Source organism: Ferrovibrio sp. (assembly GCF_019636075.1).
Taxonomy (GTDB): domain Bacteria; phylum Pseudomonadota; class Alphaproteobacteria; order Ferrovibrionales; family Ferrovibrionaceae; genus Ferrovibrio.
This window is the reverse complement of sequence record NZ_JAHBYG010000038.1, coordinates 1-40,830: the sequence shown is the minus strand read 5'-3', so window position 1 is coordinate 40,830 and position 40,830 is coordinate 1. Positions and strand designations below refer to the sequence as shown.

The 40,830-nt window shown below is 62.6% G+C and carries 49 protein-coding genes; 25 read left to right on the top strand and 24 right to left on the bottom strand.

Annotated features, from left to right (window positions below; all coding sequences use genetic code 11):
• From KF827_RS15085 to KF827_RS15070, 4 genes are all read left to right on the top strand, one after another.
• A partial coding sequence (locus KF827_RS15085; protein WP_291007144.1) for a D-alanyl-D-alanine carboxypeptidase family protein occupies nt 1-1,156 on the top strand: 1,156 nt, incomplete at its 5' end.
• Nucleotides 1,153-1,821, top strand: a complete 669-nt coding sequence (tmk, locus tag KF827_RS15080; protein WP_291007142.1) for a dTMP kinase — start codon at nt 1,153-1,155, stop codon at nt 1,819-1,821. The genes KF827_RS15085 and tmk, both read left to right, overlap by 4 nt.
• Nucleotides 1,818-2,951, top strand: a complete 1,134-nt coding sequence (locus KF827_RS15075) for a DNA polymerase III subunit delta' (protein ID WP_291007140.1) — start codon at nt 1,818-1,820, stop codon at nt 2,949-2,951. Before tmk ends, KF827_RS15075 begins: the two co-directional genes overlap by 4 nt.
• An 18-nt stretch (nt 2,952-2,969) precedes the next feature.
• Complete coding sequence (locus tag KF827_RS15070; RefSeq protein WP_291007138.1) at nt 2,970-3,713, top strand: Crp/Fnr family transcriptional regulator; 744 nt, start codon at nt 2,970-2,972, stop codon at nt 3,711-3,713.
• A 20-nt stretch (nt 3,714-3,733) separates the two neighbouring features.
• On the opposite strand, the gene KF827_RS15065 is transcribed toward KF827_RS15070, so the two are convergent.
• Genes KF827_RS15065 through KF827_RS15040 form a run of 6 tightly spaced genes read right to left on the bottom strand, consistent with a single transcriptional unit; the run spans nt 3,734 to nt 8,241 of the window.
• A complete protein-coding gene (locus tag KF827_RS15065; RefSeq protein ID WP_291007136.1) occupies nt 3,734-4,561 on the bottom strand; it encodes an alpha/beta hydrolase in 828 nt (275 codons plus the stop codon).
• A 2-nt stretch (nt 4,562-4,563) separates the two neighbouring features.
• Nucleotides 4,564-4,926 carry a hypothetical protein gene (locus tag KF827_RS15060; RefSeq protein ID WP_291007134.1) on the bottom strand — a complete coding sequence of 121 codons (363 nt, stop codon included), beginning with the start codon at nt 4,924-4,926 and terminating at the stop codon, nt 4,564-4,566.
• Nucleotides 4,927-4,931: 5 nt separating this feature from the next.
• Nucleotides 4,932-5,291, bottom strand: coding sequence for a MaoC/PaaZ C-terminal domain-containing protein (locus tag KF827_RS15055; protein ID WP_291007132.1), 360 nt, complete (start codon nt 5,289-5,291; stop codon nt 4,932-4,934).
• Nucleotides 5,292-5,300: 9 nt separating this feature from the next.
• Nucleotides 5,301-6,809: an AMP-binding protein gene (locus tag KF827_RS15050; RefSeq protein ID WP_291007130.1), complete on the bottom strand. Its 1,509-nt coding sequence runs from the start codon at nt 6,807-6,809 to the stop codon at nt 5,301-5,303.
• Between the two features lie 21 nt (nt 6,810-6,830).
• Nucleotides 6,831-7,595, bottom strand: coding sequence for an enoyl-CoA hydratase/isomerase family protein (locus KF827_RS15045; RefSeq protein WP_291007128.1), 765 nt, complete (start codon nt 7,593-7,595; stop codon nt 6,831-6,833).
• A 10-nt stretch (nt 7,596-7,605) separates the two neighbouring features.
• Entirely contained in the window at nt 7,606-8,241 is a 636-nt protein-coding gene (locus tag KF827_RS15040; protein WP_291007126.1) for a TetR/AcrR family transcriptional regulator, read from the bottom strand.
• 262 nt (nt 8,242-8,503) lie between these two features.
• Between KF827_RS15040 and KF827_RS15035 the strand changes: the two genes are divergently transcribed.
• The 10 genes from KF827_RS15035 to KF827_RS14990 all read left to right on the top strand — a co-directional run bounded on the left by KF827_RS15035 (nt 8,504) and on the right by KF827_RS14990 (nt 15,734).
• A complete protein-coding gene (locus KF827_RS15035) occupies nt 8,504-9,700 on the top strand; it encodes a substrate-binding domain-containing protein (protein ID WP_291007124.1) in 1,197 nt (398 codons plus the stop codon).
• Nucleotides 9,701-9,765: 65 nt separating this feature from the next.
• A complete protein-coding gene (locus KF827_RS15030) occupies nt 9,766-10,551 on the top strand; it encodes an ABC transporter ATP-binding protein (protein WP_291007122.1) in 786 nt (261 codons plus the stop codon).
• Complete coding sequence (locus KF827_RS15025) at nt 10,548-11,273, top strand: ABC transporter ATP-binding protein (RefSeq protein ID WP_291007120.1); 726 nt, start codon at nt 10,548-10,550, stop codon at nt 11,271-11,273. The genes KF827_RS15030 and KF827_RS15025 overlap by 4 nt, the downstream gene beginning before the upstream one ends.
• Nucleotides 11,270-12,286, top strand: coding sequence for a branched-chain amino acid ABC transporter permease (locus KF827_RS15020; RefSeq protein ID WP_291007118.1), 1,017 nt, complete (start codon nt 11,270-11,272; stop codon nt 12,284-12,286). Before KF827_RS15025 ends, KF827_RS15020 begins: the two co-directional genes overlap by 4 nt.
• A gap of 15 nt (nt 12,287-12,301) precedes the next feature.
• Nucleotides 12,302-13,369 (top strand): branched-chain amino acid ABC transporter permease, encoded by a 1,068-nt coding sequence (locus KF827_RS15015; protein WP_291007116.1) that lies wholly within the window; start codon nt 12,302-12,304, stop codon nt 13,367-13,369.
• Complete coding sequence (locus tag KF827_RS15010; protein WP_291007114.1) at nt 13,366-14,208, top strand: alpha/beta hydrolase; 843 nt, start codon at nt 13,366-13,368, stop codon at nt 14,206-14,208. Before KF827_RS15015 ends, KF827_RS15010 begins: the two co-directional genes overlap by 4 nt.
• Before the next feature lie 52 nt (nt 14,209-14,260).
• Nucleotides 14,261-14,743 (top strand): Fur family transcriptional regulator, encoded by a 483-nt coding sequence (locus tag KF827_RS15005; RefSeq protein WP_291007112.1) that lies wholly within the window; start codon nt 14,261-14,263, stop codon nt 14,741-14,743.
• Between the two features lie 42 nt (nt 14,744-14,785).
• Entirely contained in the window at nt 14,786-15,031 is a 246-nt protein-coding gene (locus KF827_RS15000) for a ribbon-helix-helix domain-containing protein (protein WP_291007111.1), read from the top strand.
• A 6-nt stretch (nt 15,032-15,037) separates the two neighbouring features.
• Nucleotides 15,038-15,319 (top strand): type II toxin-antitoxin system RelE/ParE family toxin, encoded by a 282-nt coding sequence (locus KF827_RS14995; RefSeq protein WP_291007109.1) that lies wholly within the window; start codon nt 15,038-15,040, stop codon nt 15,317-15,319.
• A gap of 214 nt (nt 15,320-15,533) precedes the next feature.
• The gene (locus KF827_RS14990) at nt 15,534-15,734 is read left to right on the top strand and encodes a hypothetical protein (RefSeq protein ID WP_291007107.1); all 201 of its coding nucleotides are present in this window, start codon (nt 15,534-15,536) and stop codon (nt 15,732-15,734) included.
• Here KF827_RS14990 and KF827_RS14985 read toward each other — a convergent pair.
• Nucleotides 15,731-16,486, bottom strand: a complete 756-nt coding sequence (locus KF827_RS14985; RefSeq protein ID WP_291007105.1) for an enoyl-CoA hydratase — start codon at nt 16,484-16,486, stop codon at nt 15,731-15,733. The two genes, KF827_RS14990 and KF827_RS14985, sit on opposite strands and share 4 nt — an antisense overlap.
• A 10-nt stretch (nt 16,487-16,496) precedes the next feature.
• On the bottom strand, nt 16,497-17,675 hold the full coding sequence (gene metC / locus KF827_RS14980; RefSeq protein WP_291007103.1) for a cystathionine beta-lyase: 1,179 nt from the start codon (nt 17,673-17,675) through the stop codon (nt 16,497-16,499).
• Nucleotides 17,676-17,761: 86 nt separating this feature from the next.
• Here metC and KF827_RS14975 point away from each other — a divergent pair, with 86 nt between their 5' ends.
• Entirely contained in the window at nt 17,762-19,150 is a 1,389-nt protein-coding gene (locus tag KF827_RS14975) for a M20 family metallopeptidase (protein WP_291007101.1), read from the top strand.
• The gene (locus tag KF827_RS14970) at nt 19,150-19,596 is read left to right on the top strand and encodes a YqaA family protein (protein ID WP_291007099.1); all 447 of its coding nucleotides are present in this window, start codon (nt 19,150-19,152) and stop codon (nt 19,594-19,596) included. Before KF827_RS14975 ends, KF827_RS14970 begins: the two co-directional genes overlap by 1 nt.
• Here KF827_RS14970 and KF827_RS14965 read toward each other — a convergent pair.
• The 6 genes from KF827_RS14965 to KF827_RS14940 form a co-directional block, all read right to left on the bottom strand.
• Nucleotides 19,548-21,107 carry a PepSY-associated TM helix domain-containing protein gene (locus KF827_RS14965; protein WP_291007098.1) on the bottom strand — a complete coding sequence of 520 codons (1,560 nt, stop codon included), beginning with the start codon at nt 21,105-21,107 and terminating at the stop codon, nt 19,548-19,550. The two genes, KF827_RS14970 and KF827_RS14965, sit on opposite strands and share 49 nt — an antisense overlap.
• Before the next feature lies 1 nt (nt 21,108).
• A complete protein-coding gene (locus KF827_RS14960; protein ID WP_291007097.1) occupies nt 21,109-21,381 on the bottom strand; it encodes a hypothetical protein in 273 nt (90 codons plus the stop codon).
• Nucleotides 21,360-21,701 carry a hypothetical protein gene (locus tag KF827_RS14955; RefSeq protein WP_291007096.1) on the bottom strand — a complete coding sequence of 114 codons (342 nt, stop codon included), beginning with the start codon at nt 21,699-21,701 and terminating at the stop codon, nt 21,360-21,362. Before KF827_RS14955 ends, KF827_RS14960 begins: the two co-directional genes overlap by 22 nt.
• A gap of 7 nt (nt 21,702-21,708) precedes the next feature.
• The gene (locus tag KF827_RS14950; RefSeq protein ID WP_291007094.1) at nt 21,709-24,123 is read right to left on the bottom strand and encodes a TonB-dependent receptor; all 2,415 of its coding nucleotides are present in this window, start codon (nt 24,121-24,123) and stop codon (nt 21,709-21,711) included.
• Nucleotides 24,124-24,265: 142 nt separating this feature from the next.
• Nucleotides 24,266-25,261, bottom strand: coding sequence for a FecR domain-containing protein (locus KF827_RS14945; protein ID WP_291007092.1), 996 nt, complete (start codon nt 25,259-25,261; stop codon nt 24,266-24,268).
• 135 nt (nt 25,262-25,396) lie between these two features.
• On the bottom strand, nt 25,397-25,945 hold the full coding sequence (locus KF827_RS14940; RefSeq protein WP_291007090.1) for a sigma-70 family RNA polymerase sigma factor: 549 nt from the start codon (nt 25,943-25,945) through the stop codon (nt 25,397-25,399).
• 196 nt (nt 25,946-26,141) lie between these two features.
• Between KF827_RS14940 and KF827_RS14935 the strand changes: the two genes are divergently transcribed.
• The 6 genes from KF827_RS14935 to KF827_RS14910 all read left to right on the top strand — a co-directional run bounded on the left by KF827_RS14935 (nt 26,142) and on the right by KF827_RS14910 (nt 32,234).
• Nucleotides 26,142-27,182 carry an amino acid ABC transporter substrate-binding protein gene (locus KF827_RS14935; protein ID WP_291007088.1) on the top strand — a complete coding sequence of 347 codons (1,041 nt, stop codon included), beginning with the start codon at nt 26,142-26,144 and terminating at the stop codon, nt 27,180-27,182.
• Between the two features lie 297 nt (nt 27,183-27,479).
• The gene (locus KF827_RS14930; RefSeq protein WP_291007086.1) at nt 27,480-28,499 is read left to right on the top strand and encodes an amino acid ABC transporter substrate-binding protein; all 1,020 of its coding nucleotides are present in this window, start codon (nt 27,480-27,482) and stop codon (nt 28,497-28,499) included.
• A gap of 172 nt (nt 28,500-28,671) precedes the next feature.
• Nucleotides 28,672-29,862 carry an amino acid ABC transporter permease gene (locus KF827_RS14925; RefSeq protein WP_291007084.1) on the top strand — a complete coding sequence of 397 codons (1,191 nt, stop codon included), beginning with the start codon at nt 28,672-28,674 and terminating at the stop codon, nt 29,860-29,862.
• A gap of 13 nt (nt 29,863-29,875) precedes the next feature.
• Nucleotides 29,876-30,982: an amino acid ABC transporter permease gene (locus KF827_RS14920; protein ID WP_291007082.1), complete on the top strand. Its 1,107-nt coding sequence runs from the start codon at nt 29,876-29,878 to the stop codon at nt 30,980-30,982.
• Between the two features lie 14 nt (nt 30,983-30,996).
• Nucleotides 30,997-31,740 (top strand): amino acid ABC transporter ATP-binding protein, encoded by a 744-nt coding sequence (locus KF827_RS14915; RefSeq protein WP_291007079.1) that lies wholly within the window; start codon nt 30,997-30,999, stop codon nt 31,738-31,740.
• Nucleotides 31,737-32,234, top strand: coding sequence for a hypothetical protein (locus KF827_RS14910; RefSeq protein ID WP_291007077.1), 498 nt, complete (start codon nt 31,737-31,739; stop codon nt 32,232-32,234). The genes KF827_RS14915 and KF827_RS14910 overlap by 4 nt, the downstream gene beginning before the upstream one ends.
• Nucleotides 32,235-32,347: 113 nt before the next feature.
• Here the strand turns inward: KF827_RS14910 and KF827_RS14905 are convergent, their stop codons facing one another.
• Both KF827_RS14905 and KF827_RS14900 read right to left on the bottom strand, forming a co-directional pair.
• The gene (locus KF827_RS14905; protein ID WP_291007075.1) at nt 32,348-32,677 is read right to left on the bottom strand and encodes an AzlD family protein; all 330 of its coding nucleotides are present in this window, start codon (nt 32,675-32,677) and stop codon (nt 32,348-32,350) included.
• Nucleotides 32,674-33,432 (bottom strand): AzlC family ABC transporter permease, encoded by a 759-nt coding sequence (locus KF827_RS14900; RefSeq protein ID WP_291007074.1) that lies wholly within the window; start codon nt 33,430-33,432, stop codon nt 32,674-32,676. The genes KF827_RS14905 and KF827_RS14900 overlap by 4 nt, the downstream gene beginning before the upstream one ends.
• A gap of 52 nt (nt 33,433-33,484) precedes the next feature.
• Between KF827_RS14900 and KF827_RS14895 the strand changes: the two genes are divergently transcribed.
• Complete coding sequence (locus KF827_RS14895; RefSeq protein ID WP_291007072.1) at nt 33,485-34,126, top strand: CGNR zinc finger domain-containing protein; 642 nt, start codon at nt 33,485-33,487, stop codon at nt 34,124-34,126.
• Between the two features lie 14 nt (nt 34,127-34,140).
• On the opposite strand, the gene KF827_RS14890 is transcribed toward KF827_RS14895, so the two are convergent.
• The 6 genes from KF827_RS14890 to KF827_RS14865 form a co-directional block, all read right to left on the bottom strand.
• Nucleotides 34,141-34,737 (bottom strand): GNAT family N-acetyltransferase, encoded by a 597-nt coding sequence (locus KF827_RS14890; protein ID WP_291007070.1) that lies wholly within the window; start codon nt 34,735-34,737, stop codon nt 34,141-34,143.
• A gap of 14 nt (nt 34,738-34,751) precedes the next feature.
• Complete coding sequence (sseA, locus tag KF827_RS14885) at nt 34,752-35,606, bottom strand: 3-mercaptopyruvate sulfurtransferase (RefSeq protein WP_291007068.1); 855 nt, start codon at nt 35,604-35,606, stop codon at nt 34,752-34,754.
• 23 nt (nt 35,607-35,629) lie between these two features.
• Nucleotides 35,630-36,352 (bottom strand): alanyl-tRNA editing protein, encoded by a 723-nt coding sequence (locus KF827_RS14880; protein WP_291007066.1) that lies wholly within the window; start codon nt 36,350-36,352, stop codon nt 35,630-35,632.
• Entirely contained in the window at nt 36,349-37,353 is a 1,005-nt protein-coding gene (locus KF827_RS14875) for a cysteine synthase A (protein WP_291007064.1), read from the bottom strand. Before KF827_RS14875 ends, KF827_RS14880 begins: the two co-directional genes overlap by 4 nt.
• Nucleotides 37,354-37,458: 105 nt before the next feature.
• Nucleotides 37,459-38,097, bottom strand: coding sequence for an NUDIX domain-containing protein (locus KF827_RS14870; protein ID WP_291007063.1), 639 nt, complete (start codon nt 38,095-38,097; stop codon nt 37,459-37,461).
• A 13-nt stretch (nt 38,098-38,110) separates the two neighbouring features.
• The gene (locus KF827_RS14865; RefSeq protein ID WP_291007062.1) at nt 38,111-38,521 is read right to left on the bottom strand and encodes a gamma-glutamylcyclotransferase family protein; all 411 of its coding nucleotides are present in this window, start codon (nt 38,519-38,521) and stop codon (nt 38,111-38,113) included.
• A 104-nt stretch (nt 38,522-38,625) separates the two neighbouring features.
• Between KF827_RS14865 and KF827_RS14860 the strand changes: the two genes are divergently transcribed.
• On the top strand, nt 38,626-39,333 hold the full coding sequence (locus KF827_RS14860) for a ChrR family anti-sigma-E factor (protein WP_291007061.1): 708 nt from the start codon (nt 38,626-38,628) through the stop codon (nt 39,331-39,333).
• Nucleotides 39,334-39,349: 16 nt separating this feature from the next.
• On the opposite strand, the gene KF827_RS14855 is transcribed toward KF827_RS14860, so the two are convergent.
• Nucleotides 39,350-39,760 (bottom strand): DUF2442 domain-containing protein, encoded by a 411-nt coding sequence (locus KF827_RS14855; RefSeq protein ID WP_291007060.1) that lies wholly within the window; start codon nt 39,758-39,760, stop codon nt 39,350-39,352.
• Nucleotides 39,747-40,088 carry a DUF4160 domain-containing protein gene (locus tag KF827_RS14850; protein WP_291007059.1) on the bottom strand — a complete coding sequence of 114 codons (342 nt, stop codon included), beginning with the start codon at nt 40,086-40,088 and terminating at the stop codon, nt 39,747-39,749. Before KF827_RS14850 ends, KF827_RS14855 begins: the two co-directional genes overlap by 14 nt.
• A gap of 216 nt (nt 40,089-40,304) precedes the next feature.
• On the opposite strand from KF827_RS14850, the gene KF827_RS14845 reads away from it, so the two are divergent.
• A partial coding sequence (locus tag KF827_RS14845; RefSeq protein ID WP_291007058.1) for a hypothetical protein occupies nt 40,305-40,830 on the top strand: 526 nt, incomplete at its 3' end.

Here is a 40,830-nt window from a genome sequence, read left to right as displayed (position 1 = left end):
CGCCCTGCTGGCGGCTCTGCTTGTTAGCAATGCGGCCTGGAACCAGGCCTGGGCCCAGCTTGGCCGTATCGACACGCTGGCGCGGCAGATGGTTTTGCTGGATGCCAATAGCGGCGCGGTGATTTTCGAGAAGAATGCCGACGACCTGATGCCGCCATCCTCGATGTCGAAGCTGATGACCGCCTATATGGTGTTCGACCAGTTGGCATCGGGCAAGCTGCGCATGGACGATGTATTCCCGGTCAGCGAAAAAGCCTGGCGCATGCAGGGCTCGAAGATGTTCGTGCATGTGGCCGATCGCGTGAAGATCGAAGACCTGCTGCGCGGCGTGATCATCCAGTCGGGCAACGATGCCTGCATCGTGCTGGCGGAAGGCATCGCCGGCAGCGAGGAACGCTTCGCCGAAATGATGAACGAGCGCGCCAAGCAGATCGGTCTGCATAACAGCACGTTCCGCAATGCATCGGGCTGGCCCGATCCCGAGCATCTCACCACAGCGCGCGATCTCGCCATTCTGGCCCAGCGCATCATCAATGATTTCCCGCAATATTATCACTTCTATTCGGAGAAGGATTTTACCTACGGCATCGACAGCGTAAGCAAGAAGCCGATCACCCAGGGCAACCGCAATCCGCTGCTTTACAAGGATATCGGCGCCGATGGCCTGAAGACCGGCCATACCGAGGCTGCCGGTTATGGCCTTACCGCTTCCGCCAAGCGCGGTGATCGCCGGCTGATCCTGGTGGTGAACGGCTTGAAGAGCATGAACGAGCGTTCGCGCGAGGCGGAGCGGCTGATGGAAATCGGCTTCCGCGAATACGAGACCTACAAGATTTTCTCCGCCGGCAGCGTGGTGGAGGAAGCCGATGTGTGGCTGGGCGACAAGGCCAAGGTGCCGCTGGTGCTGGAGCGCGATATCGCCGTCACCATGGCGCGCCGCAATCGCGCCGGCATGAAAGTGGTGCTGACCTACGACAACAACATTCCGGCGCCGATAGCCAAGGGCACGCCGCTGGCCAAGCTGAGCATCACCGCGCCCGAGATGCAGCCTATCGACGTGGCCCTGGTGGCCGGCGACAGCGTGGGCCAGCTCGGTGTTGCCGGCCGCCTCAGTGCGGCCTTGGGGCATCTGCTCTGGGGCGCGGGCCGCCAGTGAGCTCTGCCGCCAGCCAGCGCGGCGTGTTCATCACCCTTGAGGGCGGCGAGGGCGCCGGCAAATCCACCCAGATCAAGCGTCTGGTTGCCCGCCTTGCCGCACGCGGCATCGAGGCCGTGGCCACCCGCGAACCCGGCGGCACACCAGGCGCGGAAGCGATCCGTGGCTTGCTGGTGACCGGCGACGTGGCGCGCTGGGATGCCGTTACCGAAACCCTGCTGCATTATGCCGCCCGCCGCGAGCATGTGGAAAAGACCGTGAAGCCGGCCTTACAGCGCGGCGCTTGGGTGATCTCGGATCGTTTCGCCGACAGCACCATGGCCTATCAGGGCCATGCCGGCGCCGTGGGGGCGGCACGGGTGGGGGCTTTGCATAAATTGGTGCTGGGGGATTTCACGCCGGATTTGACGCTGATTCTCGATCTGCCGGTGCAGGTGGGGCTGGCGCGGGCGAAAAGCCGTGCCAATACCGCCGGTGCCAATGCCGCCGAAGATCGTTACGAGCGCATGGGCCTGGCCTTCCATGAAGCCTTGCGCAAAGCCTTTCTCGATATTGCCGCTGCCGAGCCGCAGCGCTGCCGCGTGGTGGCTGCCGATACCGATGCCGACAGCGTGGAGGCGGCGCTCTGGGCGCAGGTCGCGCAGCAGTTTAAACTGCCGCTATGAAGCAGGAAGACCTTACCTCCTGGCAGCCGCGCCACACGGCCGCGCTGTTTGGCCATGCCGATGCCGAAAAGACCTTGCTGGATGCCTGGGGGGCTGGCCGCCTGCCGCATGGCTGGCTGATCACCGGGCCGCGCGGCGTGGGCAAGGCTACGCTGGCTTTCCGTTTTGCACGCTTTCTGCTGAAAAACGGCATGAAGCAGGCCGATGAAGGCCCTAGCTTGTTTGGCGATCCCGCGCCCCTGCCGCAAAGCCTGGATGTGGCCGAAGCCGACCCGGTGTTTCAACGCGTGGCCAATTACGGCCATGGCGACCTGATCACCGTGGAGCGCAGTTGGGACGACAAGCAGGATCGCTGGCGCAGCGAGATCGTGGTGGCCGATGTGCGCGGCCTGATCGAGCGTTTCGGCATGACGGCGGCGGAAGGCGGCTATCGCGTTTGCGTGGTGGACGCCGCCGACGAGATGAACACCAATGCGGCCAATGCGCTGCTGAAGATTCTGGAAGAACCACCGCCGAATGCGGTGTTGCTGCTGGTCAGCCATGCGCCCGGCACGCTGCTGCCCACCATCCGCTCGCGCTGCCGTCGCCTGGCCTTGAAGCCCTTGGCGGCGGAACCGATGCGCCATGCATTGGCCGGCCTGCTGCCCGATATCACCGAGGCCGAGCGCCAGGCGCTGGGGGTGATTGCCGAAGGCTCGCCCGGTCGCGCTGCCTTGCTGGCCGGGCAGGGCGGCCTGGATCTGCTGCGCGAATGGCTTGATCTGATTGCCGGCCTGCCGCGCCCGGATGTGGCCAAGCTGCATAGCCTGGGCGACAAGCTGGGGCGTGCTACCGGGGCTGCGGCCTTTGCCGTGCTGGCCGAATTGTTCCAATGGTGGTTGGCGCGATTGATCCGGGCATCGGCGGCGGGCCGGGCCGGCGGCGCCGGCTGGGTGGAAATCTATCCCGGAGAGGCCTCGTTGGCCGCGAAACTCGCCACCTGGCAGGCGCCAGACCGTTGGGCGGAGGATTGGGATAGCATCGGCCGCTTGCTGGAACGCGGGGAATCGGTCAATCTCGACCGCAAGCAGGTGCTGCTGAACATATTTGCCACGCTGGGCCGGGCCGCCGAGGGGGCGCGTCGGGCTTAAGCGTAGGGGCAGGGGGCTATGGTCGCCAAGACCGAAGCGAAAAACCGCAATACAGCGCCGCAGCGCGATACGCTGGAAGGCATCGCCTTGCTGCGCCATCTGTCGCCCGCCGCCCGCGAGGAACTGGAACGCTGCTGCCAATGGCGCCGGCTGGCTGCCAGCGAACAGATTCTCGACCGCAATTCCGATAGCCGCGATGTCTATTTCGTGGTGGAAGGCACCGTCGAGGTGATCAACTATTCCGGCAATGGCCGCGAAATTTCCTATGCCACGGTGCCGGCTGGTGGCTATTTCGGCGAATTGTCGGCCATTGATGGCGAACGCCGTTCGGCCAGCGTGGTGGCGCTCACCGCCTGCCGGCTGGCTGCCATGCCGCCCAAGGTGTTTGAAAGCTTTCTGGCACGGTCGCCGCAGGCCGCGCTGGATGTGATGCGCCGCCTGGCCCGCATCATCCGCGCCAATAACGAAAAGATCATGGATTTGGCGACGCTTGGCGCCATCCAGCGCGTGCACCGCGAGTTGCTGAATCTTGCCAGGCCCGATCCGGTGAATGGCGGCGGCTGGCTGATCTATCCGATGCCCAAGCAGCATGAAATCGCCCGCCGCGCCGCCACCACGCGCGAAACCGTGGCGCGCGTGCTGGGCCAGTTGCTCGATTCCAAGCTGATGAGCAAGCGCGACAAGACCTACTACCTCACCGAACGCAGCGTGCTCGAACAATCCGTGGCGCGCATGGATACCCGCGTCGAAACGGTGGCCTGAAAAGGCCCATAGGGGCGGCGTTACGCCGTCGCCTTCAGCCGGCGGGTGGCGAAATCCGCCAGCAGCGCGTTGAAATCTTCCGGCTGTTCCAGATGCGGCGCATGGCCCGAGCGGGCCAGGCAATGGCGTTCGGCACCGGCGATCGTGGCCTGCATCCAGGCGCTGACGCCGGGATCGTAAAGCTGGCTTTCGCCGCCATAGAGCAACAGCGTGGGCAGTTTCAGCGCCGCCAATGCCGCGCGGTAATCCTGCTGCGCCATGCTGGCCCAGAGCGCGGCCATGGCGGCGGGATCGTTATGTGCGATCTCATTGCCGATCCAGGTTTTCAGCGCCGGATCCGGCATATGGTCATGGGCGAACATGCGCGGCAGGAAGGCGGCTGAAAAACCCGCCCAGTCCGCCCGCATCGCGGCAAGCACCAGGGCATTCTGCTGGGCATCGAAGCCACCGCGCAGGCCATGCGGCCAGTCTGGCTCATGCATCAGCCGTGCGGTCATGTCTTCCACCACCAACGCGCTGACACGGCCATCGTTATGGCGGCCCAGATAATCGAAGGCCACCATGGCACCCATCGACCAGCCCACCAGCACCGCATCGCGGATATCATGCACAGCCAGCATGGCGGCCAGGGCATCGGCCAGCGATGCAATGGAAAGCGTTTCGGCATCGGCATGGCTTTGGCCATGGCCGGGCAGGTCGGGCATCAGCAGCCGGAAACGATTGCCAAGCGCGGCTTGTTGCGGCGCATAGAATCCGCCATGGACCGACCAACCATGCAGAAACACCAGCGGCCGGCCCGTTGCCAGGCCGGCTTGGCGCAGATGCATGGCGGGTGCGCTGGGCTGCAAGGCTATTTCCCCACATCCTTGGCCAGCACCAGGGCGCGGCCTTCGCAATAAAGCGTGCCATCCGGGCCGGTGCAGGCGGTGCGCAGATCCACCAGATGCTTGTCGGGCCGCAGGCGCGTGATCTCCACGCTGGCGCTGAGCGGCTGGCCGGCGGGGGCGGGGCGCAGGAATTGCATTTCCTGCTTGAGGTAATTGGTGCCGAAGCCCGGCAATTCCACGCCGAGCAGATAAGAGAACAGCGCACCGATCAGCGGTTCGGGCACGCTGTCGGTCGTGCTTTCCTGCAAACCGGCCTGCTTGTGAAAGGCGGCCAGATCGGTTGCCGAAAAACTGCGGGTGATGCTGCGTTTGTCGCCTACTTGCATGACGTTCAGCCTTCCAGCAATTGCGTGTCGCCGGCGCAGACCACGGCATTGTCGGCCACGCGGCGCACCTCGATGGCGTAGGCAAGCGGTCCGCTGGGCGTGGCTGTGAAGCGCAATGCTTCGTCGGCATAGGCGGGGTTGGGAAACATCAGGTTTTGCGAGGCCTGGCGTGCCTTGGGATGCGCCCGGCGCAGCAGGCCCCAGAACACCGTGTAAAGCAGCATGCCATGGCTGACGGTGCGGCCGAATGTGGTGCGGGCCGAAAAGGCGGCATCCACATGGATCGGATTGTTGTCGCCGCTTACGCGGGCGAACAGATCGAAATCGGCCTGGCTGAGGCTGCGTTCCAGAACCAGCGGGGTCATGTGCGCTCCTTATGGTTTTCCGGATGCGTTGTTTGAATCGCGCAGCACATGCTTGCGGATTTTGCCCGCCGCGGTGCGCGGAAAATCCTGCACGATCTCTATCCGTTTGGGCACCTTGTAGGCGGCCAGGTTGGCACGGCAATGCTGGCGCAGCTTTTCCGCATCCAGGCTGGCATCGGGCAGCGGCATCACATAGGCGCAGCCCACTTCGCCCCATTTTTCATCGGCGATGCCCAGTACGGCGCATTCCTGCACGCCGGGAAAGCGATAGATCACCGCCTCCACCTCGGCCGGATACACATTCTCGCCGCCGGATATGTACATGTCCTTGATGCGGTCGACGATGTAGTAATAGCCATCCGCATCGCGCCGGCCCACATCGCCGGATTTCAGCCAGCCATCCTTGGTGAAAGCTGCGCGCGTGGCGCTTTCATTGCCGTAATAGCCCGGCGTGATATTGGGGCCGCGCATCAAAATCTCACCGGCACGATCATCGTTGATGTCGTGGCCATCGTCATCGACCAGCTTCACCTCGGTCAGCATCTGCGGCTTGCCCACCGAACCGATGCGGCGCGGCGCCTCCTGGCGGTCCATCAGGAATACCGTGGGGCCGGTCTCGGTCATGCCGAAGCCGTTGCAGACCGTAACGCCCTTGCCGCCGAACAGGCGGATCAGGGTTTCCGGCAATGGCGCGCCGCCGCAGCCCAGCGAGCGCAGGCGCGAAAAATCCGTGGCGGCGAAATCCTTATGCAGGCTGATGGCCTGATAGATGGCCGGCACACCGAAGAAGATGCTGAGCTTGCCCGATGCGATCAGCCGCATGATCACATCCACATCGAATTTCGCCAGCAGATGATTGCGGCCGCCGCAGATCAGCATCGGCAGGGTGTAGAGATTGATGCCGGCGGTGTGAAACAGCGGCAGGAAATTCGCAGTGCTGTCCAGTCCGGTCATGTCGGTGGGGCCGGCGATGTTCACGTAATTGGCATAGGCCATGCCCGGGGTTTGGATGACGGCCTTGGGCATGCCGGTGGTGCCGGAGGTGTAGAGCAGATACCATACCCGATCGGTGGGCCAGCGCATTTCCGTGCGGGCAGGCGGATAGCCCGAGACCCAGCCAGGATAATCGGCCAGCGCGATGCTGGTGATGCCGCGTGCCGCCACGAGTTCGCGCGCCTGGGCGGCATGCTCGGCATCATGGAACAATAGCTTGGCGCCGCTATCTTCCAGGATCGGCAGCAATTCCGGCACCGGCTGGCGCCAGTTCAGCGGCACCAGCACGGCGCCCAGCTTGCCGCAGGCCATCAGGATTTCAAAAAACGCCACGCAATTCAGGCACAGAATGGCCACGCGGTCGCCGGCCTCGATGCCGGCTGCGGCAAGTGCCGAGGCGCAGCGCGCGGCATTGTCGTTCAACTGGCCGTAGCTGGTCTCTATGCCCGTGGCTTCATCCACGAAGGCGATGCGCTGCGGCGTCAGTTCGGCGCGCTTGGCGGCGATATCGGGCACATACTGCATGCTGCCTCCCTGTCCGTTGCTTCAGCGCTTGAGGAAACGCGCCATGCCGGCTTCGGTTTCAGGCCGGTCGATCATATCCAGGAAGGCAGCCTTTTCCGCCTCCAGCGCCGCCGCGATAGACGCACGGCGCTGCGGCGGCATAAGGCCGCGCTTGGTGGCCATAACGCCCAGCCGCTGCTTGTAGCGCAGATCGCGCAGCCAGGTATGCAGCGTGCCATCCAGGGCCACTTCATCTACCAGCGCCTGGGCCAGGCCGAGGCTGAGCATTTGATCGGCCAACACACGCTGGTTCAGCAACTGGATTTCGCGTGCCTTGGCCTCGCCTATGCGCGCGGGCAGCAGTGCGCACCAGCCGCCATCGGGGCTGAACCCGACATCCACGTAATAGCTTTGCAGGAAGGTGCGTTCGCTCACCGCCACCAGATCGCAAGCCAGCAGCAGGCCGAGCGAGCCGCCGGTGATCGGCCCATGCGCGCGGCCGAGCAGGGGCATCGGCAGATCGAGCAGAGCCAGAATGGCGCGGTTCAACCCACCCACCACGCGGTCGGCATAATCGCGGCGTTCAATGCGGGGCTGCTCGACGCAGCCGGCCACATCGCCGCCGGTGGAAAAGCTGGGGCCTTCGGCTTGCAGCAAAACGGCCACAAGATCACTGCGACCGGCCAGGCTTTCGGCATGCGCGGCCAGGGTTTCCACCAAGTCTGGGATCAGGCTGTTATGGCGCTGCGGGCGGTTGAGCGTGAGGGTGGCGTAATCCTGTGCGAATTCCAGCCGGACCAAGCTCATGGCGCGCGCCTCATTTCGGCGCCAGACCGTTGGCCAGCATATCCATCGCCGCATCCACCACGGCATCCAGCGGTGCCTTGGGATCCCACAGGCAATAGCGCTGGCCGAGAAACACCGAGATGCCCATCAGCATCCAGGCGCGCACTTCCACATGCCCAGGCGTTTTACCGGGGCGGATATCGCCGCGCTTCTCGGCCGCCGCCAGCGCCATGCCATAGCCCTTGGCGAATTCGGTGTAATAGTCGCGATAGATCGCGGCATCCACGAATTGCGATTCTTCCACCAGCCGATAAAGGTCGGGATCGCGCCGGATGAATTGCAAAAACGCGCGCAGGCCAAGCTTTTCCGCGTCCAGACGGTTTTTCGCAGCGGCGGTGGCCTCGGTCAGATGATGGCGCAATTGCCGGCCCATATGCTGCACCAGTTCGCGCATCACATCTTCCTTGCTGCGGAAGTAGATGTAGAAGGTGCCCTGGCCTACGCCGGCTTCGGCCGTGATGGTGCTCACCGAGGCTTCGCCGAAGCCGCGCTGGCCGATCTCCCGCTTTGCAGCATCGAGGATTTTGCGACGCGTGATTTCTCCGCGGCCGGTTTTCGGCAGCGGTAAGGTACGCTTCCCTTTGGTTTTTATCGATTTCCCGGCCATCTGAAACATGAATCGTTTGTCAGGTTACAAGTCGCGCTTTGGCGTTTTTTTGTCAAGCGGGGAATCCAAAAAAAGGCAATTGACGCTGGAATAGGCAGGGAGTACAAATACCCGAAACATGAATCAACTGTCATGTTTGGCGGTTGATCGATGGAGGAAACGGATTGTCGCCGGCGAGCAAGTCTGGCGGCGGATCGGTGTGAATTATCCGCAGGGTTTTCGCGTAACCAATCAAACACAACACGTAAAAGGGAGAAACCGCATGCAACGCATGATGAAGGCCGCCGGTCTGGCCTTGACGCTGGCTGGCTTCGCAGCCGCGCCGGCCATGGCGCAGGATTTGAAGATCGCGCTGATCGCCAGCAAGACCGGCCCGCTGGAAGCCTATGCCAAACAGACCGAGACCGGCTTCATGCTGGGCCTGGAATACCTGACCAAGGGCACCATGACCTGGCAGGGCAAGAAGATTCGCGTGATCGTGAAAGACGATCAGCTGAAGCCCGATCTGGCCAAGAGCCTGCTGGAGCAGGCCTATGCCGACGACAAGGTGGATATCGCCGTGGGCACCACCGGTTCGGGCGGCGCGCTGGCTATGCTGCCGATCGCCGCTGAATACAAGAAAGTTCTGGTGGTAGAGCCCGCCGTGGCCGATGCCATCACCGGCGCCAACTGGAACCGCTATATCTTCCGCACCGGCCGCAACTCGATGCAGGATGCCTATGCCGGCGCTGCCGCGCTGCCCAAGGATGGCGTGGTAAACGTGGCCATGCTGGCGCAGGATTACGCTTTCGGCCGCGATGGCGTGAAAGCCGTCAAGGATGCGCTTGCGCAGATCCGCCCGAACGTGAATGTGGTGTTCGAGGAATACGCTCCGCAGCAGACCACCGATTTCACCGCCTCGGCGCAGCGCCTGTTCGATGCGCTGAAGGACAAGCCGGGCAAGAAGATCATCAGCATCATCTGGGCCGGCCCGCATCCGCTGCCCAAGATCGCCGATCTGAAGCCGGAGCGTTTCGGCATCGAACTGGCGCCGGGCGGCAACATCCTGCCGGTGATGAAGCTGTACAAGCCTTATCCGGGCATGGAAGGCGCGGTGTATTACTACTACGACTTCCCGAAGAACCCGATGAACGATTGGCTGGTGGCCGAGCATAAGAAGCGTTTCAACAGCCCGCCGGATTTCTTCACCGCCGGTGGCATGGCTGCCGCTTCCGCCGTGTTGACCGCCATTCAGCGCGCCGGCGGCAGCAACACCGAAAAGCTGATCACCGCCATGGAAGGCATGGCCTTCGATACCCCGAAGGGCACCATGATCTTCCGCAAGGACGATCATCAGGCGATGCAGCCGATGTATCACTTCCGCGTCAAGAAGGATGGCAAGGACGATAACGATCTGCTCGAACTGGTGCAGACCATCAACGAGTCCGAGATGCCGTTGCCGATCCGCAACAAGCGCTGATCGTAATATCCGCCGGGGTGGCTTGATGGCTGCCCCGGCGGTTTTTTCTTTTACCGGAACCGAACATGACCGCAGCCGCACCATCAGGCATTCCCTCGCTCGAAACCCGCGACCTGACCATCCGCTTCGGCGGCCATGTGGCAGTGAATGCGGTAAGCTGCGCCTTCCATCCCGGCACGCTCACCGCCATTGTCGGCCCCAATGGTGCCGGCAAGACAACCTATTTCAACCTGATCTCGGGCCAGCTCAAGGCCAGCGCCGGCAGCGTGCTGTTGCGCGGCCAGGATGTGACCAATTTGCCGGCTTCCTCGCGCACCAAGCGCGGCATGGGCCGCGCTTTCCAGCTTACCAATCTGTTTCCCAATCTCACCGTGATGGAGAATGTGCGCCTGGCCGTGCAATCGCGCGCCGGCGCCGGCCTGCAATTGCTGCAGCTATGGAGCCATCGCGGCGACTTGATCGACAAGGCCGACAAGCTGCTGGATGCCGTGAAGCTGCTGGACAAGCGCAATGCCATTGCCGGCGCGTTGCCCCATGGCGACCAGCGCAAGCTGGAAGTGGCGCTGTTGATGGCGCTGGAGCCCGAGGTTTTCATGTTCGACGAACCCACGGCGGGCATGAGCGTGGATGAAGTGCCGACCGTGTTGGACCTGATCCAGGCGGTGAAATCCCTGGGCACCAAGACCATTCTGCTGGTGGAGCACAAGATGGATGTGGTGCGCAGCCTGGCCGACCGCATCATCGTGCTGCATAACGGCGCATTGGTTGCCGATGGCGAACCGGCCACGGTGATCGCCTCGCCGGTGGTGCAAGAAGCCTATCTAGGCATCAGCCAGGAGACGGCGGCATGAGCGACGCATTGCTGCGCCTGGAAGGCGTGAACACCCATATCGGCCGTTATCACATTCTGCATGGCGTGGATTTCACCGTGCCGCGCGGGCAGCTCACCATGCTGCTGGGCCGCAATGGCGCGGGCAAGACCACGTCGCTGCGCACGGTGATGGGCCTGTGGCGCGCCTCCAAGGGCCGGGTGATTTTCGATGGCCAGGATATCACCCAGCTTTCCACGCCAGAGATCGCCCAGGCCGGCATCGCCTACGTGCCGGAGAATATGGGCATCTTCGCCGACCTGACGGTGCGCGAGAATCTGCTGCTGGCGGCGCGCCAGGGCGATCTCGATACAGCGCGGCTGAAATGGATTTTCGGATTGTTTCCGGCGCTGGAAAAATTCTGGTCGCTGGCCGCCGGCTCGCTGTCGGGTGGGCAGAAGCAGATGTTGTCGATTGCGCGCGCCATCGTGGAGCCGCGCAAGCTGCTGCTGATCGACGAGCCCACCAAGGGCCTGGCGCCGGCCATCATCATGAACATGATCGAGGCCTTCCGCGAATTGAAGCGCAGCGGCGCCACCATTCTGTTGGTGGAGCAGAATTTCACCGCAGCCAAATTGCTGGGCGATAGCGTTGCGGTGATGGACGATGGTCGCATCGTGCATCGCGGCGCCATGGCCGAACTGGCCGAGGATACCAATCTGCAACAGCGCCTGCTGGGCCTGAGTATGGATGCGCATCAATGAGCACCGCCGCCGCTTCTGCCGATTTCACGCTGCCCAAGGTAAAGACCGATTGGCTGCCGATCCTGCTGGTGCCTGCCTTCATGCTGGCGGCGTTGCCGCTGGTCGGCGATCCATCCACCTGGGTTACGCTTACCGTGGCCGCCCTTGCCATGGGGATGATGATCTTCCTGATGGCATCCGGCCTTACGCTGGTTTTCGGCCTTATGGATGTGCTGAATTTCGGCCATGGCGTGTTCATCTCGTTCGGCGCCTATGTCAGCCTGATCGTGTTGGTGCCGCTGGCCGATTGGGTGGAGGCGCATAACGTCTGGCTCAATATCAGCGTGCTGCTGCTTTGTGTGCTGGCCGCCATGCTGGTAACCGGTGCGTTGGGCTGGGCCTTTGAGCGCGTGGTGATCCGCCCGGTCTATGGCATGCATCTGAAGCAGATCCTGATCACCATGGGCGGTATGATCGTGGCCGAACAGATGATCCATGTGATCTGGGGTGCCAGCCCGATCCCGATCAAGCTGCCGGAAACCTTCCGCGGCGCCTTCGTGCTGGGCGATGCGGCGATGGAGAAATACCGCGTGATCGCCGTGGTGCTGGGGCTGACGGTGTTCGGCGCCATGTATGCGGTGCTCAATCGCACCAAGATCGGCCTGCTGATCCGTGCCGGCGTGGAAAACCCCGAGATGGTGGAAGCCTTGGGCTATCGCATCCGGCGGCTGTTCGTCGGCGTGTTCATCGCAGGCTCCGCGCTGGCGGGCCTTGGCGGCGTGCTTTGGGCCTTCTATCGCCAGACGCTCACCGCCGGCATGGGCATGGAAGTGAACGTACTGATCTTCATCGTCATCATCATCGGCGGCCTGGGCTCGGTGGGCGGCTGCTTCGTCGGCTCGCTTCTGGTGGCGTTGATCGCCAATTATACCGGCTTCCTGGCGCCCAAGCTGGCGCTGATATCGAATATCCTGCTGATGGTGCTGATCCTGCTGTGGCGGCCGCAAGGCCTGTTTCCGGTAGCGAAGCGGTAAGGGGAGGGACGCACCATGCTGCACAGCCTGCTGTCTGGCGATTATCCGCGTTCGCGCCCGCTGGCCGCCATCCTGCTGATCATCCTGATCGGCTTGGCGCTTACGCCGTTCCTGTTTCCCGGCAGCCAGCCGCTGAACACCGCAGCCAAGGTCTGCATCTTCATCATCCTGGTGGCGAGCTACGATCTGCTGCTGGGCTATACCGGCATCGTATCGTTTGCGCATACGATGTTTTATGGTATCGGCGGCTATGGCGTGGCTATTGCGCTGCATAGCGCCGGGCCGCATTGGGGGCCGCTGGCGCTGGGTGCGCTTTCGGCACTGGTGCTGGCTATCCTGCTGGCGCTGGTGATCGGCCTGTTCAGCCTGCGGGTAAGGGCGATCTTTTTCGCCATGATCACGTTGGCGGTGGCCTCCGCCTTTGCCGTGCTGGCATCGCAGCTTTCCGATATCACCGGCGGCGAGGATGGCCTGTCGTTCCGTGGCCCGGCCTTGTTGCGGCGTTCGTTCCAACTGTTCGAGGAACCGGTTTTCGGCATCGATATCACCGGCAAGGTGCTGGGCTATTATCTGCTGTTCTTCATCGCGCTGGGGCTTTTCCTGCTGGCGCTGCGGGTGGTGAATTCGCCTTTCGGCCGTGTGCTGCAGGCCATCCGCGAGAATGAATTCCGCGCCGAGGCATTGGGCTATCGCGTGGTGGTGTATCGCTCGCTGGCCAATTGCCTCTCGGCCGGCATGGCGGCCTGCGCCGGCATGCTCACCGCCTTGTGGAACGATTACACCAACCCAGACACAACGCTCAGCTTCGCCATCATGATCGATATCCTGCTGATGGTGGTGATCGGCGGCATGGGCACGCTGTATGGCGCGGCCATCGGGGCTACCTTGTTCATCATCGCGCAGAATTATCTGCAGGTGCTGATGGGCCAACTCAGCGAGGCTTTGTCGGCTGCCGGCATTCCGCTGCTGCCGCTGTTGTTCCATGCCGACCGCTGGTTCCTCTGGCTCGGCATTCTGTTCGTGCTCAGCGTCTATTTCTTCCCGACCGGGATCGTGGGAAAATTGCGGAGCCTGCGCAAATGAGTGCCGCCACATCGCATTATGTAAAGCTGCTCGGCCGTGAGGTGCATTACCTGCAATGGGGCCGGCCCGGCGCGCCGTTGGTGATCCTGTGGCATGGCTTTGCCCGCAACGCCCATGATTTTACCGAACTGGCCGAGGCGCTGGCAGGCGATTACTGGCTCGTTGCCCCCGATACGATCGGTCGCGGCCTGAGCCAGTGGAGCCCCGATCCGGTGCAGGAATACAGCGTGCCATTCTATGCCGGCCAGGCCATCGCGCTGGTGCAGCATCTGGGTGTCGACAGCCTGCGTTGGGTGGGCACCTCCATGGGCGGGCTGATCGGCATGGCAGTGGCTGCCGGGCCGCTGAAGGATCGCATCAGCCATCTTGTGCTGAACGATGTGGGCCCCGAGATCGCGCCCGGCGCCGTGCAGCGCATCCTGAGCTATGCCGGCAAGCCCCCCAGCTTTGCCAGCCTGACCGAGCTTGAAGCGTATTTCCGCAGCATCTATGCGCCATTCGGCATTGCGGCGGATGCCACCTGGCGGCGCATGGCGGAAACCTCTTGCCGCCGTTTGCCCGATGGCAGCCTTACCACCCATTACGATCCGCGCATCGCCACGGTGATGGCGGAGCAGGCCGGGCAGGCGGCCGGCGATGCCTGGCCGATCTACGATCTGATCTCGGCGCCCACTTTGCTGCTGCGCGGCGCGGTGTCTGATTTGCTGTCGCCGCAAACCGCCCAGGCGATGACCCAGCGCGGCCCCAGGGCGAAATTGCAGGAAATCGCCGGAATCGGCCATGCGCCGGCGCTGGACCGGCCGGACCAGATCGCGCTTATTGCCGAATTCCTGCGCTGACGCGACAGGCCGGGGCCGGTATACTGGCGGGAATCGTCAGGAGTACCCGTTCATGCATGCCCCGCATTCCTTTCCCGACCACCACCACGACCACGCGGTTTGCGTGAGCGATGCGCTGGAAAAAGCGGAAAGCCATTGCCAGACCATCGGCGCCAAGCTGACGCCGATCCGTCGCCGCGTGCTGGAATTGATCTGGAACAGCCATAAGCCGGCCGGCGCCTATGATCTGCTGGGCGAACTGGGCCGGGATGGCCGCAAGGTGGCGCCGCCCACGGTGTATCGCGCGCTGGATTTCCTGATCGAAAGCGGCCTGGTGCATCGGGTGGAAAGCCTGAACGCCTTTATCGGCTGCAGCCATCCAGGCCATGCCCGCGATGAGGAAATCTTTCTCTGCCGATCCTGCGGCATGGCGTCTGAAATCAGCGATGGCCAGCTTGGCCAGCGTATCCGCGAAAAAGCCGCGGGCATCGGCTTTGCGGTGGAGCGCCAGACTATTGAGGTGGTTGGGCTGTGCCGCGAATGCCAGGCGCGGTGATATTGGCTTGATTTCGAATACAATGTATTACATTGTATTCGCATGCCCAAGACCGCCACCATCACTGCCCGCATCGATCCCGAGCTGAATGAAGCCCTGGAGCGCATCGCCGCCGCCCAGGGCCGCAGCAAATCCTGGGTGTTGAATGAAATGCTGCGCGAGCAGGTGGAGAAGGAATCTGCCTTCAGTGCCGCCGTACAAGCAGGCCGGGAGTCTATCCGTGCCGGCCAAGGCTCGGACCACGAAGCTGTGATGCAGCGTTGGCGCATGCGCCGGGGCAAGCGCTGATCTGTCATGCAACTGATCTGGTCGCCGGAAGCCGAGCAGGATCTCGACGAACTCGATGCGTATATTGCTGAGCGCAATCCGGCGGCTGCGGATAATATCGTGGAGCGGATCGACGCCTTAGCCGCCGCGCTGCGTATATTTCCCGAGCGCGGCCGATCAGGCCGCGTTGCCGGTACGCGCGAATTGGTGATTCCTGACCTGCCCTGGCTGCTGATCTACGAAATTACCGGAAATGAAATCCATATTCTGCGCGTGCTGCACGGCGCCCGCGACTGGCCGCCGCCATAACCGGTTATGGCTTTAGCCGCGCCGGCTCAGAATGGCCGCCAGGTCCGGCCCGTCGAACAGCGAAATATGCTCCATCGCCCCCACCAATTGGCAGGGTTTGTGCACTCCCGGTTTATCCATGCTGCGACATTTTGCAGCGCGACGTTTTGGTCAATCGGCAGCGCTTCGCCAGCGCGATACATCTAAGCCATTACCGGTTGCGATGGGGTGGTTGATGTCTGACGATACCGTGAAGACCAGCGATTTCGCTGGCACAGGCGCAAATATTGCGCTGTTCCTGATCAATGTGCTGATGCTGGTTGCCGTTTTGGCGATTGCCTGGACCCCGCTGGTGATTCCGGCGGTGGCGATCTTCCTGGCTCCGGTGGCTTTGCTGGGCGTGCTGCTTACCACGCGTGGCGGCAATATCGTCTAGCCGAATTTAGGCGGCCGCTTCTCGAAAAACGCGGTCATCGCCTCGCGCGCTTCGGCGGATTGCAGTTGCGCGCTGAAATGCACCATCTCGGCCTGCATCTGGGCGGCGATTTCTTCGGGGCTGGCCTTCATCAGTTGCTTGCTCAATGCCAGCGCCTGGGGCGCCTTGGCGGCCAGCTTGCGGGCGGCATTCAGCGCGGTTTCGGCCAGCGCATCGTCGTCCACTGCTGCATTGATCAGGCCCCATGCGGCAGCTTTTTCGGCCTCGATCGGTTCGCCCATCAGCAGCAATTCGGCGGCGCGGCGATTGCCGATGGTGCGCGGCAACAGCAGGCTGGATGCTGCCTCCGGCACCAACGCCAGATTCACGAAAGGCAGCGAAAGCCTGGCGCTTTTTGCCGCATAAACCAGATCGCAATGCAGCAGCATGGTGGTGCCGACACCCACGGCAACGCCGGTTACGGCCGCCACCAGCGGTTTGCGGGCGGTGCTGATGGCACGCAGAAAGCGGGCCACCGGGCTGTCGTTGCCGCGCGGCGGATTGGCCAGGAAATCCTGCAGATCGTTGCCGGCGGTGAAGCAGCCCGGCGTGCCGGTGATCAGCACGGCGCGGATGGCGGCATCCTTATCGGCGGCTTCCAGCGCATCGGCCAACGCGGCATACATGGCGGCGGTGATGGCGTTCTTCTTGTCCGGCCGGTTGAAGGCCAGGGTGGTGATGCCATCGGCGGAGGAAACCAGGATGTCGCTCATGGCGGGCCTTTCAGCTTGCCTTGTTCAGGCGGTCGAAACCGGCCTTGAGATCGGCGATCAGGTCGTCGGTGTTTTCCAGGCCGATATGCAGGCGCAGCATCGGCGGCTTGTCGTTCCAGGGTTCGGCGCTGCGCAGCCGATGCGGCTGGGCCACGGTGACCAGGCTTTCAAAGCCGCCCCAGGAATAGCCGATGCCGAACAGTTCCAGATGATCCACGAAAGCGGCCACTGCCGCCTCGCTTACGCCGGGCTGCAATTCAACGGCAAACAGCCCGCAGGCACCCAGAAAGTCGCGCTTCCACAAGGCGTGGCCGGGATCGTTGCTCAAGCCGGGATGGCGCACATGGCTCACCTCGGGCCGACCGTGCAGCCATTCAGCCACGGTGATGCCGCTTTTCATATGGCGCTCCAGCCTTACCGCCATGGTGCGGAGCCCGCGCAGGCCGAGAAAAATTTCGTCGGGGCCGGCTGCCGTGCCGATGGTACGGGTGGTTTCGCGCAAGGTCGGCCAGGCTTCCTTGGTGGCGATCACCACGCCAAGCTGGGCATCGGAATGGCCGACGATATATTTGGTGGCGGAATGGATCGAGAGATCCACACCATGCTGGAAGGATTTGAAATAGAGCGGTGTGCCCCAGGTATTGTCCATCAACACCAGTGCCCCATGGCTATGGGCGATCTCGGCGATCAGCGGAATATCCTGCACCTCGAAGCTGAGCGAACCCGGCGATTCCGTGAACACGGCCGTGGTGTTGGGGCGCAGCAGGTCGCGGATGCCGGCGCCGATGGTGGGCGGGTAATAGGTGGTTTCCACGCCGAAGCGCTTCAGCACGGTGTCGCAGAATTGCCGGGTGGGGCCGTAAACCGTATCCACCATCAGCAGGTGGTCGCCGGCCTTGGTGGCGGCCAGGATGGCGCCGGTGCAAGCCGCCGCACCCGAGGGGAAGCTGATGGCGCGATAGCCGCCTTCCAGCTCGGCCAGGGTATTCTCGAACGCATAGGTGAGCGGCGTGCCGATGCGGCCATAGGTTACCACCTGCTCATCGCGTTCGCGGGCCTGCTGCACTTTGCGCAGGGTGGCCAGATCGGGCTGCAGGATGGTGGAGGCCCGGTAGACCGGGATATTCACTGCCCCATGATGGCCTTCGGGGTCGCGGCCCAGGGTGGCAAGCTTGGTTTCGTCGCGCATGATCGGCATACTCCTTGTCGGGTGCCACTATCGCAAAGCCGGGGCCGGCTTTCCAGTGCGGGGCCCGCTTTAGCCGGAGGAAGACCATGAGCCGCGACGCCGCCATCCAAGCCGCCACCCGCTATCTCGATGAGGGCGGCTTCGTTGCCGATCTGGCCCGCCGGGTGGCGATCCCGACCGAAAGCCAGAATGCCGAGCGCGGTTCGGCCATGGCGGACTATCTGGAGCGCGAAATGCGCGCCACCCTGGAACCGCTGGGCTTTGCCTGCCAAGTGCATCCCAATCCCAACCCCAAGGGCTGGCCCTTCCTGGTGGCGATCCGCCGCGAGCCGGGAGCGAAACACACGGTATTCTCTTACGGCCATGGCGATGTGGTGCGCGGCCAGGATGCACAATGGCGGGCCGGCCTGTCGCCCTGGGCGGTGACGCAGGAGGGCGACCGCCTGTATGGCCGCGGCACTGCCGACAACAAGGGCCAGCATAGCGTGAATATCGGCGCGCTGGCTGCCGTGCTGGGCGTGCGGGGTGGCCGCCTGGGTTTCAACATGGTGCTGGTGATCGAGACCGGCGAGGAAATCGGCTCGCCGGGTTTGCAGGAATTCTGCGCCATGCATCGCAAGGAATGGGGCTGCGATCTGTTTCTTGCTTCCGATGGCCCACGTCTCGATCCGGCGCGGCCCACGCTGTATTGCGGCGCGCGCGGTGCGTTGAATTTCGATATGAGCGTGAATTACCGCCAGGGCGCGCATCATTCCGGTAATTGGGGCGGATTGCTGGCCGATCCCGGCATCACGCTGGCCCATGCCATCAGCAGCATCGTTTCGCCCACGGGCCAGATCCGCATCCCGGAATGGGTGCCGGCGGAATTGCCGGCCAGCGTGCGGGCTGCGCTTGCCGATTGCGCGGTGAGCGGCGGCGAGGATGGACCGCAGATCGACACCTGGTGGGGCGAGCCGGGCCTCACGCCGGCCGAGCGGGTGTATGGTTGGTGCAGCTTCGATGTGCTGGCCTTCAAGACCGGCAATCCCGACATGCCGGTGAATGCCATTCCCGGCCAGGCCAGCGCCCATTGCCAGATCCGCTTCGTGGTGGGCACCGATTACAGGCAATTCCTGCCCGCGCTGCGCCGGCATCTGGATCGGCACGGCCTGGGCATGGTGCAGGTGGCGCAGGCGCGGGCCGAGATCATGGATGCCACGCGGTTGGATCCCGAGCATCCCTTCGTGCGCTGGGCGCTGCAATCGGTCAGCCGCACCACGGGCGTGAAGCCGGCGCTGCTGCCCAATCTGGGCGGTTCGCTGCCCAACGACGTGTTCGCCGATACCCTGGGCCTGCCCACGGTGTGGGTGCCGCATTCCTATGCCGCCTGTTCGCAGCACGCGCCCAACGAACATATCCTGCTGCCGGTGATGCGCCAGGGCCTGGCGATGATGGCCGGGCTGTTCTGGGATCTGGGCGAGGGCTCGCCGCTTTAATGGATGGGTCTGTTTCGCTGCTGGGCCTGTTCGGTTGGTCGCTGCTGGCCGCCACTTTGGTGCCGTTGAGTTCGGAAGCCGCGCTGGCCGCTGCCCATGCCGCCGGCCTGGCGCCGGCCTGGCTGCTGTTGCTGGTGGCCACCGCCGGCAACCTGCTGGGCTCGGCGATCAATTGGGCGATGGGCGCCTATCTGGGCCATTTCCGAAACCGGCGCTGGTTTCCGGTCAAGCCGGCCAGCCTTGCCGCCGCTGAAGCGCGGTTTCAGCGCTGGGGCTGGCCCGGCCTGTTGCTGGCCTGGCTGCCCATCGTGGGCGATCCGCTCACCTTCGCCGCAGGCCTGTTGCGCTATCCCTTCGGGCGCTTCCTGATCCTGGTGGGGATCGGCAAGGCACTGCGTTATGCCGTGGTGCTCGGCGCTGTCGAGGTCTTGCGCGGTATCTGGTGAGTTTGTGCGGATGCCTGCCAGAACAGGCGGCACAGCCAGCCATGCAGCAGCGCGCAGAGCAGGGCTGCGATGCCAACCCCGATCACGATGCCATCCAACGGCGGCCGCCAGGTAACACCGAAAGCCAGCAGGCAGAGCAGGGCGGAAAGTGCCGTTGCCACGGCGCCGATCAGGGCCGCATTGCGCAGGCACAGAAAGCCCAGCGCCAGAGCGATCCACGGCCACCAGAAAAGCGGCGTCATCGGGTTTGTGCCGATCGGCCAGCCGGCCAGGGCCGATAGGCTGGGCGCCACCAGGCCCAGCAGCAGAGCAACCCAGCCGCTGGCAAACAGCGCGGCGACGATATGCGCGGCGCGGCTTGCGGCCACGGCTGTTTGCGCCGCCTCGGCGCGTTTCACGCGCTGGCGCCGTTCATACCAGATCACACAACCCGACAAAGCCAGCACCGCCGGCATCAGGCCGAGCCCGAGATAGAGCAGCTTGATCCAGGTGCCGCCGAAATAACCGTAATGCAGCGGGCCCATCGCCGAGATCACCTGCGGCCAGAAACCTTGTTCGCGCGCATCCTGCTTTGCGATCAGGCTGCCGTCGCTGCCGGAATAACGCACATGGCTGCCGCGCTCTGTCACCAGGCTGTAGGGCAGGTTGCCGGCGATGGTAACCACGGCATTGCTGCGGCCCCAATTGTCCAGCCTGATATAAGTGGGCAGCAAGCCAGGAATATCCGCCTGGGCACGCTGCACCAGCGGCTGCAATGCCAGCATCGGCATGGTTTCGGCGCTTGGCGGCGGCGTGTTGCGGTTCAGCGCGTTGCGGGCCCGATCCGCATCGCCATCGTATTTCGCCAGCCCTACCGGCGGTGCCAGCAGGTGGTAATCGATCCCCAGCCAGGTGCCGGTGAAAGCGATCATCAGATGGAACAGCATGCCCCAGACGCCAAGCCATTTATGCAGGTCTGCCATGAAGGCGCGCATGCCCTTGCCGGGTCGCCAGCGCATGCGGAACAGGCCGCGCACCGGGTGTTGGTGAATCAATATCCCGGTAACGACGGAGATCAGCATCGCCATGCCGATCAGGCCGATGAACACCCGGCCATACCAGTGATTCATCAGCCGCACATGCAGGTGGCGCAAATACCAGTACATGTGGCTTTCGCGCGGCGCCGTCAGCTTGCCGCTATGAGCATCCAGATAGGTGCGGTTCAGGCGTTCGGCCGAATTGGGGGTTGCCAGGCTGTAGAGGCCGGGATGGGCGCCGGGCAAGGCCAGGGTGGTTGCGCGATCAGGCCTGATCGGCACCAGCGGCGACAGGCGTGCCAATGCGGCATCGGCATCCAGGGTTTGCGGCAGCGACGGATCGGTGCGCAGCGAGGGATTGGCCCAATGATCCAACTCGGTGGAAAACACAGCCAATGCGCCGGATGCGCAGATGATGAAGATCAGCAGGCCGAAAATCAGCCCGGCCCAGGAATGCAGGTCGTAGAGGGCAACGATGCGGTCGCGGTGCAGCATGTCAGATCAGCCAGGTGAGGGCGAGCCAGACCAATGCGCCGGCAGTGGCCAGGCCGATCACCAGCCAGGCCTTGGCAATGCTGCGCTGGGCCGCGGCGATGGGGCATAGCAGGCACCAGGCAAGCACGATGATGAGACTGCCGGCCCGCACATCGTCTGTCGGCGCCGGATGATGCAGGCTGCGCGCCATGGCGAAGCCGAACAGATAGGCCGCCGGTATGGCGCCGCATATGGCAGCGAACAGCCGGCCGATCATGGCGCGATCCATGGCCATGCCGCAGACAATGCCGATACGGGAGGCGCTGCCAGGCCCAGCCATCCGGCGCTGCGCGGCCATGCGCCGCTCAGGCCCACCGCCGCAGATCCCAGCAGGGCGATGCCGGCAAGCCAGAACATGCTGCCGAGCAGCGCGCCGTAAGCCCAGCCGGCCAGCACAAGCGACGCCAGCAGCCAGAGGCAGGCCAGAGCCTGCCAGAAGCCGCGCGGCAGCGGCAATGCAAAAGCGGCGCGAGCGGCCTGTCCGTTATGCAGCGATGCCAGCGTGCCGGCGGCGCAACCGCCCAGCAACAGGCCACTCAGCAGCCATTCCTCCATCGTCGCTTCAGAATTCCAGCCTTACGCCGGTGAATACTGTGCGCGGCGAGCCGACGGCAATGCGGAAATTGCCGCCGGATGCGACGAAATATTCCTCGTCGGTGATGTTCTTCACGCCCAGATCGAAGCGGGCGCGGAGTTTCTGGTTGATCGGCAGGTAATACCAGATGCCGGCATCGAACAGCGTGTAGGAACCGAGTTCGAATGTATGCGCGGTGTCGCCATAGCGATTACCCACATAGGATGCGCCGGCGCCGATGCCCAGGCCCTGCAATGGCGAGCCGGCTTCCTGGAATTCATAGCTGACCCAGAGGGCCGCTGTGGTTGCAGGCGTGTTGGTTGGGCGATTGCCGTTATTGCCGCCCGTGCTTACCACTTCCGAGCCCAGCCGGCCCAGGCTGCCGCGCAGGTTGAATCCCTTGTAGAGATTGGCGATGGCGGACAATTCCACGCCGCGCGAGCGGATGCCGCCGGTGAGTACAGGCTGGCCGTTTACGGTTTCCACCACGTTGTCCTGTTCGATATCGAACAGGCTGGCGCCCAGGAACAGCTTGCCGTCCAGGCCGCTCCATTTCACGCCGGTTTCATATTGGCGGCCCTGTTCGGGCGCCAGGATCACCACTGTATTGTTGCCGCCGTATATGTTCTGCGACTGGAATGTATCGGCGTAGGAGAGATACAGCGCCAAGCTCTTTTCCGGCTTCCAGACCAGATCCGCCGCCTTGGTGAACTTGCCTTCGATGGCCGGGTCGCCATCGGTCACGGCGCCCGAGATGTTGTTCCGCTGCCGAAACGCGCCATCGTAAAATTCATAGCGGGCGCCCAGGGTCAGCGTAAGCTGATCGGTGAGGGATATATCGGTTTGCACGAAGGGGCCGAAGGAACGTTGCTGCACATGCGCATCGGACAACGAATTGGGCGTGCCACTATTGTCCACCACGGTGAAGCTGCCGGGATTGCCCACCGTGCCGCCCACCTGCGTCGCGCCGCTGAAATTCGTCCAACGTTCGATCTGCTCATGATACTCCATGCCGGTGGCCAGTTTGGTGGGCAACACGTAGTCGAATTCGCCCTTGGCCTGCAAACGGCCGAAACGCGTGGTGAGCACGCGGTCGCGGTTGCCCTGCACCTGGCGGGTCAACACGCCGGCAGCGCTTACGGCGGTCACTTCCACGCGAATGTCGTCGGTTTTTTCCTGCAGGAAAAACAGTTTGTTTTCCAGCGTCCAGGCGCTGTTGCCGAGCGGCACGGAGAAATCAGCCTCGGCAAGATGATAGGTGGCGTCGCGCTTGTTCAGGTTGGGCTGGTCGAACCGCGTGCTGGGCGAGGCGTTGACGATGCTGCGCTGGCCGTTGCTGACGGCGGTAACGAAACCGCGATCCAGCGGCCGTTCGTCGTTGCTGAATTCATAATTGAATTTCACGCTGGCGCCGCTTTCGGGTTCCCAAAGCAGCGAACTGGAAAGGAATTGCCGTTTAACATCGAGTTTGCGGAACGTGTCGGTATCTTCCGCCGATGTGGTGATGCGGTAGGCCAGGGTTTTTTCCGTATCCAGGGCGCCGGTGATGTCTCCCATGGCGCGGCGCTGGCCGTATTCATCGAAATTCAGTTCGGCGCTCCCTTTGTCCTCGAATTCCGGCTTCTTGGTGATGATGTTCACCAGGCCGCCCGGCGACATCTGGCCGATATCGGCCACCGGGCCCTTGATGATCTGCACATTGTCCACCGTGCCGGGATCGATGCGGCTGTTGCTCTTGATGCGCACGCCGTTGCGATAGGTGTCGTCGCGGCGGCGGAAGCCGCGGATCAGGTAATCCTCGCGCGTGCCGCCGAAGCCATCCATGTTCACCACGTTGGGCGACATGCGATAGATGTCTTCCAGTTCGCGGGCCTGCTGATCCAGCAGCAATTGCTCGGGGATGATATCCACGCTGCGGCCGATATCGATCACATCCTTGTCGAAGCGGCTGCCGGTTTCGGCATGGCGGCTTTCGTAGCGCGATTGCGCCGTGCCCAGCACCGAGATGGCGGGCAGGGCAGTGGCTTCGCTGCCGGCCTTGATCTGGTCGGGCGGCAGACGGTAAAGCGTGATGGCGTTGCTGCCGGTGACACGGAAGCCCAGGCCGCTATTCTTCAGCAGGGCCTGCAGGGCATCGGCGGGCGAATGGCTGCCGCTGACCCCGGCGGTAGCGATATTCGCGGTAATGCTGGCATCGTAGATCAGCTGCAGCCCGCTTTCATCGGCGAAGCGGTTCAGCGCCTGGGCCAGCGGGCCCGGCGGTATGGCGTAATTGCGGCTCGCGGCATTGGTCAGGCCGGAGGTTTGCCGGGCTTGATCCCGGGCCTGCGCTTGCGCTTGCGCTTGAGCTTGAGCATCTGCTTGTAAGGCCAACAGGCTGCTGCCGGCCAGCAAGACTGCCATGCCGCAGGTTGAAAGCCTGCGAAAAAAACCTTGGAAAACCAGAGAAAAACTCAACATCTCACCCTCAATGCAAATGCGTCGCAATGTCTATGACGCAGTGGCAATGCCATTGAGGAGGTGACGGAACGGATTTTTTTAGAAATCAGTTATGCAGCAGGACCAGCCAGCCATAGCGGCTGGATTGCAGATGCAACGAGCGCTCGATGGCATCCAGGGTGGCCAGCGGGTCTTTGGTCTCGAACACGCCGCTGATCCGGCGGCTGGCCAGGGTGCGGTCTGAAATCACGATCCGGCCTTTATAATAGCGGTTCAATTCGTCGATCACCTGATGCAGCGGCTGATCCACATAGACCAGCTTGCCGCGTGCCCAGGCGGCAGCGGCAGCGGTGTCGCCGGGCCGCACCTGGCCAAGGCCGATACGCTCGCCATAACGCAGCCGCTGGCCGGGAGAGAGCGTGACGGCATTTTTGCTACTGGCCGGATAGCTGACGGAGATCTGGTGTTCCAAGGCGGTTACGTCGGCGCCATCGGGCAGCAGCCGCACGGTGAACGCAGTGCCGAGCGCGCGCTGGATGCCTTCGGCTGCCAATACCTCGAAGGGCCGTTCGGCATCGGCGGCCACCTCGAACAAGGCTTCGCCGCGCAACAGCCGCAAGCCGCGCCGCTGCGCCGTATAATCCATACCGATGGCCGAATTGGCGCCCAGGGTGACCTTCGATCCATCGGGCAGCATGATCTCGGAGATTTCGCCGATCCCGGTGCGGGCATCGGCGCGCAGCCGCATCGGCAGGTCGAAGATCAAGGCAACCAGCGCCAGCGCGGCCAAGGCCGAGGCAGTGGCGGCCATCCGCCAGCCGGAGAACACAGCCCCGATACCGCCCATGCGCCGCTGCGGCATCGGCATCGACAGCGATAGCGATAGCGGCAGCGGCAGCGGGGCTTCGCGTTCCAGCATGCCTAGTTCGCGCCACATCTGCTGCACCTGGCCATAGGCCTGGCGATGGCGGCTGTCGGCGGCCAGCCAGGCTTTCAGCGCCTCGGCTTCTGCATGCGTGGGTTGGCGGCCATCCATTTGCACGAACCAGTCGATGGCGCGCGCGCGGATGCTGTCGGCCTGGCTGTCCTGCGGCTTGGTCACGATGCCTTTGCCTCCCGGTGGCGGATCGTTTTGTATCCGCCTCCATTTGATGGGACGCAGCACCAAGGCGAAAGAGGAGGTGCGACGCGCAGGTGTTTGCGGCACGTGGCAGGGATTGGGGCGGAATGCATCGGGTCAGCGGTCTCCATTCAGCCGTTTGGCGAAATGCAGCAGGGCGGCGCGCAGATGTTTGTCTACCATGTTACGGCTGATGCTCAGTCGCTCGGCAATTTCGCCCGGCGCCATATCGCCATACCGGCGCAGCAGAAATACCTCGCGGCAGCGCGGCGGCAATTCGTCTATCGCACGATCCAGCACCGCCAGGCGCTGCCGCGCCGCCAGGATGCGCTCTGGCCCCGGACTGGGATCGGCCACGAAATCGGTATCCTCGACCGGCGAGAAAACCGCGTCATAGGTACGCTTGCGGCGCAGCCGGTCGCGGGTGAGGTTGCCGGCGATGCGATACAGGAAGGCGCGGGGATTCTCTATTTCGGGGCCGGGCCGAAGCTGCTGGCCGATATAACGCAGACAGGTTTCCTGGATGATATCGTCCACGCCCGGATTGGCGCCGATCATCCTGCGCACGAAGGCCACCAGTTCGTCGTAATACAGCACGACCGGATCATCTGCCGGATAGGCGCCGTCACGGATCAGGGCCTTGCTGTCTGAGGGATCGCCGGACATGCCTTGTTGCGTGTTGAAGGGCTTAATTGCTGGGGGATGAACACGCTCTTAGTACATATAATAATCATTCGCAACTACTGCCGGCAGGATGGAGCGGATTGTTTGTCCACCAACAGGCTTGCCTTGGCGGGTATGAGCAGGCAGTCTGCGCCTGTCATAAAGATCGTCATAAAAGTGTCATAACAGGTGGGGTTCCATGAAAAAGGTTAAGGCTACCGCTTTTGCGGTTCTGGCGATGGTTGCGGCGGGTTCGGTTGGCATGGCCGCAAGCCCGGCCCTGGCGGGCGCGACTTTCGACGCGGTGAAGGCGCGCGGCATCCTGCAATGCGGCGTGAACACCGCGCTGGGCGGCTTCAGCGCCCCGGACAGCAAGGGCGAGTGGCAGGGCATCGATGTGGATGTCTGCCGCGCCGTTGCCGCTGCAATGTTCGGCGATGCCAGCAAGGTCCGGTTTTCGCCGCTGACCTCCCAGGCCCGCCTGACCGCCTTGCAATCGGGCGAGATCGACATGCTGTCGCGCAATACCACCCTGACCCTGCAGCGCGACGCCGCCATCGGCCTGAACCCCACTGGCGTCACCTTCTATGATGGCCAGGGCTTTCTGGTGCCGAAGAAGCTGAACGTGAAAAGCGCCAAGGAACTGGGGGGCGCCACGGTTTGCGTGCAATCGGGCTCCACCACCGAACTGAACCTGGCCGACTATTTCCGCGCCCAGAAGATGGAATTCAAGCCGGTGGTGTTCGAGAAGCTGGAAGAGCTGGTGGCTGCCTTCTTCGCCGGCCGTTGCGATGTTTATACCTCGGATGCCTCGCAGCTCGCTTCTGGCCGTGCCCTGCAGGCGCCGAATCCGGATGATTACGTGATCCTGCCGGAAATCATTTCCAAGGAGCCGCTTGGCCCCTTCGTGCGCCATGGCGACGACCAGTGGCATGACGTGGTGCGCTGGTCGCTGTTCGCCATGATCGAGGCCGAGGAATACGGCATCACCTCGAAGAATGTGGACGAAATGCTGAAAAGCAACGATCCCAACGTGAAGCGTATCCTCGGGGTCACGCCGGGCATGGGCAAGGCCTTGGGCCTGGACGATAAATGGGCCTACAACATCATCAAGCTGGTGGGCAATTACGGCGAAAGCTATGAGCGCAATGTGGGCTCGGGCAGCAAGCTGAACCTGCCGCGCGGTTATAACGCGCAATGGAGCAAGGGCGGTCTGCTGTATGCCTGGCCGATCCGCTAGGCACCCTGACGAAAAATTGTTCTGCTGTCAGGATGAGCAGCTTATAGTGTTATGATGCGAAAACGGGCAGGCGCTTTGGTGTCTGCCCGTTTGTGTACCGCAAAACCGGCAAAAAAACATCTTGGCCCAAATCCTGCTAACCATTCAGGCAAATCGGTTTGCATTGCTTCTGGCACAGACCAAGGGTTAGGCTGTCTTGCGGGGGATTGCACCAACATGGTAATTTCACAACAAGGCTTGCGAATTAACAAAACCCCGCAGGCCGAGAAGGCATTTCAACAGGGAAGGGGAAAACCCATGACGTTTCTCAAGACGGCCGCCGCGGCGGCGGTGATGGTTTTGGCCGCGCAGGCCGCCCAGGCTGGCACCACGTTCGACGTGGTGAAGGCCCGTGGCAAGGTGATTTGCGGCGTTTCGACCGGTGTTTCGGGCTTCAGCGCCCCGGACAGCCAGGGCAAATGGGCCGGTATCGACGTGGATGTCTGCCGTTCGATCGCTGCCGCCATGTTCGGCGATGCCAGCAAATTCGATGTGGTGCCGCTCACCCCGGTACAGCGCTTCACCGCCTTGCAGTCGGGCGAAATCGACGTGCTGACCCGCAATACCACGCTGTCTTTGCAGCGCGACACCGCGCTGGGCTTCAACGCCGTGGCGGTGAACTTCTATGACGGCCAGGGCTTCATGGTGCCGGTGAAGCTGAACGTGAAGAGCGCCAAGGAACTGAATGGCGCCACCGTTTGTGTGCAGCCGGGTACCACCACCGAACTGAATCTGGCGGATTACTTCCGTACCAACAACATGCAGTTCAAGCCGGTGGTGATCGAGAAGCAGGACGAAATCGTGGCGGCCTATGTGGCTGGCCGTTGCGACGTGCTGACCACCGATCGCTCGCAGCTGGCCTCGGTGCGTGTTACCCAGACCCCGAAGCCGGAAGACCATGTATTGCTGCCGGAAGTGATCTCCAAGGAGCCGTTGGGCCCGATGGTGCGCCATGGCGACGACCAGTGGATGGATCTGGTGCGCTGGTCGCTGTTCGCTATGATCGAGGGCGAGGAATACGGCGTCACCTCGAAGAACGTGGACGAGCAGCTGAAGAGCAACGACCCGAACGTGAAGCGCATCCTGGGCGTGACCCCGGGCATGGGCAAGGCGCTCGGCGTCGATGAGAAGTGGGCTTACAACATCATCAAGCAGGTCGGCAATTACGGTGAAAGCTTCGAGCGCAATGTCGGTAAGGACAGCCCGCTGAAGCTGGATCGCGGTCCGAATGCACAATGGAACAAGGGCGGCCTGCTGTATGCCTGGCCGATCCGCTAAGGATTGAAAAGCGGCCCGGAGCCTCACGGTTCCGGGCCGTTCTTTTCTGTTGCGTAATTGGACGTGCGTAAGCGTAAGACGGCGTAATCCCCATCCACAGGCGTAAGTACCGGCAAACCGGACCGCTGCATCACAGGATGGGATCAGGTTCACTTTGGCCATGGGGGGACGCATGGCTTCGGCTCACGGTACCGGCATCAAGCCGCCGGCTCGGCGTTTGACTTGGAATGACCCGACGGTTCGTGCCGTCGTATATCAGGTGATTGCCCTGGGCCTTGTGGCCTTCGGCGTCTGGTATCTGGTTTCCAACACGCTGCACAATCTCGAAACCCGCAAGATCGCTTCCGGCTTCGACTTCCTCACGCGGGAAGCCGGGTTCGCCATCGGTGAAAGCCCGATCTATTTCGGGCCGGAAAACACTTATGCCCGCGCCATCCTGGTGGGCATCCTCAACACGCTGCGCGTGGCTGTGGTGGGCATTATCCTGGCTACCCTGCTGGGTACCATCATCGGTATCGCGCGGCTGTCGAAGAACTGGCTGCTGGCCAAGATTGCGTCGCTTTACGTGGAAGTGATGCGCAACATCCCGCTGCTGCTGCATCTGTTCTTCTGGTATGCGCTGATCACCGAGATCATGCCCGGGCCGCGCGATGCGCTGAACCCGATGCCTGGCGTATTCATCTCCAACCGCGGCATCAAAGTGCCGTCGCCCACCGATCATTTTGCCTTCGACCTGGCCGCGGGCGGCTTCCTGCTCGGGCTCATCCTGTCGGTGGTGGTGGCGCAATGGGCCAAGAAACGGCAGGAGCGCACCGGCCTTACCTTTCCGCTTATGTGGTCTTCGCTGGCCTTGATCCTGGGCCTGCCGCTGCTCGGCTGGCTGATCGGCGGCGCGCCCACGCAGCTCGATGTGCCGGTGTTGCGCGGCTTCAACTTCCAGGGCGGCGCCACGCTCACCCCGGAATATGCGGCGCTGCTGGCCGGCCTGGTGATCTACACGGCGGGTTTCATCGCCGAAGTGGTGCGATCCGGCATCCTGGCGGTCAGCCATGGCCAATGGGAAGCGGCTTCGGCGCTGGGTTTCACGCGCGGTCGGCTGCTGCAGCTTATCGTGCTGCCGCAGGCGCTGCGGGTGATCATTCCGCCGATGACCAGCCAGTATCTGAACATCACCAAGAACAGTTCGCTGGCCATCGCCATCGGTTATCCGGATATCGTGTCGATCGCCAATACCACGTTGAACCAGACCGGCCAGGCCATCGAAGGCATCCTGGTGATCATGGGCGTGTATCTCAGCATCAGCCTGTCGATCTCGCTGTTCATGAACTGGTACAACAAGCATATCGCCCTGGTAGAGCGGTGAGGGACACGGCAGCATGACCAACGCCCCTGAAATCACTGGCGAAACCGATATCGCTCCGCCTGTCAGCAGCACCGGCATTGTCGCCTGGATGAGGGAGCGGCTGTTCTCCAGCCCGCTCAACATCATCATGACCGTGCTTTGCGGCCTGCTGGTGATCGCCACCCTGCCGCCCTTCATCGAATGGGCGTTGATCAAGGCGGTGTGGATTTCGCCCACCGCAGATGCCTGCCGCGCCGCGCGCGGCGGCGCCTGCTGGGCGTTCATCGCCGAGAAGCATCGTCTGATCCTGTTCGGCCTCTATCCCTACGATGAACAATGGCGGCCGCTGCTGGCTGCCCTGGTGAATATCGCCCTGATCGTGGCCAGTTGCATGCGGCGGTTCTGGAATATCCGCCTGCTTTACATCTGGGGGATCGGGCTCGTGCTGATCTCATGGCTGATGTGGGGCGGCGTACTGGGCTTGAGCTATGTGGAGAATACCAAGTGGGGCGGCCTGCCGCTCACCTTGATCCTGGCCACGTTCGGCGTCGGTTTTGCGTTTCCGTTCGGCATTGTGTTGGCGCTCGGCCGGCGCTCCAACATGCCGGCGATCAAGACGCTCTGCATCATGTATATAGAGCTGATTCGCGGCGTTCCGCTGATCTCGCTGTTGTTCATGTCGTCGGTGATGCTGCCGCTGTTCTTCCCGGAAGGATTCAGCATCGACAAGCTGCTGCGCGCGCAGATCGCCATCATCATGTTCGCGGCGGCCTATATCGCCGAAGTGGTGCGCGGCGGTTTGCAGGCAATCCCCAAGGGCCAGTACGAGGCGGCCGATGCCCTCGGCCTCAGCTACTGGAAAAAGACCGGGCTGATCATCCTGCCGCAGGCATTGAAGATCGTGATCCCGCCCATGGTGAGCCTGTTCATCGCCATGTTCAAGGATACCTCGCTGGTGGTGATCATCGGCATCTTCGATCTGATGAATGCCACCAAGGCATCGCTGACCGATACGGCATGGAAGGGGTTCGCTGTGGAATCCTACATCTTCGTCTCGATCATCTATTTCGTATTCTGCTTCTCGATGTCGAAATACAGCCAGCAGCTCGAGGCACGCCTCGCCACTGGCCATAAGCGTTGAAAGGAACCTTGAGCATGGCAAGCCAGCAGATGATCGAATTGCAGGATGTGAACAAGTGGTATGGCCAGTTTCACGTGCTGCGCAATGTCAACCTCTCGGTGAAACGCGGCGAGCGTATCGTGATCTGCGGCCCTTCGGGGTCGGGCAAATCCACGATGATCCGCTGCATCAACCGGCTGGAGGAACACCAGCAGGGCCATATCGTCGTGGATGGCACCGAGTTGACCAACGATTTGAAGAATATCGAGGCCATCCGCCGCGATGTCGGCATGGTGTTCCAGCATTTCAACCTGTTCCCGCATCTCACCGTGCTGGAGAACCTTACCCTGGCGCCGATCTGGGTGCTGAAAAAGCCCAAGGCCGAGGCGGAAGAAACCGCCATGAAGTATCTCCAGCGCGTGCGTATCCCGGAACAGGCCAAGAAGTATCCCGGCCAGCTTTCCGGCGGCCAGCAGCAACGCGTGGCGATTGCCCGCTCGCTCTGCATGCAGCCCAAGATCATGCTGTTCGACGAACCCACCTCGGCGCTGGATCCCGAGATGGTGAAGGAAGTGCTGGATGTGATGGTCGGCCTGGCCGAAGAGGGCGGCATGACCATGCTCTGCGTCACCCATGAAATGGGCTTCGCCAAGGCGGTGGCCCATCGGGTGATCTTCATGGATCGCGGCGAGATCGTGGAGCAGAACACCCCCGACCAGTTCTTCTCCAACCCGCAGAACGAGCGCACCAAGACCTTCCTGGGCCAGATTCTGCATTGAGCGCCAGGTTTGCGCTGGGGGCGCTTGTCGGGCTGCCGGCAGCGCTTGCCTTGTGGTTTGGCGCTGCCCAGGCGGCAGAGCCCCGGCCAGACCCTCCTGGCCAGTATCGCATAATCGGGCCAGACGGGGCGGCGGGACAGAGCGACTGCATCGGCCAGCCCTATAGCGCCCTCTGTGCCGTGGAAACCCTGCTGGCCTGCTTCGCCCGGAGAGACGAGGGGCTGTGCCAGCGGGTATGGGCCGCGGCGCCTGCAGGTGCGTTGTTCGGTACGGAGCAACGCCGCCAGGCCTATTGGTGGAGCTATCGGGTGGAGGCGGTAAAGCCGGTCGCCCATGGCGGCTACGAGATCGCCATTGCGGGCCGGCATTGCGGTCTGCTCACCGAGCCCCCGCTTTGCCGCAGCACGCCGGCGCCGCCCACGGTTTATACCGCGTTACCATATCGCGGCAGCCTATGGCGGGTCACCGAATGGCATGCAGACAATCCCCGTTAACCAAATATCAACCTTAATATCATGTTAAAAATTATAGATAACAAATAGTAAATAAAGGGATTTTTCTTGCGGCTTAATTTGAAATCCAGACCTAAATTTTGCGACTAAGTGCTTTAAAATACGGCGAGATACCGCAGCAGCGCCACGAACATCACGCCGCCGATCATGGCCAGCATGGCTTTACGGGAGATCAGCAGCAGGCCGATGGTGAGCGGCAGCGCGATCCATATCGCCGGGTCGCCACGGTAGGTGGCGGCTGCCACGATGGCGATCAGCACCCCGCCGGCCATATGGCGCAGAAAGCGTTCCAGCCGACCGCTGATCGGTATGAATCCCATCAGCACGAAGCCGCCCAGGCGGGTGGCGTAAGTGGCCAGGGCCATCACCGCGATAGCGGCCAGCACGATGGGTTCGATATAGGGGAAGTCCGGCAGGCTGGTCATTGCGCCGCCCCGGCAGCCTTGGGGGCCTCTTTCATCGGCAGCCACAGCCCGGCCAGGCCCGCCGCCGCACCCCCGATCAGGATGAACCAGTTGCCGGGAATCCAGATCAGCGCGGCGATGGTGGCCAGAATAGCCGCGATCCAGGGCAGGGCATCGTCCTTGCCGCGCCAAAGCCCGATCACGGTGATGGCGAAATAGGCCGGGATCACCATATCCAGCCCCCAGGCCCGGCTATCCAGGCTGCCGCCGCCCAGCCAGGCGCCCAGCGCGGTGCAGGCGGCCCAGAGCGGCCATTGCAAGAACGCGCAGCCCAGCAGGATGCCGATATCGCGCTGCGCACCGATCTGCGCGGCCGAGACGATCCGCTGGTAGGAATAGGCCCAGCTGCTGTCGGTCATCAGCGCCGCCACCAGCATCAGCTTGGCGCGCGGCAGGCCTTTCATATAGGGCTGCATCGCCGCGCCCATCACGATATGCCGGGCATTCACAATCAGTGTGGTGGCGGCAATCGCAGCCAGCGGCAGCGGTGCGCTCCACAGGCCCAGGGCGGCGAATTGTGCGCTGCCGGCAAAGACCAGGATGCTCATCAAGGTGGCATCCAGCACCGGCAGATTGGCCGAGGCCGCCGCCGTGCCGAAGGCGAAGCCGAAAGGCAGCAGGCCGATGCTGATCACGACATTCTCGCGCATCCCGCGCAATATTCCATGCCAGGTGATGACGGTTTTATCGGCGGCGTTGGCTGGGGCGGCAGACATGGCTCAAACTTATGCCTTGGTACTTGGGTGGGGCAACCGGTATGATGGTTAGATGGATGCCTTGGAGCGCATAATATCCCTCGGGCGGGTTGGCGGCCACCCGGCGCTGGACCTGATCAACACGGTTGATTGGCGCGACCGGCCGATCACCCAGCCGGGCGCGGCCGAGGAATTGCTGCCTGATTATGCCTGCCTGCTGGCCTGGTGCCGCGAGGGCGGGGTGCTGGAGGCCGCCGAGGCAAGGCGGCTGGAGGCGCTTGGCCGGTCCCGGCCCGAAGCGGCGGAGGCCGTGGCTGCGGCAGCCCGCAGCCTGCGCGAGGCCTTGCTGCGGCTGATCCGGGCGGTCCAGGCGGGGCAGGCGCCGCCTCGGGAAGAGCTTGCCGAACTTAACCAATGGTTGCAGCGCGATCCGCTGCGCCTGCGGGCTGACCAGGCTGGTTTTGCCTGGACCGGTGGGCCGGCGGATGACCTGGAAGCGCCGTTGCCCAGGCTGGCCCGGCTGGGAGCCGAGCTGCTGACCAGCGGCAAGCTGGACCGGGTACAGTGCTGCGGCGGGCCTGGTTGCGGCTGGCTGTTCCTGGATACCAGCCCCAATCGCCGCCGGCGTTGGTGCAGCATGGAAGGCTGCGGAAATCGTGCGAAGGCTAAAAGGCATTATATTAAAGAAAAACAACTTACTAAGAAGAAATTATAATCTTATATATAAGTTTATAGGCGGGGATCGAAGATGACTTCGCGGGTGGCATAAGGGCGGAAGCCCATTTTTTGATAAAGCGGCAGGGCAGCAACATGATCAAGATTACAGGTATTCACTGTAAGTCTATTTATTTTATGGGTAAAAGCTTGGTTTATGGACCAGCGTAGAAACCACGGACCAAGCCCCCGGCCGATGAAATCCGGTATCAGGCCGAAATAGGCGATATTGAGTGCGCCGGGTGGGTTTACCGGCTCGGGCCGATGGTCCAGCTCTACATAGCCGGCCGGCACGCCGCCCACATAGGGCACGAAAATCTCCACCTCGGGATGCTGGATGATGCTGGCCAGATCCTGGTCGCTCATGCGGTGGCGCTCCACCCATTTCCAGGGCCGGCCTACTGCATCATACAAGTATCGGTAGAATCCCACATTGGGGCGATCCAGCTTAAGCAGCGCCAGTTTGGTGCCCAGCAGGGGCGCCGGATTGGCGGCTTCGGTGGCTGGGCGGGCCATGTCGAGATAGACCACGGTGACATCGAGCCGGCCATCCAGCCGCCGGCCGGGAGGCGGCAGACGAAAGATCGGCCGGGCGATGCTGTCCGACGACATGGCGGCGCGCTGGCTTAGCGTTCCACCGGCATGTCGGATCGGCTGGCCCATTCGGTCCAGGAGCCGTCATAGACCGCGGTCTGGCGATGGCCGAGCAGATGCAGGCCGAGCATCAGGATGCAGGCCGAAACGCCCGAGCCGCAGGTGGTGACCGTGGGCTTGCCGAGATCGACGCCTGCCTTCTGGAAAATGTCCTTCAAGGCATCGGCAGATTGGAACAGGCCGGTCTTGGGGTCGGTCAGCAGGCTGGAAGGTACGTTCAGCGAGCCTGGGATATGGCCGCCACGCAGGCCGATACGGGGCTCCGGCTCGGTGGCCTCGAAACGGCCCTTGCTGCGGGCATCCACCACCTGTTCGCGGTGGTTGGACAGGTTGGCCTTCACCTGCTCGATATCGCGCACCAGCATGTCGTTGCGCCGGGCGGTGTAATGCCGTTCGCGCGGCAGCGGCGGCAGGTCTTCCACCGGCCGGCCCTCGGCGCGCCATTTCTTGAAGCCGCCATTCAGCACCGCCACATCGGTATGGCCGAAGACGCGGAACATCCACCAGGCGCGCGGGGCGGAGAGGTGGTTGTCGGAACCATCGTAAACCACGATGCGGTTACCATCGCCGATGCCGAGCCGGCGCATGCGGCTGGCGAATTTCTCCGGGCTGGGCAGCATATGCGGCAGCGGGCTGTCGGTGTCTGAAATATCCTCGATATCGAAGAACACCGCGCCCGGGATGTGGGAATCCTGGTATTCCATCTTGCCGTTGCGGCTCATGGTGGGCAGATACCAGGAGGCGTCCACCACGCGCAGGTCCGGCGCCTTCAGATGCTCGGCCAGCCATTCGGTGGATACCAGCGCATCGGGATTTACATAGGACATTGCAATTTCGCTCCCCAGCCGTCTCAGGCGGCGAATTCTATATTGACCCGGCGGTTTTGCCGCCCCTTGTTTTCCACCTTGCGGATGCTCACCGGGCCGATCTCGCCGGTACGCGCCACATGGGTGCCGCCGCAGGCCTGCAGATCCAGCGGGCGATCCACGCCCTTCACTTCGATCAGCCGCACCCGGCCCAGGCCCATGGGCGGCTTCACCGCCATGGTTTTTACCAGTTCCGGGCTGTTGAGCAATTCCTCATCGGTGATCCAGCGCGCGGTTACGGCATGATCGCCCTGGATCAATTCGTTCAGCTTGGCCGTCAGGGTTTCCTTGTCGGGAATCTGATCGGCCATGTCGAAATCCAGCCGGCCCTTGCCGTCGCTCACCTGGCCGCCGGTGACCGGGAAAGGCACCAGGGCAGACAGCAGATGCAGGCAGGTATGCATGCGCATCAGGCGGTGGCGGCGCTCCCAATCCAGCTTCAGTGTGCCGCGCTGGCCGACTTTCAGCAAAGCGCTGCCGGCGCCCGGCTTGTGGATGATGCCATCGGGGCCATCGCCCTTCACGGTATCGGCGATATCGACATGCTGGCCGTCTTCCAGCTCGAAGCGGCCGATATCACCGGGCTGACCGCCGCCCAGCGGATAAAAAATCGTGGCATCCGTCTGGAAGCCGCGCTCATCCACAGCGGTGACGGTGGCGGGGCATTCACGCAGATAGGCGTCGTCGCGAAACAGGAATTGGGTCATGCGGCCATCCAGGGCGGGATCGGCAGATTTTTGCTGCGCAGGAAATCGGGATTGAATAGCTTGCTGGCATAGCGCGCGCCACCATCGCACAGGATGGTGACAATGGTATGGCCCGGCCCCATCTGTTTGGCCAGCCGGATCGCGGCGGCCACGTTGATGCCGCTGGACGATCCCAGCACTAGGCCCTCATGCTGCAACAGATCGAACACCACCGGCAGGGCTTCCTCATCGGGAATCTGGAAGGCCTCGTCGGGCGTGATGCCTTCCAGGTTGGCGGTGATGCGGCCCTGGCCGATGCCTTCGGTGATCGAGCCGCCTTCGGCCTTCAATTCGCCATGCTTGTAGAAGTTATACAACGCAGCGCCCATCGGATCGGCCAGGGCCACGCGCACTTTCGGATTGCGCTCTTTCAAGGCCATCAGGATGCCGGCAAACGTGCCGCCCGAACCCACGGCGCAGGTGAAGCCATCCACCTTGCCATCGGTCTGCTGCCAGATTTCCGGCCCCGTGGTGCGGTAATGCGCTTCGCGGTTGGCCACGTTGTCGAACTGGTTGGCCCAGATCGCGCCATTGGGCTCGGTCTTGGCCAACTCTTCGGCCAGGCGGCCGGAATATTTCACGTAATTGTTCGGATCCTTGTAGGGCACGGCCGGCACCAGGCGCAGATCGGCACCGCATAGACGCAGGAAATCCTTCTTCTCCTGGCTCTGGGTTTCCGGCATCACGATCACCGTGCGATAGCCCAGTGCGTTGCCCACCAGGGCCAGACCGATGCCGGTGTTGCCGGCAGTGCCTTCCACGATGGTGCCGCCCGCGCGCAACCGGCCCTTGGCTTCGGCATCGCGCACAATGAACAGCGCTGCGCGATCCTTCACCGAACCGCCGGGATTGAGAAATTCCGCCTTGCCGAGGATCGTGCAGCCGGTCAATTCCGAAGCGCGCTTGAGTTTGATCAGCGGCGTATTGCCAATGCTTTCAATGAAACCGTCGCGGAAATCCATGAAACCCTTCCTATGTTACCCGATCACTTTCACGGGCCCAGGCAGTCTATACCCAGCCCCCCCGCCAGCGGCAAGGCACCTGGCGAGGCCGGCCGGCAAGGCGGTTCATGCAGCGACGGGATTCTCCCATTTCTGCTGTAGTTTCTCGCGGTGCAGCGCAAGCCATAGCAGCCCGATGCTGACCGGCGTATTCGGCATCTCGCCGGCCTGCCAGCGTTTCAATGCGTCGGCAAAGGGCAGGGCGAACACGCGGATATCCTCGTGTTCGGCATCCAGCCCATGCAGGCCGCGCGCCTGGCTGGCATCCACGCGGGCGCAGAACATATGGAACCGTTCGCTGCAAAATCCAGGGGTGGCATAGGCCATGGTCACCGGTAGCAGCGGGGCATCGCTGATAAGGCCGGATTCTTCCTGCATTTCGCGGCGGCAAACGTCTTCCAGGCTTTCGCCATCCTCGATCAGGCCGGCCACGAATTCGATCATCCAGGCGCGGTCGTTATTGAACAGCGCGGAAACGCGGAATTGTTCGATCAGCACCACTTCGTCGCGGTGCGGATCGTAGGGAACCACAACCACCGCATCGCGGCGCCACACCACCTCGCGCGTCATTTCGCTGCTCATGCCGCCGCCGAACAGGCCATGGCGCAGGCGATATTGGTCGATCTTCAGATGGCTGCGAAACAGCGGCTTCTGCTCGATCACGTCTACCGGAAAAGGCTGTTTGGGCTTTGGCGTGTTGGCCATGATCTGTGCAATCCTATTGCATGAAGCGTTTGATATAGGCGGCCTTGTGCTGGCTTTGCCAGGTTTCCAATTGCCAATCGCCCGATCCGGCCGGCAGCCGGCCGGGGCGGGGCAGGTAAACCCGGGCCAGCAATGGATTGGGGCTGTTGCGCGGCCTGACCGGCAAGGTGAGGCTGAGATATTCGCCGCCTTCGTAATGGTCCAGCCGCCGGGCATCGGCCGGGCCAGCGGCCTGGAACAGCAGGCCTTCCACCAGGCCGCCTGCGGCCGGTTGCAGCACCGGATAGCTCTGGCCACGTGCGACCTTGCGGCGATAGCCGGCCAGGCTGGCGGGCACCAGTTGATCCGGCTGCGGGGCATAGCCCAGCACCATCCGCAGGATATCTGGGTCGCAAAGCGTGCCGTAGAAGAAAAACCGTGTCATGCCGCCATTTGCGTCGACCGCTTGAACCAGCCGCCGCCCCTTGATCCAACCGGCGTGTTGCGCCGTATAATCCCCGATACCACCTTAAGGCTTGCACGAAAACCATGCTCCAGACCGGCAAAACCATGCTCCAGACCGGCATCGATTCGCACTTTTCAGCGCCCCGGCATCATATTCCCGCAGAGTTGCTGCTGGATTACGCTGTCGGGCGCCTGGCCGAGCCTTGGTCGCTGGTGGTGGCCTGCCATTTGTCGCTTTGCCCGGAATGCCGCGACGAAATGCGCCGGCTGGAAGCCCTGGGCGGAGCGGCGCTGGATCGCGCTGAGGTCCAGCCGCTGCGCCGGCCGATGCCGGCCACCCTGCCGCCACGCCAGAATGCCGCCAAGGCCGAAACGGCCGCAGCCGTTGCAGGCCGCGATACCCGCTTGCCGGCGCCGCTGCGCAAATACCTGCCCGATGGCCTGGATCAGGCGCGCTGGCGCTGGGTGGGCAGCGGATTGCGCAGCCTGCCGCTGCCGGTGGCGTCCAAGAGCGGCGGCATGGTCAGCCTGCTCAAGATCGCGCCGGGGCAGGGCATGCCGGTGCACAGCCATGGCGGCGAGGAAATGACCCTGGTGCTCTGCGGCGGCTTCAGCGACGAGCGCGGCGAGTTCCGTCGCGGCGATGTGGAGATTGCCGATGATGGCGTTGAGCATCAGCCGGTGGCGATGCCCGACGAACCCTGCATCTGCCTTGCGGTGACGGATGCGCCCTTGCGTTTCGCCGGGCGGTTCGGTTGGATATTCAATCAATGGGCAAGGTTTACCGCTTAACGCTTTCGATTTCCCGTCAGGCCCCAACGCGTCGCGGTCGACCGCCCTTGCGGCCGTTTTCCCGGGCAGCCGCGGATTTGGCTGCCGTGCGGACTTTGCCGCCAGCGGCGCCGAGTTGTGCCGCCACCCATTGTTTGGAACCGAAGACGCCTTGCAGAAGTGCCGGAATGTAAAGATCGGCATCGAGCCTGGGCCAATGCAGGCCTAGGCCAGTGGGTGTGATTTCGATTGCAGCCAGATCATCCGGCGCAGCATCGGCCAAGCCTTCGGCCAGTTGGGCGGGGAAGGCAACCTGTACGCCGGTATTCAAACCGACGATGATGCGGTCGCTGCGCTTGTCATAGCGTGCAGTCACTGCATGACCGGCCTTTCGCAGTTCGGCGCTGCGCAGTTCGGCTTGTGCGAATTCGTGTTCAGTAATGGCCATGAATCTCCTCCCATTTTCCGCAGAGGGCAGACAGATGCGCCTTCAGGATAGCAAGCACACGGCCGAGGTCCGGTTGATTGAAGCCATAGTTTTCCCGCAGGCTGGGCGGCCCATCCGGGCAATGCAAAACGAAGACTGCCTCACCGCTCGCGGCCATGGCATGGATATGCGCGGGTCTGTGGTCGTTCGGGTAGATGACGATCCGCAAACCATCCTGGCGCAATACAGTGGGCATGACAGCAGTATAACAAAACCCAAGCGGTTGGGAAAGGGGAAAATCACGATGCTGCCATTCGGCATGGGGGCACCGCGGCCCCTTGCGTTTCACGGCTTCGCTCGGTTGGATATTCAATCAATGGGGTAGGTTTTCTGCATATAAAAAAATTTAGCCAATAAAAACCTAGGATCTCGATTTTTCAGGAGTGAAGTCTTGCCGCCTTTATTATGGCGGTGGGGGGCGAATTATAATATTCGCAAGATATGTGCGATGAATAATATTTAGAGCTTCGATCAATCCCAACGGCCAAACGTCTTTGCTACGAAAGTGAAGCATCTTTTGAAAGCCCTCAAAATTATCGAGCAAACTCTGATATGGGATTATTTCAAGCCCCGCCATACGCATGCGTGGAATATGCTTGTGCTTTCGTGGCAGCAGCTTGATCGGTCGAATGATGTAGCTGATAAAGGCTTTATGACGGAATATCTCTGGGAAAATTTTATCATCCGTCTTTGGTTGTATCGAACTACTGTGAAAACGCTTGAAAAATTGTCTGCGGTCGAGCACGAAGCAACTAATATCCTAAACGTTTTCGATGCAGTGTTTATTGTTGATGCGAAAAATTCTCTCAAGGCAATCCGTGACATGATTGAGCACTTTGATGATTATGCTGCAGGCCAAGGAAGAGGGCCAGGGAAGCGGGAGCGAGATCTAGACCCTTGGCGCATCATCTCGCAAAATCGGTATCAACGCGGCCAGTTCGTTCTTGAAAGAACAACATCATACGAGGCGGCAATTCAATTGCGGGAGGGGGCGAGCCAAGTTAGTGATCAGTTCATTCAGCGATATAACC

Coding starts and splice junctions, on each gene's coding strand:
- KF827_RS15075 (WP_291007140.1), top strand. CDS start 1,818: ATGAAGCAGGAAGACCTTACCTCCTGGCAGCCGCGCCACACGGCCGCG.
- KF827_RS15070 (WP_291007138.1), top strand. CDS start 2,970: ATGGTCGCCAAGACCGAAGCGAAAAACCGCAATACAGCGCCGCAGCGC.
- KF827_RS15060 (WP_291007134.1), bottom strand. CDS start 4,926: ATGCAAGTAGGCGACAAACGCAGCATCACCCGCAGTTTTTCGGCAACC.
- KF827_RS15055 (WP_291007132.1), bottom strand. CDS start 5,291: ATGACCCCGCTGGTTCTGGAACGCAGCCTCAGCCAGGCCGATTTCGAT.
- KF827_RS15050 (WP_291007130.1), bottom strand. CDS start 6,809: ATGCAGTATGTGCCCGATATCGCCGCCAAGCGCGCCGAACTGACGCCG.
- KF827_RS15045 (WP_291007128.1), bottom strand. CDS start 7,595: ATGAGCTTGGTCCGGCTGGAATTCGCACAGGATTACGCCACCCTCACG.
- KF827_RS15040 (WP_291007126.1), bottom strand. CDS start 8,241: ATGGCCGGGAAATCGATAAAAACCAAAGGGAAGCGTACCTTACCGCTG.
- KF827_RS15035 (WP_291007124.1), top strand. CDS start 8,504: ATGCAACGCATGATGAAGGCCGCCGGTCTGGCCTTGACGCTGGCTGGC.
- KF827_RS15030 (WP_291007122.1), top strand. CDS start 9,766: ATGACCGCAGCCGCACCATCAGGCATTCCCTCGCTCGAAACCCGCGAC.
- KF827_RS15025 (WP_291007120.1), top strand. CDS start 10,548: ATGAGCGACGCATTGCTGCGCCTGGAAGGCGTGAACACCCATATCGGC.
- KF827_RS15020 (WP_291007118.1), top strand. CDS start 11,270: ATGAGCACCGCCGCCGCTTCTGCCGATTTCACGCTGCCCAAGGTAAAG.
- KF827_RS15015 (WP_291007116.1), top strand. CDS start 12,302: ATGCTGCACAGCCTGCTGTCTGGCGATTATCCGCGTTCGCGCCCGCTG.
- KF827_RS15010 (WP_291007114.1), top strand. CDS start 13,366: ATGAGTGCCGCCACATCGCATTATGTAAAGCTGCTCGGCCGTGAGGTG.
- KF827_RS15005 (WP_291007112.1), top strand. CDS start 14,261: ATGCATGCCCCGCATTCCTTTCCCGACCACCACCACGACCACGCGGTT.
- KF827_RS15000 (WP_291007111.1), top strand. CDS start 14,786: ATGCCCAAGACCGCCACCATCACTGCCCGCATCGATCCCGAGCTGAAT.
- KF827_RS14995 (WP_291007109.1), top strand. CDS start 15,038: ATGCAACTGATCTGGTCGCCGGAAGCCGAGCAGGATCTCGACGAACTC.
- KF827_RS14990 (WP_291007107.1), top strand. CDS start 15,534: ATGTCTGACGATACCGTGAAGACCAGCGATTTCGCTGGCACAGGCGCA.
- KF827_RS14985 (WP_291007105.1), bottom strand. CDS start 16,486: ATGAGCGACATCCTGGTTTCCTCCGCCGATGGCATCACCACCCTGGCC.
- metC (WP_291007103.1), bottom strand. CDS start 17,675: ATGCGCGACGAAACCAAGCTTGCCACCCTGGGCCGCGACCCCGAAGGC.
- KF827_RS14975 (WP_291007101.1), top strand. CDS start 17,762: ATGAGCCGCGACGCCGCCATCCAAGCCGCCACCCGCTATCTCGATGAG.
- KF827_RS14970 (WP_291007099.1), top strand. CDS start 19,150: ATGGATGGGTCTGTTTCGCTGCTGGGCCTGTTCGGTTGGTCGCTGCTG.
- KF827_RS14965 (WP_291007098.1), bottom strand. CDS start 21,107: ATGCTGCACCGCGACCGCATCGTTGCCCTCTACGACCTGCATTCCTGG.
- KF827_RS14960 (WP_291007097.1), bottom strand. CDS start 21,381: ATGGCCATGGATCGCGCCATGATCGGCCGGCTGTTCGCTGCCATATGC.
- KF827_RS14955 (WP_291007096.1), bottom strand. CDS start 21,701: ATGGAGGAATGGCTGCTGAGTGGCCTGTTGCTGGGCGGTTGCGCCGCC.
- KF827_RS14950 (WP_291007094.1), bottom strand. CDS start 24,123: ATGGCAGTCTTGCTGGCCGGCAGCAGCCTGTTGGCCTTACAAGCAGAT.
- KF827_RS14940 (WP_291007090.1), bottom strand. CDS start 25,945: ATGTCCGGCGATCCCTCAGACAGCAAGGCCCTGATCCGTGACGGCGCC.
- KF827_RS14935 (WP_291007088.1), top strand. CDS start 26,142: ATGAAAAAGGTTAAGGCTACCGCTTTTGCGGTTCTGGCGATGGTTGCG.
- KF827_RS14930 (WP_291007086.1), top strand. CDS start 27,480: ATGACGTTTCTCAAGACGGCCGCCGCGGCGGCGGTGATGGTTTTGGCC.
- KF827_RS14925 (WP_291007084.1), top strand. CDS start 28,672: ATGGCTTCGGCTCACGGTACCGGCATCAAGCCGCCGGCTCGGCGTTTG.
- KF827_RS14920 (WP_291007082.1), top strand. CDS start 29,876: ATGACCAACGCCCCTGAAATCACTGGCGAAACCGATATCGCTCCGCCT.
- KF827_RS14915 (WP_291007079.1), top strand. CDS start 30,997: ATGGCAAGCCAGCAGATGATCGAATTGCAGGATGTGAACAAGTGGTAT.
- KF827_RS14905 (WP_291007075.1), bottom strand. CDS start 32,677: ATGACCAGCCTGCCGGACTTCCCCTATATCGAACCCATCGTGCTGGCC.
- KF827_RS14900 (WP_291007074.1), bottom strand. CDS start 33,432: ATGTCTGCCGCCCCAGCCAACGCCGCCGATAAAACCGTCATCACCTGG.
- KF827_RS14895 (WP_291007072.1), top strand. CDS start 33,485: ATGGATGCCTTGGAGCGCATAATATCCCTCGGGCGGGTTGGCGGCCAC.
- KF827_RS14890 (WP_291007070.1), bottom strand. CDS start 34,737: ATGTCGTCGGACAGCATCGCCCGGCCGATCTTTCGTCTGCCGCCTCCC.
- sseA (WP_291007068.1), bottom strand. CDS start 35,606: ATGTCCTATGTAAATCCCGATGCGCTGGTATCCACCGAATGGCTGGCC.
- KF827_RS14880 (WP_291007066.1), bottom strand. CDS start 36,352: ATGACCCAATTCCTGTTTCGCGACGACGCCTATCTGCGTGAATGCCCC.
- KF827_RS14875 (WP_291007064.1), bottom strand. CDS start 37,353: ATGGATTTCCGCGACGGTTTCATTGAAAGCATTGGCAATACGCCGCTG.
- KF827_RS14870 (WP_291007063.1), bottom strand. CDS start 38,097: ATGGCCAACACGCCAAAGCCCAAACAGCCTTTTCCGGTAGACGTGATC.
- KF827_RS14865 (WP_291007062.1), bottom strand. CDS start 38,521: ATGACACGGTTTTTCTTCTACGGCACGCTTTGCGACCCAGATATCCTG.
- KF827_RS14860 (WP_291007061.1), top strand. CDS start 38,626: ATGCTCCAGACCGGCAAAACCATGCTCCAGACCGGCATCGATTCGCAC.
- KF827_RS14855 (WP_291007060.1), bottom strand. CDS start 39,760: ATGGCCATTACTGAACACGAATTCGCACAAGCCGAACTGCGCAGCGCC.